The sequence below is a fragment of the Gudongella ferriphila genome (assembly GCF_046224405.1).
In the GTDB taxonomy this organism is placed as follows: Bacteria; Bacillota; Clostridia; order Tissierellales; family Tissierellaceae; genus Gudongella.
On record NZ_JBJXRK010000002.1, the window covers coordinates 114,776 to 172,446 of the forward strand.

General features: G+C 41.8%; 52 protein-coding genes (2 of these 52 running past the window's edge). 6 read left to right on the top strand and 46 right to left on the bottom strand.

Annotated features, from left to right (window positions below; all coding sequences use genetic code 11):
• The 9 genes from ACKVDP_RS02880 to ACKVDP_RS02920 all read right to left on the bottom strand — a co-directional run.
• Positions 1 to 738: the 5' portion of a DUF5050 domain-containing protein gene (locus tag ACKVDP_RS02880; RefSeq protein ID WP_409227300.1), read on the bottom strand. Its footprint begins 726 nt before the window's first position; only the first 738 of its 1,464 coding nucleotides appear in the window; its start codon is at positions 736 to 738; its stop codon lies beyond the left edge, outside the window.
• A gap of 132 nt (positions 739 to 870) precedes the next feature.
• Positions 871 to 1,779, bottom strand: coding sequence for a GNAT family N-acetyltransferase (locus ACKVDP_RS02885; protein WP_409227301.1), 909 nt, complete (start codon positions 1,777 to 1,779; stop codon positions 871 to 873).
• Between the two features lie 9 nt (positions 1,780 to 1,788).
• Positions 1,789 to 2,688, bottom strand: coding sequence for a GNAT family N-acetyltransferase (locus tag ACKVDP_RS02890; RefSeq protein ID WP_409227302.1), 900 nt, complete (start codon positions 2,686 to 2,688; stop codon positions 1,789 to 1,791).
• A gap of 98 nt (positions 2,689 to 2,786) precedes the next feature.
• A complete protein-coding gene (locus tag ACKVDP_RS02895; protein ID WP_409227303.1) occupies positions 2,787 to 4,676 on the bottom strand; it encodes a BCCT family transporter in 1,890 nt (629 codons plus the stop codon).
• Positions 4,677 to 4,759: 83 nt separating this feature from the next.
• Positions 4,760 to 5,539: an REP-associated tyrosine transposase gene (locus ACKVDP_RS02900; RefSeq protein WP_409227304.1), complete on the bottom strand. Its 780-nt coding sequence runs from the start codon at positions 5,537 to 5,539 to the stop codon at positions 4,760 to 4,762.
• A 59-nt stretch (positions 5,540 to 5,598) separates the two neighbouring features.
• A complete protein-coding gene (locus tag ACKVDP_RS02905; RefSeq protein ID WP_409227372.1) occupies positions 5,599 to 6,369 on the bottom strand; it encodes an ATP-binding cassette domain-containing protein in 771 nt (256 codons plus the stop codon).
• Between the two features lie 12 nt (positions 6,370 to 6,381).
• Positions 6,382 to 7,386 carry an ABC transporter ATP-binding protein gene (locus ACKVDP_RS02910; protein WP_409227305.1) on the bottom strand — a complete coding sequence of 335 codons (1,005 nt, stop codon included), beginning with the start codon at positions 7,384 to 7,386 and terminating at the stop codon, positions 6,382 to 6,384.
• Positions 7,386 to 9,644: an ABC transporter permease subunit gene (locus ACKVDP_RS02915; RefSeq protein ID WP_409227306.1), complete on the bottom strand. Its 2,259-nt coding sequence runs from the start codon at positions 9,642 to 9,644 to the stop codon at positions 7,386 to 7,388. The genes ACKVDP_RS02910 and ACKVDP_RS02915 overlap by 1 nt, the downstream gene beginning before the upstream one ends.
• Positions 9,641 to 12,079, bottom strand: coding sequence for a M28 family peptidase (locus ACKVDP_RS02920; protein WP_409227307.1), 2,439 nt, complete (start codon positions 12,077 to 12,079; stop codon positions 9,641 to 9,643). The genes ACKVDP_RS02915 and ACKVDP_RS02920 overlap by 4 nt, the downstream gene beginning before the upstream one ends.
• Positions 12,080 to 12,387: 308 nt before the next feature.
• Here ACKVDP_RS02920 and ACKVDP_RS02925 point away from each other — a divergent pair, with 308 nt between their 5' ends.
• Positions 12,388 to 13,494 (top strand): DUF4932 domain-containing protein, encoded by a 1,107-nt coding sequence (locus ACKVDP_RS02925; RefSeq protein ID WP_409227308.1) that lies wholly within the window; start codon positions 12,388 to 12,390, stop codon positions 13,492 to 13,494.
• A gap of 55 nt (positions 13,495 to 13,549) precedes the next feature.
• On the opposite strand, the gene ACKVDP_RS02930 is transcribed toward ACKVDP_RS02925, so the two are convergent.
• The 7 genes from ACKVDP_RS02930 to ACKVDP_RS02960 form a co-directional block, all read right to left on the bottom strand.
• A complete protein-coding gene (locus tag ACKVDP_RS02930) occupies positions 13,550 to 14,008 on the bottom strand; it encodes a hypothetical protein (protein ID WP_409227309.1) in 459 nt (152 codons plus the stop codon).
• A 27-nt stretch (positions 14,009 to 14,035) separates the two neighbouring features.
• Positions 14,036 to 14,998 carry an alpha/beta fold hydrolase gene (locus ACKVDP_RS02935; RefSeq protein ID WP_409227310.1) on the bottom strand — a complete coding sequence of 321 codons (963 nt, stop codon included), beginning with the start codon at positions 14,996 to 14,998 and terminating at the stop codon, positions 14,036 to 14,038.
• Positions 14,999 to 15,065: 67 nt separating this feature from the next.
• A complete protein-coding gene (locus tag ACKVDP_RS02940; RefSeq protein WP_409227311.1) occupies positions 15,066 to 15,464 on the bottom strand; it encodes a DUF6608 family protein in 399 nt (132 codons plus the stop codon).
• Between the two features lie 77 nt (positions 15,465 to 15,541).
• A complete protein-coding gene (locus ACKVDP_RS02945; protein ID WP_409227312.1) occupies positions 15,542 to 16,159 on the bottom strand; it encodes a cyclase family protein in 618 nt (205 codons plus the stop codon).
• 69 nt (positions 16,160 to 16,228) lie between these two features.
• Positions 16,229 to 16,744: a GNAT family N-acetyltransferase gene (locus ACKVDP_RS02950; RefSeq protein WP_409227313.1), complete on the bottom strand. Its 516-nt coding sequence runs from the start codon at positions 16,742 to 16,744 to the stop codon at positions 16,229 to 16,231.
• A 12-nt stretch (positions 16,745 to 16,756) separates the two neighbouring features.
• Positions 16,757 to 17,668, bottom strand: a complete 912-nt coding sequence (locus ACKVDP_RS02955; protein WP_409227314.1) for a TPR end-of-group domain-containing protein — start codon at positions 17,666 to 17,668, stop codon at positions 16,757 to 16,759.
• A 308-nt stretch (positions 17,669 to 17,976) separates the two neighbouring features.
• Positions 17,977 to 18,264, bottom strand: a complete 288-nt coding sequence (locus ACKVDP_RS02960) for a hypothetical protein (protein WP_409227315.1) — start codon at positions 18,262 to 18,264, stop codon at positions 17,977 to 17,979.
• Positions 18,265 to 18,589: 325 nt separating this feature from the next.
• On the opposite strand from ACKVDP_RS02960, the gene ACKVDP_RS02965 reads away from it, so the two are divergent.
• Positions 18,590 to 19,633, top strand: a complete 1,044-nt coding sequence (locus ACKVDP_RS02965) for an aromatic acid exporter family protein (protein ID WP_409227316.1) — start codon at positions 18,590 to 18,592, stop codon at positions 19,631 to 19,633.
• A gap of 40 nt (positions 19,634 to 19,673) precedes the next feature.
• Here ACKVDP_RS02965 and ACKVDP_RS02970 read toward each other — a convergent pair whose 3' ends face one another.
• From ACKVDP_RS02970 to ACKVDP_RS02985, 4 genes are all read right to left on the bottom strand, one after another.
• Positions 19,674 to 20,024, bottom strand: coding sequence for a DUF2200 domain-containing protein (locus ACKVDP_RS02970; protein WP_409227317.1), 351 nt, complete (start codon positions 20,022 to 20,024; stop codon positions 19,674 to 19,676).
• Between the two features lie 25 nt (positions 20,025 to 20,049).
• Positions 20,050 to 21,018, bottom strand: a complete 969-nt coding sequence (locus tag ACKVDP_RS02975; protein ID WP_409227318.1) for a magnesium transporter CorA family protein — start codon at positions 21,016 to 21,018, stop codon at positions 20,050 to 20,052.
• Between the two features lie 101 nt (positions 21,019 to 21,119).
• On the bottom strand, positions 21,120 to 22,055 hold the full coding sequence (locus ACKVDP_RS02980) for a ketopantoate reductase family protein (RefSeq protein WP_409227319.1): 936 nt from the start codon (positions 22,053 to 22,055) through the stop codon (positions 21,120 to 21,122).
• Complete coding sequence (locus ACKVDP_RS02985; RefSeq protein WP_409227320.1) at positions 22,048 to 22,947, bottom strand: GNAT family N-acetyltransferase; 900 nt, start codon at positions 22,945 to 22,947, stop codon at positions 22,048 to 22,050. The genes ACKVDP_RS02980 and ACKVDP_RS02985 overlap by 8 nt, the downstream gene beginning before the upstream one ends.
• 126 nt (positions 22,948 to 23,073) lie before the next feature.
• Between ACKVDP_RS02985 and ACKVDP_RS02990 the strand changes: the two genes are divergently transcribed.
• The gene (locus ACKVDP_RS02990; RefSeq protein ID WP_409227321.1) at positions 23,074 to 23,814 is read left to right on the top strand and encodes a class I SAM-dependent methyltransferase; all 741 of its coding nucleotides are present in this window, start codon (positions 23,074 to 23,076) and stop codon (positions 23,812 to 23,814) included.
• A gap of 117 nt (positions 23,815 to 23,931) precedes the next feature.
• On the opposite strand, the gene rlmH is transcribed toward ACKVDP_RS02990, so the two are convergent.
• The 10 genes from rlmH to ACKVDP_RS03040 all read right to left on the bottom strand — a co-directional run bounded on the left by rlmH (position 23,932) and on the right by ACKVDP_RS03040 (position 33,329).
• Positions 23,932 to 24,411 carry a 23S rRNA (pseudouridine(1915)-N(3))-methyltransferase RlmH gene (rlmH, locus tag ACKVDP_RS02995; protein ID WP_409227322.1) on the bottom strand — a complete coding sequence of 160 codons (480 nt, stop codon included), beginning with the start codon at positions 24,409 to 24,411 and terminating at the stop codon, positions 23,932 to 23,934.
• Positions 24,412 to 24,545: 134 nt separating this feature from the next.
• The gene (gene tpx, locus ACKVDP_RS03000; protein WP_409227323.1) at positions 24,546 to 25,058 is read right to left on the bottom strand and encodes a thiol peroxidase; all 513 of its coding nucleotides are present in this window, start codon (positions 25,056 to 25,058) and stop codon (positions 24,546 to 24,548) included.
• A gap of 79 nt (positions 25,059 to 25,137) precedes the next feature.
• Positions 25,138 to 25,908 (bottom strand): 5'/3'-nucleotidase SurE, encoded by a 771-nt coding sequence (gene surE, locus ACKVDP_RS03005; protein ID WP_409227324.1) that lies wholly within the window; start codon positions 25,906 to 25,908, stop codon positions 25,138 to 25,140.
• 9 nt (positions 25,909 to 25,917) lie between these two features.
• Positions 25,918 to 27,063: a serine protease HtrA gene (gene htrA, locus ACKVDP_RS03010; protein WP_409227325.1), complete on the bottom strand. Its 1,146-nt coding sequence runs from the start codon at positions 27,061 to 27,063 to the stop codon at positions 25,918 to 25,920.
• A gap of 15 nt (positions 27,064 to 27,078) precedes the next feature.
• Complete coding sequence (locus ACKVDP_RS03015; protein WP_409227326.1) at positions 27,079 to 27,873, bottom strand: MBL fold metallo-hydrolase; 795 nt, start codon at positions 27,871 to 27,873, stop codon at positions 27,079 to 27,081.
• Positions 27,874 to 27,955: 82 nt separating this feature from the next.
• On the bottom strand, positions 27,956 to 28,801 hold the full coding sequence (gene yycI / locus ACKVDP_RS03020) for a two-component system regulatory protein YycI (protein ID WP_409227327.1): 846 nt from the start codon (positions 28,799 to 28,801) through the stop codon (positions 27,956 to 27,958).
• A gap of 11 nt (positions 28,802 to 28,812) precedes the next feature.
• Positions 28,813 to 30,237, bottom strand: a complete 1,425-nt coding sequence (locus ACKVDP_RS03025; RefSeq protein WP_409227328.1) for a hypothetical protein — start codon at positions 30,235 to 30,237, stop codon at positions 28,813 to 28,815.
• A 22-nt stretch (positions 30,238 to 30,259) separates the two neighbouring features.
• Positions 30,260 to 30,760 (bottom strand): hypothetical protein, encoded by a 501-nt coding sequence (locus ACKVDP_RS03030; RefSeq protein ID WP_409227329.1) that lies wholly within the window; start codon positions 30,758 to 30,760, stop codon positions 30,260 to 30,262.
• Positions 30,761 to 30,847: 87 nt separating this feature from the next.
• Positions 30,848 to 32,635: a sensor histidine kinase gene (locus tag ACKVDP_RS03035; protein WP_409227330.1), complete on the bottom strand. Its 1,788-nt coding sequence runs from the start codon at positions 32,633 to 32,635 to the stop codon at positions 30,848 to 30,850.
• A 1-nt stretch (position 32,636) separates the two neighbouring features.
• The gene (locus ACKVDP_RS03040; RefSeq protein ID WP_409227331.1) at positions 32,637 to 33,329 is read right to left on the bottom strand and encodes a response regulator; all 693 of its coding nucleotides are present in this window, start codon (positions 33,327 to 33,329) and stop codon (positions 32,637 to 32,639) included.
• 296 nt (positions 33,330 to 33,625) lie between these two features.
• On the opposite strand from ACKVDP_RS03040, the gene ACKVDP_RS03045 reads away from it, so the two are divergent.
• Entirely contained in the window at positions 33,626 to 36,325 is a 2,700-nt protein-coding gene (locus ACKVDP_RS03045; RefSeq protein ID WP_409227332.1) for a cation-translocating P-type ATPase, read from the top strand.
• Between the two features lie 51 nt (positions 36,326 to 36,376).
• On the opposite strand, the gene ACKVDP_RS03050 is transcribed toward ACKVDP_RS03045, so the two are convergent.
• From ACKVDP_RS03050 to ACKVDP_RS03070, 5 genes are all read right to left on the bottom strand, one after another.
• On the bottom strand, positions 36,377 to 37,582 hold the full coding sequence (locus ACKVDP_RS03050; protein WP_409227333.1) for a pyridoxal-phosphate-dependent aminotransferase family protein: 1,206 nt from the start codon (positions 37,580 to 37,582) through the stop codon (positions 36,377 to 36,379).
• 163 nt (positions 37,583 to 37,745) lie between these two features.
• Positions 37,746 to 39,113, bottom strand: coding sequence for an NCS1 family transporter (locus ACKVDP_RS03055; RefSeq protein WP_409227334.1), 1,368 nt, complete (start codon positions 39,111 to 39,113; stop codon positions 37,746 to 37,748).
• Positions 39,114 to 39,127: 14 nt separating this feature from the next.
• Positions 39,128 to 40,486 (bottom strand): allantoinase AllB, encoded by a 1,359-nt coding sequence (gene allB, locus ACKVDP_RS03060; protein ID WP_409227335.1) that lies wholly within the window; start codon positions 40,484 to 40,486, stop codon positions 39,128 to 39,130.
• A 211-nt stretch (positions 40,487 to 40,697) separates the two neighbouring features.
• On the bottom strand, positions 40,698 to 41,924 hold the full coding sequence (gene allC / locus ACKVDP_RS03065) for an allantoate deiminase (RefSeq protein WP_409227336.1): 1,227 nt from the start codon (positions 41,922 to 41,924) through the stop codon (positions 40,698 to 40,700).
• 98 nt (positions 41,925 to 42,022) lie between these two features.
• Entirely contained in the window at positions 42,023 to 42,370 is a 348-nt protein-coding gene (locus ACKVDP_RS03070) for a cupin domain-containing protein (protein WP_409227337.1), read from the bottom strand.
• A gap of 168 nt (positions 42,371 to 42,538) precedes the next feature.
• Here ACKVDP_RS03070 and allE point away from each other — a divergent pair, with 168 nt between their 5' ends.
• The gene (gene allE / locus ACKVDP_RS03075; RefSeq protein WP_409227338.1) at positions 42,539 to 43,303 is read left to right on the top strand and encodes a (S)-ureidoglycine aminohydrolase; all 765 of its coding nucleotides are present in this window, start codon (positions 42,539 to 42,541) and stop codon (positions 43,301 to 43,303) included.
• Positions 43,304 to 43,340: 37 nt separating this feature from the next.
• Here the strand turns inward: allE and ACKVDP_RS03080 are convergent, their stop codons facing one another.
• The 5 genes from ACKVDP_RS03080 to fdrA form a co-directional block, all read right to left on the bottom strand.
• Positions 43,341 to 44,981 carry a PucR family transcriptional regulator gene (locus tag ACKVDP_RS03080; protein ID WP_409227339.1) on the bottom strand — a complete coding sequence of 547 codons (1,641 nt, stop codon included), beginning with the start codon at positions 44,979 to 44,981 and terminating at the stop codon, positions 43,341 to 43,343.
• A 65-nt stretch (positions 44,982 to 45,046) separates the two neighbouring features.
• Positions 45,047 to 45,982 (bottom strand): carbamate kinase, encoded by a 936-nt coding sequence (gene arcC / locus ACKVDP_RS03085; RefSeq protein WP_409227340.1) that lies wholly within the window; start codon positions 45,980 to 45,982, stop codon positions 45,047 to 45,049.
• Positions 45,983 to 45,997: 15 nt separating this feature from the next.
• On the bottom strand, positions 45,998 to 46,816 hold the full coding sequence (locus tag ACKVDP_RS03090) for an oxamate carbamoyltransferase subunit AllH family protein (RefSeq protein ID WP_409227341.1): 819 nt from the start codon (positions 46,814 to 46,816) through the stop codon (positions 45,998 to 46,000).
• Complete coding sequence (locus ACKVDP_RS03095) at positions 46,794 to 48,062, bottom strand: YlbE family protein (protein ID WP_409227342.1); 1,269 nt, start codon at positions 48,060 to 48,062, stop codon at positions 46,794 to 46,796. Before ACKVDP_RS03095 ends, ACKVDP_RS03090 begins: the two co-directional genes overlap by 23 nt.
• A gap of 11 nt (positions 48,063 to 48,073) precedes the next feature.
• Positions 48,074 to 49,741, bottom strand: coding sequence for an acyl-CoA synthetase FdrA (gene fdrA / locus ACKVDP_RS03100; RefSeq protein WP_409227343.1), 1,668 nt, complete (start codon positions 49,739 to 49,741; stop codon positions 48,074 to 48,076).
• 270 nt (positions 49,742 to 50,011) lie between these two features.
• On the opposite strand from fdrA, the gene ACKVDP_RS03105 reads away from it, so the two are divergent.
• Positions 50,012 to 51,610, top strand: coding sequence for an L-lactate permease (locus tag ACKVDP_RS03105; protein WP_409227344.1), 1,599 nt, complete (start codon positions 50,012 to 50,014; stop codon positions 51,608 to 51,610).
• A gap of 47 nt (positions 51,611 to 51,657) precedes the next feature.
• Here ACKVDP_RS03105 and ACKVDP_RS03110 read toward each other — a convergent pair whose 3' ends face one another.
• From ACKVDP_RS03110 to ACKVDP_RS03135, 6 genes are all read right to left on the bottom strand, one after another.
• Positions 51,658 to 53,340 carry a peptidoglycan DD-metalloendopeptidase family protein gene (locus tag ACKVDP_RS03110; protein ID WP_409227373.1) on the bottom strand — a complete coding sequence of 561 codons (1,683 nt, stop codon included), beginning with the start codon at positions 53,338 to 53,340 and terminating at the stop codon, positions 51,658 to 51,660.
• A 275-nt stretch (positions 53,341 to 53,615) separates the two neighbouring features.
• Positions 53,616 to 54,494, bottom strand: a complete 879-nt coding sequence (locus ACKVDP_RS03115) for a diacylglycerol/lipid kinase family protein (RefSeq protein WP_409227345.1) — start codon at positions 54,492 to 54,494, stop codon at positions 53,616 to 53,618.
• A gap of 12 nt (positions 54,495 to 54,506) precedes the next feature.
• Positions 54,507 to 55,076 carry a DUF4446 family protein gene (locus ACKVDP_RS03120; protein ID WP_409227346.1) on the bottom strand — a complete coding sequence of 190 codons (570 nt, stop codon included), beginning with the start codon at positions 55,074 to 55,076 and terminating at the stop codon, positions 54,507 to 54,509.
• Positions 55,036 to 56,178, bottom strand: a complete 1,143-nt coding sequence (locus ACKVDP_RS03125; RefSeq protein WP_409227347.1) for an aminotransferase class V-fold PLP-dependent enzyme — start codon at positions 56,176 to 56,178, stop codon at positions 55,036 to 55,038. Before ACKVDP_RS03125 ends, ACKVDP_RS03120 begins: the two co-directional genes overlap by 41 nt.
• Positions 56,179 to 56,335: 157 nt before the next feature.
• Entirely contained in the window at positions 56,336 to 56,977 is a 642-nt protein-coding gene (locus ACKVDP_RS03130) for a cyclodeaminase/cyclohydrolase family protein (RefSeq protein ID WP_409227348.1), read from the bottom strand.
• Positions 56,978 to 56,996: 19 nt separating this feature from the next.
• Positions 56,997 to 57,671, bottom strand: the 3' portion of a protein-coding gene (locus tag ACKVDP_RS03135) for a PhzF family phenazine biosynthesis protein (protein WP_409227349.1). 219 nt of this gene lie beyond the right edge of the window; the window shows 675 of its 894 coding nt (coding positions 220–894); its start codon lies off the right edge, out of view — the gene reads right to left on this strand; the stop codon is at positions 56,997 to 56,999.

The following is a 57,671-nucleotide window of genomic DNA, read 5'->3' on the forward strand; positions in this document are numbered from 1 at the left end:
TCCGCCGCCCTTCTGAATCAGGTATTCCTTCAGCTGGAAATCCTTGTCGGTTTTAACCAGATTCATGTGATTCTCAACATAGATAAAATGGTTTCTGCTTTCCACGCCATTTCCGTAGTTGTTTGTGTTATCTACAGTATTGCCTAATTCTTCACCATTTATTGCTTCAATCTGCTCCACCTTTCTCATGGTGTAGTTGTGATACCTTATCCTTAGATCCCAGTAGATTCCAGACTCAAAGACTACGGGTATGGATAATATGATTATGGCTACAATAAAAGCACCAACTGAGGCGAATCTCCTTATCCACTTGCTGCCCCTACCCTTCAGATCCTTGGCCAGCTGGTCAACATAGTAGCGGGGGCCTTGTATTGTTGCTCTTTCCTCGGAATACTCCAAACTCACCGTTTCCTTGCTCAGCATGTTGTAGGGAAAGTCAAAGCCTGGCTTAAGGACAAGCTTTTTCCCAGTTTCTTCAAGAACTCTCCACCTGGGATTCTGTCGGAGCTTCTCCAGCCACTCCACATCCACCAATTCTTCTTCTCTTTTTTTGTCTGTATAGCTGCTGATGGTTGCGATTGTGACTATAACAATGTATGGTATCAGGATTCTCCACAGGTTCTCCATCTCATATCCCAAAACGATCTCATATAGGACATATAGAAATAGGACAATGGGCAAAGTGAAAAACATCAGCCTTTTTATTGCAAGGACTATTAGGTTATCGGGCAGTTTCATTGGGCACCTCCATGAAAGCTACAAATTGTATTCTGTCGGGTCCATTGTACCTTAATTTTAAGCCATTTTCAACTGATTACGAAAAGGAAACCATGGAGTTTAAATCCCATGGTTTCCTAAGCATAAATATAATTATCTATTTATATGGTACTCGTAGCTGACTACTCCCTCTACCTCTGTAAATCCTCCTCTGTCATAGATGCTTCTTGCTCCCTTATTGTTCTCATTTACAGAAAGAATCGTTCTTTCATATCCTGCACCATGGGCAAACCTTATGGCTTCCCTCAACAGCATGCTTCCAAGACCCTTGTGTTGGTAGTCTGGCAAAACAGACAGGGAACCGATATTCACAACAGGTTTACCTTCATACTCATCCTTTATACATCTCACAGTTCCAACAGGCTCTCCATTGTGTCTTAGTAGCATCATACCTCCAGGAAGATAGTCTTCCTTGTCGGAATAGGTCATGATCATTTCAGTGCACACTGGAATCTCATTTCCCGTTACAAAGGCAAATGCCTCGTTCCTCACCTTGCACCAGCCTGCATAATCCTCTTCCAGCTCCACTGAGCTTATTTCATAGCCTTCAGGTATCTCATCCTCAGGAACTGGAGCATCGTCCCTAACCATAAGATACACAAATCTTTCCGCCTTGAATCCCAGGTCCTCAATGCGACCCATCAGCTCAATATTTGATGATGGTACAAAAATGTACACTTTCTCAAGATCGATTGCATGAATAAGTATCCTGTGAAAAATACTGTCATAAACAGCCCTGTTGTTCTTTTCTGAATATAGTATCCTAAACCTTGCCCTGTTTCCTCGCCTGTTGTACTCATCAATTATAAGGGATGCAGCTGCCACAACCTGCTTTCCTTCCATGTACAGGAATGTAGGATTTTCAGGACTGTACTCAAAGCTGTTCAGGTCTTCCTCGTATAGATGCGAATCATCCACCTGATCCCTATGCTTTCTGCAAAAATCTGTAAAATCTTTTAAGTTATCCTTGTTCAGCTCAACTATTCTACCTTCAACTTCCATTAGTCCACCCTACCTTTCCTTGTTAAGTTTATAGTACTCCATTGAATAGCTTTCTTTAAATCCACAGGACCGGTACAATCCAAGTGCAGTATCATTCTTAGCATCCACCTGCAGAAATATGTATGAGGCACCAAGCTCCTTGAGCTTATGGACTGACCGTAGCAACAGCTCTCTTCCAAATCCTGTCCCTCTCCACTCGGGAATAATTCCAAGACCGAATATTCCTCCTTCTCCATTTGTCAGGTGAAGATGCACCTTTCCTACAATATTACCCTGAACTACAGCCATATATACATGAAATCCTCTCTTTTTTTCAAGGTCGATGTCTAGAAGTTCCTGGTCAGCAAGCTCCTCATTGAAATAAATGGAGTTCTGTCTTGCTATTTCTCTTGCATCATCATTTGTCGCTTCCTTTAGAACCAAGTCCTTTGAGAATCCTTTTGCTTCCTCAAAGAGACCATCCGAAAGTATCATTTCATATTCTGTATGGTCATAGGCGGCTCCTGTACCATTAATGAAGCTTTTCCCCTCTTTTGATTTCCTGTCGGTCAGAAGAAGCATCTCATTTGAATCCCTTCCTTCCCACTCCATTTTAGCCTGTCTGAATAGCTCCCTAAAAATACCCCTTCTCCTATACTCCGGATGAACCATTCCATTTACCTCAACAGTTCTACCACCGAAATCATCAATCCCCAAGTAACCAACAAGCCTATGGCCATCCCAACATGTAAAATCATCCAGCTTCTCATCTGAATTTTCATCTGGGGTGTCAGCCTTTGCCAGCTTGTAGTCAAGCTCCAGCTTAAGCCTTACATCATCGTGGTCTCTGCAGATATTTTCAAGTTCAGATACAGCTTCATACAAATCCCTGTCCATACCTTTTGATGCTTTGAAATGAAAAACTTCCATATGGTTCACGCCTCCAAAATATTAGTTTTTTACAAGCTGCAAAGTGAGTCAGCGGGGACGGTTCTGCTGACTCTTTTTGGATTCATTGCAAAATCTAATCAGTTATTTTTATCTTCTTTCTCAGCAGACTTCTCTTTCTTCTTGATTTCATTTACAACTTCTTTGTCAACCTTATTATTCTTTTCCGCATTCTCAGTTGAATCCTTGTTTATCAAAGCATGGTCATGTACAACAGTGTTGATTATTTCATTGATGATAAGGTCTTCACGTACTTCACGAACCTTCTTCCGAACTATTTCTTCCACTTCGTATTCCTGCTTCAACCCTTCATTGAGTGAATAAATCATAATTAAAAGGATTATTGCAAAGGGCAGACCTGTAATTACTGAGGCTGTCTGTAGCGCTGTAAGTCCCCCACCAATAAGTAGTGTAGCTGCAACTACACCTTCCATCACAGCCCAGAAAACTCTCTGAGGAACTGGCGAATCCAACTTTCCTCCTGATGTCAGGTGATCCACAACCAGTGAGCCTGAGTCTGAGGACGTAACGAAAAATACTGTTACCAGAATAATTCCCACCACAGAGGTTATGCTGCTTAAAGGTAATGAGTCAACCATTGAAAACAGTGCAATTGAAGCATCTATCTCAACCGCTGAGACGATATCCGCCAGACCATTTATCTGTTGAAATATAGCCGTTCCACCGAAAACTGACATCCAGAAAAAGGACAACAGGGAAGGAATTAACATAACACCAAGAATAAATTCACGTACTGTTCTTCCCTTTGATATTCTGGCAATAAACATCCCTACAAAAGGTGACCATGAAATCCACCATGCCCAATAGAATACTGTCCAACCTCCCTGCCAGTTGGTATCTCTGAAGGTTTCAGTCCAAAGACTCATCTCAATTAGATTAGAAATGTAATATCCGATGTTTTGTGTGAAGCCACTCATGATATACACTGTAGGTCCTACAAAAAGTATGAACAATAGAAACACACCGGCCAGAACCATATTTATCTCACTTAATCTCTTTACTCCTCCATCAAGGCCCATAACAACTGATATTGTTGCCAGTGCCGTAATGCCAATTATCAACCCCACCTGGATTGGAGTGCTTATTGAAATGCCAAACAGGTGGTTCAATCCTGCATTAACCTGGGATACTCCCAGACCAAGAGAGGTGGCGAGTCCTGTCAATGTAGCCAATACAGATAATACATCAATCAGATTTCCCCAGAATCCGTATATCTTGTTTCCTATTATTGGATAAAAGACCGATCTAATTGTAAGAGGCAACCCCCTGTTATATGCAAAAAATGCCAAGCCCAATCCAACCAGGGAGTATATTGCCCATGGATGGATCCCCCAGTGAAAAAAGGTTGTAGCCATTGCAGACTGTACCGCTTCCGGAGACTGAGCTCCAATCTCGCCAAACATAGGTGATGGCGTATTTAGGTGTGAAATGGGTTCAGCAACACTCCAGAAAAGAAGTCCTATTCCCATTCCAGCACTCAAGAGCATCGCATACCAAGCAGGCTTTGTAAATTCAGGCTGCGCTTCTACTCCACCAATCTTCAGATTCCCATATCGCCCAAAGGCAAAAATCACCGCTGCAACTACGAAAATATTTGCTGCAGCTATCAAGAACCAACCTGCATTCTTTGTTATGCCACTCAATGCGCTATTGAATATATTTTCAGCCTGCGTTGGAAACAGGAGTGTAGCTGCAATAAAAATTATAAGTAGGACTACGGAAAAAAATGTTACTTGGGGGTGAATATCAAAACCATATCCCTCCCAGTTGTTTTCTCCAGGCTCCTGTCTGTCAGCCTCATCAAACAAAGAAACAGTCGGTCTAATCTGAAGACCCTTAAAGGGTTTCCGATTCTTAATGGCCTTTAATCTTGCTTCTTTCTCAGCCTTCTTTAGCTTTCTTGCCAATTCTTTCCGCGAAGCCAATTCGCGTTTTTTTTCATCTTTCATATTAGCACTACTCCCTTCTTGGGTCAGTGAGGACGGTTATCTTTGGCTTATGAGTCACCGGGGACGGTTCTTTTTGACTCATTTTATGTAGTTAGCCTTTGGATTATATTCCTATTTATACCCGTTTCTCTCTCAATACATCTGATGGAAAAACCATATTCCTCTCTAAGTTTGACTACTAGCCTGTTCCTGATTTCCCGATTGCTTAATAGGACTTCCCTCTTTATTTGATTTTTACTTAAGTAATTATCCACAATTATGGTAATTTCTTGAGATTTGGAAACATCATCATGGGTATCCAAAAATTCCTTGTCATCACTTTTCTTGGTGAATTCTATAAACTTTATGATTGCACTGTCCTGGGTTTTTCCATACAGCTCCAATATTTCCTCAGATGAGAGAAAGTCCTCCTGGTCCTTGCCTCCAGCAATGTATTGACTATAGCTGCTCCATGGGTAGTTCTCTGGTTCTGCAACTATTTCTGCCTTTACAGGATTATTGTGGACATACCTTATGACCTGCAGCAAGTACCTCTCATCCTCAACAGGCTCGCTTTTGAACCTATCCTGAAACACATGCCCAACTCTATTATACTTCCTGTTGTAGTAAGTTGCATAGCTTGTGTTGATCCTTTTCATTATATTTGATATATCCTCATTGAGTTCCTTTATTACAAAATGGGCATGGTTATTCATTATGCAGTAGGCATAGAGGCTGTATGACTTCTTGGTGTTCACACTCTTCAAGACTCTTACTATCTTATTCTTATCACTGTGGTCAATGAAGATATCCTTCTTTTCGTTACCTCTTATCATAACATGATAAACACCTGAATTACTTAGCTTTCTCGGTTTTCTTGGCATTTTCAACCTCCATGGACAAGTTTTTTGATTAATGAGTCAGCAGAACCGTCCCCACTGACTCAAAGTATAGCTTCAATCAATTTTTTTGTGTATTCATGCTGAGGATTGTTAAGAACCTCAAAAGTATCACCCAGTTCTACTATTTCTCCATTCTTCATAACTGCGATACTCTCACACATATGCCTAATTACCTTTAGGTCATGGGAAATGAACAGATAAGACAGGTTTAGTTCCTCCTTCAATCGAATCAGTAGGTTCAGTATCTGCCCCTGGACCGATACATCCAAGGCTGACACAGGCTCATCGCATACAATCAGCCTGGCCCTTGTTGCTATTGCCCTGGCTATGATTATCCTCTGGTTCTGTCCTCCACTCAGCTGACCTGGAAGCTTCCATCTTTCAGAGGGTGACAATCCAACCTGTTCCAGAAGCCTCTCCACCTCCTGGTCCAGTTCCCTGTCCTTTACTATGTTGTGTATCTTCAGTGGCTCTTTGATAAGCTCATCCACTGTCATTTGGGGATCCAGGATATCATTTGTGTACTGGAAAATGATTTGTATGTCCTTTCTATACCTGCGCATCTCCTCTTCCTTCAATGAGGTCACATCCTCCTCAAACAACTCAATTTTGCCACCACTTGGCGGTATTAACCTAAGGACAAGATTTGCAATTGTGCTCTTCCCAGACCCGCTTTCTCCTATAAGTCCCAGAGACTGATTTTCCATAACCTGAAAGGAAACATCCCGCACAGCCTTAATGACCTGCCTTTTGGAGAATGCACCGCTTTTTATAATGTAATGCTTTGAAAGGTTCTCAACTCTTAAAATCACACTCAAGGCCTGTCACCTCTTTTCATATTTAATGCATCTCACTTTTCTCCCGTCAATATCGGTTCTCTCAGGGATTCCCTCCCTACAGGCATCCTCCCTTAAGCTACACCTGCTGTAAAAGGGACACTCATCCCTGAACTGATATGGGGTTGGTGGAGCACCTTCTATTGTGTACATGGTTTCATCATCCTCTGCCAATGACCGGGCACACCTCATAAGCTCCTGTGTATAGGGGTGAAGTGGTGAATTCAGAATCTCATCAATGGCTCCCTCTTCCAGTACCAGACCCCCATACATGACCATCAGCCTGTCACAAAGATACTTGGCAACCCCAAAGTCATGGGTGATGATAATAACTGACATCTGATTTCTTGTGCTTATGTCCCTTAACAGATCCAAAATTGTTTTCTGCAGGGAGGCGTCGATTGAGCTTGTGGGCTCATCTGCAATTAGAAGCTCTGGGCTGCATAAAATACACTGGGCAATCATGATTCGCTGATTCTGACCACCACTAAGCTGGAAGGGGTACATGTGGAAGATCCTTTCTCCATCCTCCAGACCAACCTCTTCCAGGGTCTTGAGAATGTGATCCTTTGAATCGGGTAGTCCATGGGTCTTTAAAACCTCACCAAGCTGTTTCCCTATCCTTTTGTAGGGGCTCAATGCAGCTGAAGAATTCTGGAAGACATATGAGATTTCATTTCCCCTGATGCCCTTAAGCTCTTTCCCAGACAGCTTAAGAAGATCCTTGTCCTTGAATATTGCCTCTCCTGAATCAATCCTTCCCAGGGATTCATCCACTAATTTAATTATTGAGCTTGAGGATACCGTCTTTCCACTTCCGGATTCACCCAATATTCCCACTACCTCTCCTTTGTGAAGACTGATGTCAAAGCCCCTTACAACCTGAACGCTCCCCTTGTCCCCATAGAAGGATACCCTTAAATCCTTTACATCCAATAGTTTTTCCATCATGTTTTCAGCCCCTGACATTTCGACTTGACCGAATCTATCCATCAATAGTTGTTCCTGTTAATAACTTCAAGAAGTATGCTTCCAACCTCTTCAACATTTCGGGTCTTTTCCCCTGTTTCGCCTGTCAGGACGTGGATTGTGGGAATTCCCCGTTCCCAGAACATTGCATTGTCTGCCTGACTTCCGGTAAAATAGTATTCATTATCCACAGACCTTGTCTGCAGCTGGGTCAAATCCAGCCCTTTGCTCTCCAGTTCCTTCTGGAGGTGGTGCCCCAGACTCCATGCAAGCTGCCTTGTAACAGGTGCCTGTGCCGAGCTGAAGCAAGCACTGTCAAATTCCTCTTTCACAAGTCCGGTAAGGTCTAAATAGACCTCAACCTTGTTTGGACTGTAGGGAAAGTCCTTTACCATGTAATTGATCCCATGCCGCTTCTCATCAACTGTTCCATCGAGAAACATAAAGATTATGGATCGTTTGTTACCCCTCTGTTCACAAAGTCTCTCCATAAGCTCCAGATTGAACTGGAGAAGACTGCTTCCATTGTCCTTTGTGTAGTTGTAGTTCAGCCCAACAACGATGGCTTCATCCCCTATATTCTTATCTTCCCCCATAAGGATGCCCACCACATTTCTTCCCTTCGGTTCCAGGGGCTTAACTGAACTATAGATTGAAATTCTGGAATCAGGATTTGGTTTAAGAATCCCTGCAACATCCCGTGAAACTAGTATCACTGAGAGCTCATCGCTATCATCCGTAATAAAGCTATCCATTCTCTCATCCCTTTCAGCTACAAGCAGAATACCCTTTATATCAACCTTCTCTGTTATCTCCCAAATGAAGTGTTCTATTGACCGTTCATTGTAGAAGGCCTTGTCCATGAGAATGAATTTGTCTGCAAAGCTACTGAAGTCTTCAATATTGAAAAGGTCAACCCTTGTGGCATCGTATACGAATCCTTGGTCCTCATTGTTCCCGGAGGTGGTAAAGGTGAAATCTGAGTTTGGAATAAGCTGGAGGGTTTCATCACCAGTTTCAATAACTAGCCTCTGGTCTTCTATCATAAATGATGGACCTATGTCATAGCTCATTACATAGTCCTCTCTCAAGGGTGCAATTCCAAGCTTGATCATCCTTTCAGTTATACTCTCCACAACCTGCTCAACTCCTTGTGAGCCGATTATTACCTCCTGTGGATATCCTCCTGGGTCAGATTCCACATTTATGCTGTAGTCACCCTTATTTGCAAGGCTAAGCGCAGCAAATGAACCAATCACTATGATTGCAGCTGCTGCGAATTTGATTTTCCTCCTCCTGTCCACCATGTTCCAGACATACTTCAAATCAAAGGATATCAGCTTTCTGAAAACAAGGGACATTCTGGAATCCTTCCTCTGAATTATGTTTCTTAGGCCTTCACCGAAGAGATTGAAGCCCAATACGCTGATAAAAAATGCCAGCGCAGGAAAGATAACCGCCCAGGGTGCAGAGCTTACCAAAGTCCTTGATGTACTGAGCATGCTGGCCCATTCCGGTTCAAAGCTTATATCCGTGTTAATGAGAGCTCCTGAGGTTGTGTCATTTATGATTCCAAGATTACCAACAAAAATCGAAAATATCCCCAGCTGCATGATCATGGAAAGATTTCTTGCAATCTCCATAAAAAACAGTATTACAAGCTCTGGCGCAAGGTGTGGCAGTACATTCTCCAAAGCAATCCGCAACTTCCTCTTTCCGATTGCAACCTCACCCCTTATGAAGGGCTGCTGTAGAATTCCTTCCACCCTTTCAGATATCAGGCTTCCCAGCTTAGGCCAGCTAACCGCCGTAATTATAAGTACAAATGCTACTATTGAGTTTTGCCTATCCAGATTTGCTATAAACCTTAGCTTTAGAAGGATAATCGATATCAGCAGTGCTGGAATGGCAGAAAAAATTATGTTGGACTGTCTGATGACAGACTTGGCAAGCCTGTTCCCGAAGCCGCCTAGAAGAGCTAGCGGAATGGCTATTATAAACTGCCCTATTGCAATGAGGATACCCAGCGAAATTGTCAATCTGGTACCATATATGATATAGCTGAAGATATCCCTTCCCAGGTCATCGCTTCCCAGGAGATAGTCCTCCCCTGGAGGAAATGGTGCTCTTTCAGCTGAAAGCTTCCCATCCTCATGGATGAATCTCATAAGCTGTATTGTATAGGGGCTGTTATTGGTGAACATATCTGGGAATGACATGACCAAAAGAATAAGTATTAGTATTATTGTTCCCAGTATCAAGGGCAGATTGAGCTTTTTCATTTCCTAGCCCTCCTTGTTTTCAACGGATTGATAAGTCTTGCAATGAACTGAAAGCCCATTGTTGCAGTGACATAGACCAGACCAAGAACCACTGCCAGTGGAACAAACCTGTAAACATCCTGTCTGCTGTTGAAATAAAGAAGATAATAAAGAATTCCCTGATAATTGAAAAGCCACTCAACCACAATCATATTTGTCAGTAGCATAGTCATAATTGCTGGCATTGTATCCACAATTTTAAAGATAACCGCCGGAGCCAGCTCCATGAATATGGTCTTCCTCCTGGAAAATCCTTTTGCCATTGCATTTCTGGTATAGTCCTTACCCATCTCTCCCTGAACTGTGATATAGGTAATCCTTGAAATGTAGATTGTAGGTATTATTGACAGCGTGAAGAGCGGTAGGATAAAGCCCTTGATATACTCCATTTCTCCAACTACGGGAATTCTCCTGAACACATATATATATCCCAGAAGTGTAAACAGAACTATCAATACATCTGGTATTGAGAAGAAAATAAGGGTTCCCAAAGATCCCATCCTTGACTTTCTCGACCTGTACCCCTCATACATTCCCCGCAATATTCCCAGAATGGTAGAAATCAAGAGTGATGCTGAAATAAGCAAAATGCTCTGCTTGCTTGAATTGTAGATAATCTGGAATATATTTCCTGTTCCTGTGAGTTGATAGCTTCCCGGACTTAGCATTGTCCTTATGTAAAGTACGCTTCTTTTGATTGTCAGGTATAACGAGAAATTCGATGAAATTCCATTGCTGGTCATTCTGACATCTGTTCCTGGATCAATGTTGGCAAGAAGGGACAGCATGAAAATTGCAATAAAGGATGAAATAACCAAGGTCAAACCCCTTCTTAATAAAACTGCAGGGGTTGAGTAATATACGTTTTCAAGTGTTTTTCCTAAAAATATCCTGTTTGGATCCCTGTTGTAGGCTGCAACTATCATATAGCTTATGAAGGATCCCAAGGCCACAAGTGCAATTATTGTCCTCTCAATAGAAGTAAGGTATCCAAATCCCCTATCCCTGTATATATCCCTTTTTATGTAGTTAAGCAGGACCAATGCTGAATTCTCAAGGGTGTCCATATTTATGTTCTCCAAAGTGTCGCCATAGGTGTTTTGAACTTCCGCAGTATCCCTTAGCAGAACGGCCGGTACCCTTCTATCGTTGAATTGATTGATCACTCCTGAGATGGATCTGTCATTAACAGCCTTGAGACTGGAATCCCAGGAATAGTTAAGGACCCTGTCCTTTAAAATGTCTCCATTGGCCAAGTGTGCTGAAATCTTGACCCCCTCAAGGCTTTCCTTTCCCACTCCCTCAAGATGGATAAGTGAGGTATTCTCTATTGGAAATACAGGGTAATCGATGTAATGTCCAGAGCCTGCGAGCTGCTGCTGTTGACCGTTCCAACCTACAAATACCACGGTTTCGTAGGGTAGGCCTTCCTGAGTTGCCATCACCCTGGCTATCTCAAGTATTGTGGCGATTCCGGACGTATTGTTCACCACACCAGGAAAGTATTTCCCATCTGTTCCCTCTCCCAGGCCATCAATATTTGCACTTATCATAAGCACGCTTCCATCCCTGCCCCTGCCATCAATTTTCCCCATGACATTGGCAGTATCAACAATTGGAAAGCCCATATCCACCTTTATCCTGACCCCTGCAAGTATAGGAAAAGGCTGCCTTTCATCACCCTTGTCACTACTCTCCATAAGGCCAAGCAGATCACGATAGGCTTCGTTTGATATGTAACCGGTCAGGATTGATTGTCCTGTTTTTCCTTCAACGTTTAAGAACTTTTCAGAAGCATACCTTAACTGCCTTCCGAAGATGTTTGTATCAGCGCTGAGGAGTATCCCTTTTCCACCTGCCTGAATGACATATTCCTGGTGCTTTGGAAGAAGTCTGTTGGCCTCAATCAATACAATCCTGTCCCTTATCAGCTCCGGGTCAGTCCTTAGCAGGTCGCTTCCCAGAGAAACCAATTCTCCTGAAAAGTCTACCTTCCCTCCATTCATTGATGGTAGTGCATTGTAATCCTCATACATGATGAAATCTCTTATGATTTCGCCATCCTCTGAGGCAACTGTAAATTTTGGTTCTGTATCTATCTTTGGAATCATAACCGAAAACGTTTGGTAATAAGTCCCATCAACACCTGCAGGTTCGATACCCAGCTCCCTAAAATGCTCCTCAATATATTGAAGGGCCTTTTTGTCCCCCTCCGAACCGGCAAGCCTTCCTCTGTATTTATCTGATGAAAGCTCCTGAATGTGATTGTAGATGTTGTCAGCCTCCAGTAGTGATTCATCAAAGCTGTTATCCTGACAGAGCAAAAAGGCAGCTGTCAAGACACCTGCCCCCAAAAGTATATATTTTATCCACTTCCCGATTTTATCGTAAAGCACCCTATTCACCTTCCGATTGATTTATGAGATTTCTTCCAGCAGACCTGAAGGATTTTTCACCCACCATTTGATTATATCGTATTTTAAATGTGTTATAAACCGTATTCTGAATATTTGCAGAATTGTAACGGTTTTGTCATAAGTAACAAATCATTGATCTTCTGATAAAATTTGCTTTACTACATTCCCGCCACTTTGACTAAGTAAATATTGAAATCTTAACATAGGTATACTATTATGTTATTGTATTATCAAAGTTGATTAGCATTTTTGACATAGAACTTGATTATTGTATTGGAGGAATTCCCATGAAAAAATTGATTGCAGTTATCTTGGCTTCATTGTTTATCATATCCGGATGCACCTCACCAAGCTCAATCTCGGACCTTGGTCTTGATGATCCCCGCTTCGATGGATATGTTCCAGAGAAATCCATTTACTACAATCCTGAATCAAGGATAAAATTCAGGGTTAGCCCAATGATCGAGACCACATATCTGGCTGTTGAAATGGCAAATGGTGGCAATGACTTCACCAATTATCAGGACAACACGCCCTATGTTGAGGCTGGAAGGGAGAGGTTCAGGGATTTTGAGGACCATGAGTTTGTAAGGATGCTTTCCTCCATGATGGCTAGAGGATACACCTATGATGCCATCCCATCCTCAATCTACCATTTCAACGAGAATTTTGAATTAAGGGATGATATAGAGATAAATGAATTTACCATGAAGAGGTCTAGTGGACAGGAGAATCTGGAGAAGCTTATGGTTTATCTGAAGGCCTTCAGGATGGACAGTGACTTTGATTCATATTTTTTGGAGAACAAGGAAGAGTATATAAAGATGATGGATAAGGGTCATCATATGCTCACCTCCCACAATGTGGAGGAGGTTGTTGAGAGCTTCTATGGAAAACCCATACAGAACTCAATCATCACCATCACTCCCTATGCCAAGAACGCCTACGGGGTCTCAATTGGCCTTAAGACCGGATCCCTTGAGGTGCTGCCAACCCTGGGAGTATATGATGATGATGAGATATTCCTGAATGTCCTGGTCCATGAGATTTCCCACACCTATGTGAATCCACTGACTGCCAAGCAGGGAGAGATTTTGGATGAAACTGAAGGCTTGTATGCCCCCATTGAGAAGGTAATGTCCAGCCAAGCCTATACGACCTGGGAGACAACGGTAAACGAGCATATTGTAAGGGTCAGCACAGCAATCATTCTAAGGGATATTCTTGGGGAAACAGCATATGAGAACGCTCTTGCCAGGGACCGTGAACGGGGCTTTGAATACATAGATGAGATTGTTGAGTCAGTTTCATACTATACTGAAAACAGGGACAAATACCCAACCTTCCAGGATTATCATCCTGAATTGATGAAGGTATTTCTTGAAATTAAATAAAAATGTGTCCATTGGGACTGACCCCATGGACACATTTTTATCTTCACTACTTATATCAGAACAGGAACCAGCCCGCTGCCAGTCCAAAGATTACACTATATATAAACATTTCCAGAAAAAGCTTTATGGAAGCATTACCCCGGATATACCTGGGCTTCATGTAAACTAACCCTTCTATGTTGTGGGGGAATGGGACTGCACAGGCCAAGTCAGTATAGATAAACATGAGCCCCCCAAGGAACAGAGCTCTTATTACAAAGGCTATTTCCCCAAGCACCCCTAGGATTGGATAGAGCACCACTGACATCAAAATTCCTCTGACCAGCTGTGCCGGAATAAACCATTTTTCAACGTGTTTACTCTCCTCTTTTACGGACATGTCCCTAAGATAATCAATGACCCTTTGCTTGTCCTCATACAGGTCCTTGCTCACCTTCAGTGCGATCATCCCTGCTAGGGTGTAGGATATTGTATGAATTAAAGTGAACAGCATGCTAAATACTATGTATTTCATATGCACCCTCCTCAATAAAGGAATTATTTAATCGATCTCAGAAAGAAAAGTCTTTAACTCCCTGGCTATCAATTCGGCCTCTTCATGATGTATATAGTGCCCGGTATCCAGTATCGTAAAGTCTTTTTTGTCAATCCTGGAAAGATACAATAGCAATACATCCTTCCATCCCTTAACCGTTTGGCCCTGCTGCTGGGAGATGAAAAAGAACATCGGAGTATTCTGTGGAATTTGTCCTTTTCCCACGATTCTGGAATTCTCCTTTAGAAACTCCACCTCTCTTAGCATGTCTTTTGTTAGTGTACTTCTAAAAAACATCGCCTTGTAAACTAGCTTTTCTCCTTCTGACAGGTCATCCGAATCCATAAGAGGCAGATTTTTAATGAGCTCAGCCTCAGGCATAAACCTTGTCAGTCCTATTTTGGATATAAAGTGCAGCAAGCTTAGCTGTACATTACTGGGTTCGGAAAGAACTTCCGTGGTTTCAGGCACACTGGGATCCAAGCCTATTATTGCCTTAACCTCATCAGGGTATTTCTGGGCCCAATAGATGGCTTCAAGTCCAGACATAGAATGTGGTAAAAGTACGTAGGGAGGCTTCTCTCCAGCACCCTCCAGAGATCTTCTTGTTTCTTCCAGGATAGTTTGTATATCCCTCGGGCTATCTGATACCTTACTCCAGCCATAGCCTGATTTTTCCACAACAGCTATCCTGTACTCATCCTTCATTCTCATCCACAATGGTTTGAAGTCCAAGGTTGGGCTACTGGTTCCATGACCAGCAAGAAACACAAGAGTTATCTCCCCTTCACCCTCTGAATAGACATGTAGACTCTTGTCACCGACCTCGATCATTTCCCCGGGTGGTGGAAAAGCTGCTTTTTCCTTATTCAATTGAATGCTGTGGTTGATTGTTGAAACAATCAGCAGAAGCAGAATCAATGATGCTATTACTCCAAATACAATAGCTACAATCATTAATGGTTTCATTTACACCTCCTTTGACGAAATTATCTTTGGTTCTCTATCAACATCTTTATCAGCGCCAATTTTTCGACTACTTGTCCTTTGATGCCTTCCTTCTGTTCCTGAAATGGATCACTATCATAACGACTGCCGCTATGGTGGTAAAGTTGAGGAAAATATCCCTATAGGCATCAGGATGCAGGGGTTGAAAGAATCCTGTTATCCAAACATAAATAAATACTATTCCCATGGAGATTGAATAAGGGACTAAATATGTTAGAATCTTGTTCTTCAGTTTGATTGTTTCAAACAGCAAAATTGTAATGGTTGCAATCAAGACCACAGCTGCCCTATTCAATATGTGGAAGTTTGTGTCTGTCATCTGACCATTGGTCAGCTGCAAAAAACTGCTTAGAATCGTTGTAAATGAGAACATTACACTAAAAAGTATCAATCCCTTCCTGGTCGTTTCAATTGCTCGTACTCTCATATTTTATCCTCACATTTTATATTTGGGTAATCTTCTTTCCAGGGGGACTGACCCCGTGGGTACACTATTCTGCTGACTTAAATTCTTGCCACAACCCTTGCCAGCGATGCCTCTGCCCTTATCTTTAGTGGCAATGCAATGATCTCGAAATCATCAACCGCCAGAAGTCTTTCAAGATTTTTCAGATTTTCAATAATCAGTATGTCGTTTCCTAAAAGTTTCTTGTGGATACCAAATGGATAGTGGTCTGGGGAGGGAAGGTCCATTCCGATCATCTTAACTCTTCTTTCAACAAGGAAATCCGCCAAAGGCTCTTCAACCACAGGATGGTCCATAAAGTAGGTGTCGCTTCCAAACAGACTCTCAAAACCAGTAAAAAGAAGTACTATACTGTTCTCCTTTACCATATCCAGGTAACTTTCCTTCATGCAAATTGACTTTTGACCCCTTACATCGAGTAGGATTCCTTTGCCAATAAACCTGTCCAGGGGATAATCACTTATCAATTGGTCGCTTTCCATTATGTGACTGGCAACATCTATATGGGTCCCCACATGCATCCCTGTTTCCAGCTTGGTGTCGTTATACATATCATTTTCAAGGAATCTGTTCTTATACAGCTTTAATTCATCATCTCCTGGATAAGAGCTAATACCCGCTTCTATTGTATAACTTAAATCAATAAGTCCAGCCATGAATCAGATCCTCCTTTTTTGATCCTAACCTCCTGTTGAATGGTACAGCAAAGTGGCTTCAATGATTAACTAAATTCTTAAATTCATCACAATTACGGTATGCTCCTTGTTCCCAAAGGACTGTTCTTTCCTTTCCACCTCCTGATAGCCGAGCTTTTTCCAGAAATTCATTCCCTTGATATTTTCCTCAATCACTCCAATTCTTAGGATTGATCCACCGTTTAAGGAAACATATTCCCTGATGTAGTCGTGTATGGCACTGCCTAAACTGATCCCTCTTCTATCTGGGTCTATGAGCAGCAATCCTATTATCCACTCACCTGGTACCTTGTAGTCCCTAACCATTTCAACAACACCTATGAGTAATTCATTCCCGTAGACTCCCAGGACCAATTTGTCCTCCATGTCCTTTCCAGGAGGCAGATCATTCAAGATATCATAGCCCGCATTGCTTGCTGGCATCCGCCCTTCAGTGAGAATAGCGAATTCATAGCATCTTTCACATAGGTCCTGTAAATCACCCTCATCATTAGCACCGAGTGATTTTATATAAAAAACTTCTCCATTCACGGTTATTCCCTTCATCTGCTTTCTCCATCAATTATCCACTTCAAGAAATTCCCTAACAAGCTCCTCAAAATCATCCGGGAACTCATGTCCCAGTTCATTCACCCATATTGACTTGACTGCGGCACCATTTCTGATCAACTCTCTTGACAGCAGCATGCTTGGTTCCAGACAGTCCAGGTCCCTTGTACCGCAAATTATCGTCACACTTATATCTTTTCCTATGATCTCTTTCACCAATGGGCCCAAGTTATTTTCAACTACGGGAATCCATGGTGACTGAAGTATAATCCCAGTACAGTCAATGTCCTCCTCAAGTATTGCACGCAAGATCACATTGCAGCCAGCCGAGAAGCCTCCTATAACTCTTTTCTTGTAGCTATTCCATTGCATCCTACTCAAACTCTGGCTCAGCTGTCCTGGTCCATCTCCATTGTCATCCCATCTGAATATTTCACAGGAGTCAATCTCCTTGGATTGCATGTACTCAACCTGGAGGCTGTCAACAGCAATTGATGACCATTCCTCCTTGCTGTGTGACATGTTTTGCTGGTTTCCATGAAGTGCCAGCAGTATGTTATTCTGTGTCTTCTTTTCCCAAGATACAATAGTTTCAGCTGTCTTTAGGGCCTCCTGGTATCTCTTGATTGAGATATCCTTGAGTTCTTTAAATCTGGATTTCTCCCTTAAGCTATCCAAATCCTCATCATCAAAAACCTCAGACCTGTACCAATAGCATTTTCCAATTATTGCCTCTTCCAGGTAACCCATTGCCTCCTCTGTCTTCCCATCCAGTGCTGCCAGACAGTAGAGAAAGTTGTAGTACTGGCCAGTGGGTTCTGGGATTTCCTTCTTATGTCCAAGTATAAAGTCATAGGCTTCCTTTACACCCTTTTCTTCCAATAACTCCAGGGTCTGATTCAACAGTTTATCCTCTTTCATGTGCCCTCCTTTTATTATCCATGCACTCCCAATGTACAGGTAATTATTTAGGTACAAGCGATGCCCCTTCTCTGCGTTACTAGTTTATCCCTTCATCTTCTTTCAATTTAGAGTATACCAAAAAATCCAGTCGGCAAGTTGTTTTTTTCTCATTTTTTGTCAATATTGCAGCATTTCTCATTGGCCCTCTTATGAACAATCCATCAAGGTGGTCCTACACCATGGGCACTTATACATACTGGCAGATAAAACACCAACCAGTAAAACGGGAACCTCCCAAACGAAGCTGGAGGTTCCCGTAATAAAATCTACTTTTTGCTATTTGTCATTGAAACTATGGCAACGATTACGACAACGATTACAGCACCAACAATAAGATAAAAAAGTAGTCCCCTACCTTCTTCGTCTGTTCCACCGTTGATGTCAATGTTAACGTCAAGGTCTGGTTCTTCTTCTCCATCACCATCTGAAGCATAGGCAACAAACTGATTCACTGTTACCACAAGTTCATCTTCTTCTGTCATCAAGCTTATTCCTGGCATTATAGCACTCATAAGCAAAGCCATTGCTACGACTAAAAACATTGTTTTTTTCACACAAAAAACCTCCTTTGATATTATGTATGTACACAACAAACCAAGAGGTTCTTACTTTTTTTAGTTACCCTCTATTTTATTAGATAATCAGGTATTTAACATCTTTTGAGTGTTCCACCTAATCAGGTGATGGATTAGTAAAGTGTATGCTACTCAAAATGAGTTTTCAAATTATATTGATAGAGTCCATTTAAATCTTATGAAATATTTGTGTTACAGAGTTTCCTTAGCTGAATTATCTTGTAAGTACATCCTCAAACTGTTAGAATCATTGTATTGTTTGGTTGTGTTTATTTCTAAATGCTCACACGAGGAGATGTATGGATTGTTAAGAGTAAAAAAATACATAGGTCTTAGGACCTTAAAGACGGCTTTTGGAGCAGGACTTGGCATATTCTTTGCCCATCTCTTGAACCTGAACTATGGTGTAAACACAGCCATAGTTGTTATTCTTAGTCTTCAGAATACAAAGAGGAAGTCATTGAACCTTGCAGGAGTCAGGATTCTCGCTTCAGTAATTGCCCTGTCACTTGCAAAGCTTGTTTTCACGATTTTTGGCTTTGGTCCCATTTCATTCTCAATTTATCTACTGCTGTTCATACCAATAGTGGTTAGGCTTAGGCTTAATGAAGGCCTTGTTCCAAGCTCGGTTCTTGTCAGCCATCTTCTTGCTTCAAACAGTGTGACCTTTGGTAGTTTAGCCAATGAATTTGCCCAAATGGTAATTGGCGCTTCCATTGCGCTTGTCCTCAACCTCTATATTCCAGGGCTTGAATCTCACCTAATCAATGACCTCGCCGCCATTAAGAGGATAAAGTACAGAATTCTTGAAAGCATGAGGACAGGTCTTATGGATGAGTATGAGTCAGCTGACTGGCTGGTGCTGTTGGAAGAGATGTCCCAGAGGATCGACTTGGCAACCGAAAGGGTTCTCAACGAGACTGGAGAGAACTTCAACCGTGGACTGGACTATCATCTAAGGTACCTTAAAATGGAGTCTGACCAGCTGGAATCCCTAAGATTCATGAACCGCTCAGTTCGGTCCCTCAGCAGGGGCTGCGAGCTTACCAGACTGGCAGCAGAGCTTTCAGGAAAGGCTCTCACCCAGCTAAAATCAATTAGGATGGACAGGGAGAAAATTCAGGAGATCAAAGGATCTTTGGAACTCCTGGCAAAGCCCACAGATCAATCCTCAATGGAGGAGTTTCAAGCACGTGCAGCTGCATTCCAGTATCTTGAGGATCTTGTACGGCTTCTGGATATCAGAACTGATTTTGTTGATTCGCTATCCTATTCCGACAGAAAGCTATTTCGGGAGATGCATTCAAAAATTCGGGAGATGGAAAATGCCGGCCTGGATCAACAATGAAGAAGGTACCTTTGGATTTCTCCATAAGGTACCCTTTTCATTATGACCTTAATATCTTCTCCATCTTCTTGCCCTTTGCAAGCTCATCAATGAGCTTATCCAGGTACCTGATTTCCTGCATGAGAGGCTCCTCAATTTCCTCAACCCTAACTCCACAGACCACTCCCTTAATCAACTCCCTTGAAGGGTTCAGCCTGGGTGCTTCATTGAAAAATCCCTCAAAATCTGTCTGCTTGGCAAGCTGGTCCTCCAGCTCCCTCTGGCTGTAGCCTGTAAGCCAATGGATAATCTGGTCCACTTCCTCCTTTGTGCGTCCCTTCTTTTCAGCCTTTGCAACATACATTGGATAGACCTTCGCAAAGCTCATCCTGTAGATTTTATGATCTGCCATGGTATCTCCTTTCGTAATCATGTGACTAAAATCTCTTCCTGTTTACAATTCCAGCAACCACAAACATCAATGCAACCGATAGAAGTATTATCCCAATGTATGCAAGTGACCTCTCCTGAAATGGGAGGTTTACATTCATTCCATAGAAGCTGGTTACAATAGCAGGTATTGCCAATGATATGGTCACTACTGTAAGGAACTTCATCACTATGTTCAGATTGTTTGATATGATGGATGCAAAAGCATCCATGGTGTTACTTAGTATGTTTGTATATATGTCAATAAGAGCTATGGCTTGTTTGTTCTCCACTATCAGCTCCTTGAGGTTATCCTCATTATCCTCATTCCTTTCAAGTAGTGTCTGAATAAGTAGATATCTTTCATTTTTCACCTTACTTACATAGGATGAGAATATCTTTTCCATAACTGTCTGGTTTGACCTTAGTGCAGTTGAGAAATACACAAGGCTGTGCTCCAGATTCAATAGCTTTATAAGCTCCTCGTTTTTCAGGAATTTGTTAATATAGTCCTCTATGATGGCAGATTTCTTTTCAATTTCCTTAAGGTACTTAAGGTACAGATTAACCATCCTTAGAAGAATCTTATATACCAGTGCAACACGGTTATTCATACCCTTTATTTCGTCTTCAGGCATGCCTTCGATAACCTCATTCTCCATTAGTGTCACAGTCAACAAGACCCTCTCGGTGAGAATAATCCCAAGTGGCAATGTGTTATAGGAATCAAACTTACCACTATCATCCTTGTAAGGTATATTCACCAGGATAAACAGCTGCCCGTTTCCCGCCTCAATTCTTGAGTTCTCGTCATTGTCCAAGGAAGCCTTAATATAGATGGGTTTAATGCCAAACCTCTCCACCAACGCCTGAGACTCCTCCTCAGTTGGATTTATGAGGTGGATCCATTGATTGCTGTCCTCGATGGTGTTGGCCTCCATTATTCCAGCATCGGTGATTGAATAGAGCTTTTGCATATTATCACTCCCGTAACTGCAACATTTATCCCAATTATTATATACCCCTCTAAAGCTCTAACTCCCATGCTATGACATAGAATCAAATGAACTCTCCCAATCTATAGAATCTTTGAACGGATCTTTCCATATACAATCTCAGCTACTGAAGTTGGTACTCCATATTCCTTTCCAAGTCTTATGATTGTCCCTCCAATAAGGTCTCCCTCGTCCTTTCCCCTTCCACTCTCAATGTCCCTTTGGTATGATGTTCTGGTTTCATAGGGGTAGAACTGGGCATTTCCAAGATAGGTTTCTATCAAGGAATCCTTCACAGGAATGCCTTTGGCCTTTGCCAGATCAACAACCTCTTCCATGATGCTCCTGATCAGACCTTTGTGTTCCTGATCCTCCATCACCTCTCCAAATGACTTCCCTGAGTATGCAGTCACCAGGGCAAAGGGTGAAAACATGATGAATTTTTCCCAGATTGTTGTTTCCGGTCTCCTTTCCCATCTGTAGGGGATTTCGGATTCATTCAGGATTTCCAGAAGCTCACTGGGATAATAACTCTCGAATTGTGGATCTTTTCCAAACACCAATAATGTCGTGCCACCCTTGTGAACCACTTTCCCTGGTCCATTTACAGATGAAGTTACAAAGATGCATGAAGGAAGGACTATCCCTTTATCAAGCCATTCCTTGATTCTCTCGTATATGTCCACACCGTTTAAAGGTGCTATGATAACAGTGTTCTCATTTGAAATCTTATTGATGTCTTTAACTGCATCCATCAGGTCATAGCCCTTGACGGTCAGGAAAACATAGTCCATAATAGGTAGATCATCTACATTATCCACCACTTTGGTGGGATGGCATTTAATCTCTCCCTTTGATGGGGTGGCAAGGGTAAGTCCATTTTTGTCTATTGCCATCAGATGCTTCCCTCTGGCTATGAAATATACCTCAAGCTTGTCACTTGAAGCATTTGCAAGCATTCCTCCCAGGTATCCTCCAACTCCTCCAATTCCATATACACAAATTTTCCTCTTATTCATTTGCTTTTAACCTCCATTCACTGGCTGTAGAAAAAGGTCTCATTCCGATGCTATAGTAAAACTGCTGGGATGAACCCACCAAGACCTTCTTGGCTCCCAGGTCTCCAACCCTTTTTATGCCTTCAAGTACCGCAGCCTTACCCAATCCCATCCTCCTGTAGTCAGGGTCTGTTGCCACTGGCTCTATTACTGCAAAGTCACTCCTTTTGTCATACCACATCCCACAGTAGGAAGTAAAGTTTCCATCAGGTGCAACCACTGCAATCTTAAGGCTTAGGTCAACATTGTCTCTCTTCATTTGAAGATTTCCAGCCAACTCATTTTCTTTCGTGAATTTGAACTCACCCTCCCCATCAAGCTCATGGTTAAAGCCCTTCCAGAGGACACGGTAATACTGATACAGGTCGTAAGTGTCCTGGATTGTAGTGATCCTGAATCCTTCGGGAAGACTAAATTCTGTCGATGTTTTTCCAATGTAAAATATTGCATCGGATTCCTTGTCCTCAGTGGCTACAAATCCAAGTTCAGCTGCAATATCCTGAAAATTTGTATCAGAATCCGGAATGACAACCCCAAATTTGTCCCCATCTGCCAGGTGCTCCTTTGAATAAAGCAGCATTTCATTCTTTAGCTGATCATATTCTGGGTTTGTAAGGCAGAATGCAGTTCCAAGTCGTAGGTCAAAGGTTGCAATCCCCACAATGTCGTCTTCATTCTCCCATATGCCAATTCTACCCACTGCATCCCTGTCAAGATAGTCGTGGGTTATCATCCAGTCCCACCTGGCGTATGTAAAATTTGTTGATCCAAGCTGTAACAAGAATTCCCTTACCTTACGGTAGTCCTCTGTAATGCCTGCTTCCTTTGTATAATTCCTGAATCTTATTGTCATGGGTTGCCTCCTGAAAAATGTATTATTTGTACCCTTCCAAAATGAGTCAGTAGAACCGTCCCCAATGACTCACTATTGTTACATCTCCTAATTAACAGTATAATGAATTGAAGGGAGGTTTGTAAAATGGAAAATTATTTCTTTGAAGCTTTTGAGGTCATGGATAGACTTGCACCAGGAAGTGAAGCATCTACGCTTAAGGCAATTTCCATGTATAAGGGTCCAAAGGAAGCTACGGATATTTTGGACATTGGCTGTGGCAATGGTATTCATACTATGCTATTGGCCAAGGAGTTCCCCAAGGCAAAGATAATAGCAATAGACAATCACCAGAAATTTATTGAAAACCTAAACGATACAATGGAAAAGAATGGATTATCCCAGAGGGTGACTGGAAAGTGCCTCTCTATGTTTGATATGGATTTTGATGAGAAGTCATTTGATCTTATCTGGTCCGAGGGAGCAATATACATAGCGGGATTTGAAAGGGGTCTTAAAGAATGGAAAAGACTGCTTAAGGAAAATGGATATCTAATATGCAGTGAGGTCAGTTGGCTTGTGGATAACCCCTCTGAAGAAATAGCCGCATTTTGGGATGAAGAGTATCCACAGATTGATAAAGTCGAAAACAAGATTAAGCACATTGAAGCAGCTGGGTATACCTATCAAGGTCATTTTGTCACACCAAGTACCGATTGGACTGATAACTACTACAACCCACTCCAGGCTAACCTAGACAAAATGCTCCAAAAATACCCTGATAATGACATGGCTAAACAGGTTATAGCTATGCTTCAACATGAGATCGACCTGTATCGCAAATATGGTGATGAATACAGCTACGTTTTCTACATTATGTCAAAGTAACTTAGCTAGACCCAATATATATGATAAAATTCTTTGCAGAAACCACACTTGCTCAAGTGTGGTTTTAGTATTATTGTATCTTTTACAAAATGAGTCACTAGAACCGTCCCCACTGACTCATTTGTGATACGGTTCGTTTCTCATTATCCTAAAAGCCCTGTAAATCTGTTCCATTAGGATCATCCTCATCAGCTGGTGAGGAAATGTCATCTTAGAGAATGACAGCTTAAGATTGGCCCTTTTCAGGACCTCCTTGGACAATCCGAGGGATCCACCTATCACAAAAATAATATGGGAATTTCCTTCAACCATTATGTCGCCTAGCTTTTCCGACAGGGCTTCTGATGACAGCTGCTTGCCCTCAATTGCCAGTGCCACTACATACGCTCCAGAAGGAATCTTCGAAAGGATCTTCTCACCCTCCCTATCCTTGATCATTTCCATTTCCTTGTGGGACAGGTTTTCAGGAGCCTTCTCATCATCCACCTCAATTATTCCTAGGCTGCAGTATCTTGAAAGCCTCTTTGAGTATTCCTTTATCCCCTCGTTCAAATACTTTTCTTTGATCTTTCCAACTGCTACAACATCAATGTTCATTTCTGCCTCCAATACTTCATACTAATCCCTTATACCAGCATTTATATACCTTTATAATAGCATAATTTCATCATTTTTAGGCGAAAAATAAGCCCCCCGGTAGGAAGGCTGTCAATAAATTCTGTTTTGTTTTATCAAATAAGACTTCTGACTACCTCAAGAGCCTTGTCATAGTCAGGGTGGTTTGAATTCTCGGATACATACTCAACATGCTTGACCACATTATCTCTATCCAGAACAACTATTCCTCTGGAAAGAAGTCTCAGCTCCTCGATTTCAAAGCCGTACTTTGTTCCAAAGTCAAGGTCTCTGTAATCTGAAAGGGTTATCACTTTGTCAATGTCATTTGCGCTGCAAAATCTCTTTTGTGCGAATGGGAGATCCACTGAAATTGTTATTATAACAACATCATCAAGCTTGGTTGCCTCTTCGTTGAATCTTATTGTCTGAGTTTCGCACACCCCTGTATCAAGAGAGGTTACCACAGATATGACCTTTACCTTGTCTCCTGCATCACTTAGGCTGTAGGGACTCATGTCGCCCTTGAGAGCAGTAAAGTCAGGGGCCTTGTCTCCTACCTTTACCTCCGTACCGATCAGTGTCATTGGTTTTCCACCCACTGTCAGGGTGTCAGTTCTTCTACTCATTGTATCTATCTCCTTTACTAAATCATCATATTAGCTTCCAAAAGGAAGCCTGTTGAATAGATACCCGTAAATTTGTTCCTTATTCACACTTTGCCTCTTCCTCCATGCACTGCCTTACCTTTTCCATCAGGTGGAAGTTGGTGAAATCATAGCTTAGGGGAGTAAGGGTCGCATAGCCTTCACTTAGGTAGTACCTGTCGGTGTTCTCCTTCAGTTCTGCATCCCTCCTGCCCATTACCTTTAGGGTCCTTTCACCGCTCCCATTCTTTTCAGCAAGGTAATAGTCATATATTGGTCCTCCAATCTTGCAGACCTTGATTGGCTTGGTTTCATCATTCAGGTCATAGGGAGTATTAAGGTTAAGTACTATAGGCATGGTCATTTTTTCGGTGTTCATCTTATCCAGAACCTGAAGTGCATATTTTGCAGCTATTTCATAGTTAAGCCCGTTCTTTGTCCACTCAGCAGACACTGCCACACTTGGGACTCCATAAAGATTCCCTTCAATGGCAGCTGATACTGTTCCAGAGTAAAGAATGTCCATTCCTGAGTTAAGGCCCATGTTTATACCTGAAAATACAATATCTATCTTGTCATCTGCAAGCTCCTCCATTCCAACGCGGACACAGTCCGCTGGCGTACCTGAAATGCTGTATGCTGGAGATTTAATTCCCTCAAGCTCCACCTCCTTGATCACTATTGGCTTGTGTAAGGTGATTGCATGGCTTTGTGCACTTCTTTGGGTCTCAGGTGCCACAATTATTACATCGTGCTCCTTTTCAAGGGCCTTTGCCAGGGTGTGTATCCCCTCTGCCATTATTCCATCATCATTAGCTAGCAATATCTTCATCTTATCCTCCTAGAATTCCTTGAATCTCACGGTCACTTTTCTTGTTGTTCCGTCCCTGTTTATGGTAAGTTCGGCACTTTCACCGATCCTATAGTTGTAGAGTATCTTTCTCAGGTTTGACATGCTGGTTACCTTCTCATCGTCCACATATGTTATTACATCAAGAGGCCTCAGCCCTGCCTCATCCGCTGGAGAGCCCGGCAAGATCTCTATTGCCACAACTCCGTAATCTGCAGGCAGGTCCGTATCCATCTGCACCTCATATATTTCAACCTCACTGCCTGTAAAGCCTATATAGACATTCTTAAAGCTTCCTTCCCTGACAATTTCCTCAATCACTGGCTTGACGAGGTTTATGGGGATTGAAAATCCCAGTCCCTCTCCAGTCTGAATCTTGGCTGTATTGATCCCGATTACTTGTCCTGTGGAGTTAAGCAAAGGTCCACCACTGTTTCCTGGATTTATTGATGCATCTGTCTGGATCAGATCCTCCATTACGTTGTACTGGTTAATCTGAACCGACCTGTGAAGGCCGCTAATTACTCCAGATGTCACGGTTCTTTGGAAGTCAAGCCCCAATGGGTTTCCTATGGCCACAGCCAGCTCGCCAACCCTTATTTCATCTGAGTCTCCAAGCTCAGCCACATGAAGATTTGTTGCATTCACCTTTACTACAGCAAGGTCCAAAGTGGCATCATACCACAATACCCTTCCCTGTACCTTGTCCCCATTTTCAAAGAGAACCTGAATCTCCTGGGCATTCCCGTCTCCGATTACATGGGAGTTTGTAAGGATATATCCGTCGCTGTTTACAACAACTCCCGATCCCACCCCTTCAACTGGTCTGGACCAGAAAAAGTCCCTTTCTATGGATACGGTTGTTATTCCAACAACCGAGCTTACAGCCTTGGTGGCCACTGCTGCCACTACATTGATTTCCTCCACCGGATTGATTGTTACAGTATTCATCATTGATGGCTGACCCTCTGTGTATATTTCAGGTGTGGGAATAATTCTGCCATAGAGATAAGTGGGAGCAACATATGCAGTAACAAGCCCCCCAATCATTCCAGCAATAAGGGCTACCAGTACATACGAAAATATACCTCTCCTTTTGGGCGGCTTGTAATAGCTTCCGTAATTGAAGTCATTCATCATATTTCCTCCTCATTAAAGGCTATATATTCCACTTATACCATCTCTGTTGGTCATGTTTAATCTAAGGTCATTGTCCACGTCAAATCCCTGGCTTAATAGTCCATTCCTAACGGTGGAATATGCAATCTCCGGCTCGTTGTTGTCCTGACTAAGATGTGCAAGAAGCACTATCTCATTTTCTCCCCTCAAAACCTCAGACAACACATCAGCTGCATCATCATTTGAAAGGTGACCCTTTAGGCTCATTATCCTCTTCTTAAGCATCATGGGATAGCTTCCCTCCATGAGCATCTTAACATCGTGGTTTGATTCCATAAAGTAGAAGTGAGAATTGCTTATCCTTTTCTTTATACCCTCATTAATATAGCCTGTATCTGTAACAAAGCTTAACTTGGTCTTATTGTTGAATATAATATAGCCCACTGGCTCACTGGCATCGTGGGAAACGTTAAAGGGATGGATCAGGACATCCTTCAGCTCAATATTCCTGTTTGTCGTAAACACCTTTGTGTTGTGAGTCTTTACATTCTTTATAGTTGACTCCATACCTTTCCAGGTATTCTCATTGGCGTATACGGGAATGTCATAGCGTCTTGACAGCACGCCCACTCCCTTTGAATGGTCGATGTGCTCATGGGTCACAAGGATTGCATCAAGGCTTCTGGGATCCACCTGTATTTCACCTAGGAGCTGTTCAATTCTCTTTCCTGAAAATCCCGCATCTATTATTATCCTTGTATTTTCTGTTTCAATATATTGGCAGTTCCCGCTGCTTCCGCTTGATAGGGAGCAAACCTTAACAGTCATTTATAAAAACCTCCTCTGTTATGATTCTTTAATTATATAGTAACATGCAAAAAAAAAGAAGGATAACCCTTCCTTTTTTTCACTATTCCAGATCTAGTATTACCTTGTACCCATCCTTGAACTGGACTCTCCAGGCTGGAACGGCCCTACCTTCCTTGGCCTGCTGGTAATCATCCAGATATTCCTGCTTTTCTGGGTCGAAATAATAGCATAGGGTAATATCTGTTATTGTCTTGTTGCTGGCATCCCCCATGCTAAGAAGCTCCAGGATCGCCTTTGGTGCCGGTACGATCTTGTAGTCTGTCTGCTCAATTTCCTTGGTGTTTAGCCAGGTTCTTTCCATTCTAACAATATTACCATTCTCTATCCTGAATAAAGTGTAGCTAAGCTCGATATATGAGTCCTGGAATGTTTTGGTAAAGTCAAGATAATAACCGGTCTCAGTCTCTCTCCAATAGGAAAGTCCCATATCTTGGGTTTCATATCCTCTCTCCTGAAGAAATCCCAATGCAAGGTCAACTGCCTGTTCAATATCCTCTATGGAATTCACTGCTTCTTCACCTGAATTTTCATATATCATAAGCTTTTCATTTATGACGGTAACTTCTTCTTTTCCGTTGTCTATCTCCACAACTGCTCCTTCAGACCTGTTTATGGTTCCTTCCGAACCGAAAAAGCTCTCATTTATTCTACCAGGCTGCATGATTTCATACTCAACGGTCAAATTATAAAGCTGCTGGGTTTTTGTGGGTATCTCAGTTTGGAGAACAATTCCATTTCTCCCAAGGAGATCCTCTGTTTCCTGGATGAATTCAGGGTCAAGGACAGCATTTCCAGTGTCCTGTGCACCATACAGAAAGTATGCCAGAAAAATATTTGTCACTAGAAGAGCAACTATAAGTATTGTTTTAGCTTTGGACCAATCCATCCATCATTCTCCTATCTCTCATACACCAACATTCCCGTATATGCATTGAAGGCATATACCCTTCCGTGTGTCCTTATTAGCCACACACCAATCAATCTCTCCTCCTGATCCTTAAGACCAGGATCGTAGTAGGATATTGTTATGTCTTCAACTGAAGCCAATACCCTTTGAACCACCTGGTCACCAAGCTGTTCCTTTGTTTCACCTGTGTGTTGAAGGTACTCGCTTTCCAGGAAAAGGTAATTCTGGTCTATTACATCAAAGGATGACAATATCTGTCTGCTGTCCTGAAGGCTTGCTATGTTAAGGTCCATCTCTCCTCTGAAAAGCTGTCTGTAGCTTCTGACCTGATTGTTGAACACCTCAATTTGCACATATTCCCGGACCTCCCTGTTTCCAAGAAGTACGGGTATCCCCCTTACCCTGTATCTGAAGGTCAGGCTGTATCCAAGGCTGCCCTCTGATTCAATCTCATCAATTCCAGCCAGGTACATACCCTTTGCTGAGTATGCTTTCTGGGATATGAACTCTGATGCTGTTGAAAGGCTCAGATACAGGTTCCTTTCAAGGATGGTATCCTCAAGGGAGTGAAAATACTCCACCGTCCCATTCATATTGAACTTCAATACCTTGTTGTTATAGATGTAAATTGTAGACCCATTGCTTTCAACGATTTGTCTGATGTAGTCAATATCCCTCTCCAGGAACCTTTCCGCCAATATACCCATTTCCCTTGTTGTCATCTGAGCAACATCATTGCTCACATATACAACAGGCAATCTGTGTCTGATCTCATAGGGAACATAGATATCCCCCACATCTGTTGGAAATATTTCAGAAAGTGAGTAATAGTAGTCAAAGTCAGCGCTATCCTCAAATTCCACAATTTCAGAAATTACATTATCTACATTGACTCCCGACTCGTGGACAAAAACATCCCTCTCGCCATCTGAAAAAACAAAAAAAGGATCCCCGCTACCTTTGACTATGGAGATTTTATCCACATAAGGTATGGTATCCACTATGTCGTTTGGTTCGTTAACATCCCAGGCCTTCGCCAGTATATATGTGCTCATGCTTTCGGGGAAGTAGAAAACCACTGCCATTTCTCCCGTTTGTCCAGGTCTGTACCCTGATTCGGATTCCTCTGTCCTGATGGTGTCTGAGCTCAGCAGCCTTGCAAGTGACTCCTTTGAAGTATCCCATATTCCGTACTTGTTTGCATCGTAAACCAAGGTATAATTGTTCCCACCTAAACCTACAAGGTATTTGTTGGGAGCAATCATATCAGAGAGTAAGTAGGATGAAGAGTAGGATATTTCAGGTGTGAAAAAACTAGTCACTCTTTCAGGAAACTGCATCCACAGCTGTTGTGTCATTGCCACACTTGTTCCCACCAAAAGAAAAAGGAGAATGGTCTTAAATTTTTCCTTCATTCAAACCTCTCCTCTTGATATTCTATCTTATTAGCGGCATCCTTATCCCGCCTGACTCCCTTTCATATGGAAGTCGAATCTCGGTTCTTGTAACATCGTATTTGTAAACTATGAATTCCTTGTCTTCAACTCCATCCACTCCGAAGTCTATTACGACCTTGTTAATACCTCTTACAAGATCCATCTGCTTCTGGAAAAATCCCAAATTGCCTGAAGTTACGCTTTCACTTTTAATCAATATATAATCTCCAGGGGATGGTAATCTGTCCAGGTTGAAGCTTCTTCTTGTCAAGTCAGTTGTTCCGTAAAGCTCAACGGTTATTTCTGTTCCTGACGGTGCTCGCCCATTAATAAGAACAACTCTTTCGCTTGAAGAATAGATTGATCTTTCAGGCTTTATAACTTCGTAATCAGCTCTGGTTGTGATTGCATTGCCTGTTGTAACATTGGATGCATGCGCAAAGCTTGCAAAACCAAGAACTGCCATTATTATCATCAAACTGGCCAAAGTTCTTTTGAACATACCCTTACCCCCTTTATCCGCATATTCTATCATCTGAATTATACCCCTGCAATGTTACAATCATATTACAGCAGAGTTAAAATACTATTACATCACCGGCAACGTGATATTAACAACTGTTCCCTTGTTCTTTTTGCTGGTGATTTCTATGGTGCCTTCATGGGCCTCAATAATCTCCTTGGCTATGGAAAGACCAAGACCTGTACCGCCCATATCCCTGCTTCTTCCCTTTTCAACCCTATAGAATCTTTCAAATATCCTTCCCACATCCTCCTCGGGAATTCCTATTCCATTGTCAGATATGCTAACATCTATGAATCTATCACGTTTTTTTGCATTTACCCTTATTATCCCGTTATTTTCAGTGTATTTTATTGCATTGGAGAGGATATTGAGAATAACCTGTTCCATTCCATCTCTATCCGCCTTTATCATAGGTAGTTCAGGCTGAATGTAGGATTCTACTCTTTGGTTTTTTTCATGGGCCAGAAGTTGAAGCTTTCCTATGGAGTCAAGCAGCATGTCTCCAATGGAGATATTCTCCCTGTTCCACTTGGTCTTCTGGTAATCAATATTTGACAGTTGAAGAAGATCTCTTACAAGCCTTCCCATCCTGTCACACTCCCTGTCAATAACGGACAGAAACCTCTGCTGTGTGTCCTGGTCCACGTCATTTGTCATCAATGTCTCAGCATAGCTCTTTATTGTGGTGATTGGAGTCTTCAATTCATGGGATACATTGGCCACAAATTCCTTTCTCATATTATCGAGCCTGTGCTCCTGGGTAATGTCCTGCAGCACCATTATAACCCCTGCTATATGGTCCCTTTCATTTTTGTATGGGGCATACTTCACCTTGTAGACACCTTCATCCTTCTGGAAGGTTGTTTCTCCGTTCAAGGTTTCCGGATCAGTATAATCTATATTTTCCATTCCAAGCTTTTTCAGGTCGAACCTTCCAGCAGTTTCAACAAATTCATCATCTATTTCCATCAGCTTTTGCCCTATTGGGTTCGCATGGATTATATTGCCGTTTTTATCGACCGCTATTACACCCTCTGCCATATAGCTGAATATTGTATCCAGTTTGCTCCTTTCAAGGTCCATCTCCTCGATTGTATCCTTCAGCTTAAGTGTAAGGTGATTGAACATTCCTGCGAGCTGGCCAATCTCATCATCCGATTTTACCTCGACAAACTGGTCGAAGTCTCCCAGGGCCATCTCCTCCGCCTTTTTTGTAACATCCCTGATTGGTCCAGTGATGCTGCTGGCAATGAAGAACCCCAGTACAATTGTTATTCCCAGTGCTATCAAAGTTGCATTTGTAAGTATGGCTCTTGAATCATCAATGGTTCTCTGGACATTTGAAAGGTCAGATGTCATGTAAAGAATTCCGTTGATTTTTCCCACACTGGAAAATACGGGAGCTGCAAAATGCATGAACTCATTTCCCGCCACATCATCCATTATGACAGACTGGGCCTTTTCTCCATGGAATGCACGTCCTATTATGCTGGGGTCGGTGTACCTATAGGATAGGGCATTATTACCAACTATGGACTCATATTGCTTGTTGGTGGTGGCCAGTATTTTGGGCACATCCTCATCGTAGATTACATATAATGTCTCACCGGTTCCAAGCCTCCAGTCGTTCAGCGTTCCCTGGATTCCCTCCCTGTTTTCTGTCCAGTTCCCTGTTGCTATATAGCTAGATGTGGACATTATGGTTTCTATCTGCTGCTCCATTGAAGATCTGGCTGTTTCAAGCTGCTGATCCTCCATTCTGTTCACTATGAAAATACCTATTATAACCATGGCAATAAAAACCAGAAGGAAATACACCACGATAAATTTCCACCTGATGCTGGAAAACATATCAGACCCTCCTGAAATAGTATCCAACGCCTCGTTTGGTCAGTATATACTTGAACTCACCTGAGTCGTCTTCAATTTTTTCTCTTAACCTTCGCACTGTAACATCCACCGTTCTGATGTCTCCGTAGTATTCATAGCCCCACACCTTCTCAAGAAGCTGCTCTCTTGTAAATACCTGTTCTGCACTTAGGGCAAGAAACTTCAGGAGCTCGAACTCCCTCAAGGTAAGGTCCACCACGGCGCCCTTTTTTCTTACCTCGTATTTTGTAAAGTCTATCTCCAGGTCTTCGGAGGTTATCTCAGCCGCTCCGTTTCCTGATGACAGGTCATAATCAAGTCTTCTTATGTTTGCCTTGACCCTTGCCACCAGTTCCCTCATGCTAAATGGCTTTACCATGTAATCATCCGCACCAAGTTCAAGACCAAGGACCTTATCCACCTCTTCCTCCTTTGCAGTCAGAACTATGACCGGGAATCTGAATGTTGGCCTTATTTCCTTCAATACCTGAAAGCCATCCTTCTTGGGCATCATTATATCCAAAATGAGAAGATCAGGTTGAGTAAGCTTAATTTTCTCCAGACCCTCTTCCCCGTCATATGCAACTGTAACCTGGAAGCCTTCCTTTTCCAGATTGAATTTAATTATATCCCCTATAGCTTTTTCATCATCGACCACAAGTATCTTGTTGTTCACATGAATCACACCTTTTTTTCTTTTATTTAACTAAATTATCTCCTAATCAATGAAATAAGTCAATTGCTTTGAGATATTGTGTTTCTTTTAGGTTTATCTTGATTTATGTCTGGATGAGTACTATAATCATTCCAGCAAAATGGAGTCGCTAATATGTGATAATCATCATCACGGCCTGGCCCGGTTATCACCTTCGTTGAAGAGGCAAGACTTTTGTTCATTTAACAATGGACGAAAGTCTTTGTAATTTTTTGGGTATATACTTACTGTCATAGTGAAAGGAAAGAAGGGATAGCATGGAATGGTACCAAAGGAATCCTCAGGAGTTGGCTGAAGACCTGAAGGTTAATTTATCTGCTGGAATATCCACAGAGGAAGCTACTAAAAGATTGGACGAACATGGTCAAAATGAACTTTCGGAAGAGCAGGGAAAGAGCCTGATGTCTAAGATCATCGCTCAGTTTTCTGATTTTTTGATACTTATACTTATGTCAGCGGCACTTATATCTGTTTTTGTTGGTGAAACAAAGGATGCCATAGTAATATTGTCAATTGTTATAGTAAACGCAATGCTTGGGCTGTATCAGGAAGGCAAGGCGGAAAAGGCCTTGGAGTCCCTCAAAAAGATGGCCTCTCCAACAGCAAAGGTACTTAGGGATGGAAAAACTCAAGAAATTTCTGCATCGCTGCTTGTACCAGGAGATGTTGTGATTCTTGAAACAGGTGACATAATCCCGGCGGACTTGAGGCTGATTGAAAGCTCAAACCTAAAGGTTGAGGAGGCGTCACTTACCGGGGAATCCGTCCCCTCAGAGAAAAAGGCTTCCTTTGAGCTCACTGAGGAGACTCCTCTTGGAGACAGACGAAACATGGCCTACATGAGCACCATTGTAACCTATGGTCGCGGCCAGGGAGTTGTGGTGGAAACAGGGGCGTCCACAGAGATTGGAAAGATTGCAACAATGATCCAATCAATAGACGAAGAGAGCACTCCTCTTCAGAAAAAGCTGAACCAGCTTGGAAAGATCCTTGGGATAACTGTAATTATTGTTTGTATAGCAGTATTTGGCATTGGAATGATTCAGGGCAGGGATCTTCTTGAGATGTTCATGATTGCAATAAGCTTGGCTGTTGCTGCAATTCCAGAGGGACTGCCTGCAATTGTTACAATTGTACTTGCCATCGGCATGAACAAGATGGTTGAAAGAAACGCGATTGTGAAAAAGCTTCTTGCTGTTGAAACCTTAGGGGCAACCTCAGTGATATGTACAGATAAGACTGGTACCCTTACGCAAAATGAGATGACTGTCGTAAAGCTGTTCACAAACGACAGGATTGTGGATGTTGAGGGAAGGGGCTACGAGCCAGAAGGAAGATTTCTCGTTGATGACAGGGAAATAAAGGTTGAGGAACTGAAGGGTCTGAACCTTCTTCTTACAATTTCAGCTCTTGTAAACGATGCCAAACTGGAGGAAAAGGATGACCTGTTCAAAATTCTTGGAGACCCGACTGAAGGAGCACTTCTTACCCTTGCAGAAAAGGGAGGTATCCGCTCCAAGACAATAAATGGAAAGTATCCCAGGATAAAGGAGATCCCCTTTGACTCCGAAAGGAAGATGATGACCACCTTTCATGAAATGGCCGGGAAGGATGAAATAGTTTCCTTTACCAAGGGAGCTCCAGATATCATCATAAACAGATGCAACAAAATCCTTCTTGATGGAGATGTGATAAAGCTCACCGATGATGTCAGGGAGAGACTCCAAGATCAGAACTCTGCTTTTTCCAGGGATGCACTTAGGGTTCTGGCTTTGGCCTTCAGGGAGTATCAGAAGGTTCCAGAAGAGCCTTCCACTGAAGAACATGAAAAGGATATGATATTTGTAGGTCTGACAGGGATGATTGACCCACCAAGGCCAGAGGCAAGAGATGCGATTGCAAAATGCAAGAATGCAGGCATCAATACCATTATGATAACAGGAGACTACAGAGAAACTGCATTTGCCATAGCCAAGGATCTGGGTCTTGCTGAAAAGGAAGAACAGGCAATAATGGGCAGCAAGATAGATTCCATCTCTGACCAGGAATTAAGGGAAGTTGTTAAGGAAACCAAGGTATTTGCAAGAGTTTCACCGGAGCATAAGGTAAGGATTGTAACGGCTTTAAGGGCAAATGGTGATATCGCCGCAATGACCGGAGACGGAGTCAACGATGCAATGGCCATCAAAAAGGCTGACATTGGAATAGCTATGGGAATCACAGGTACTGACGTTGCCAAGAACACTGCGGACATGATACTGACAGACGATAACTTTGCCAGCATAGTTGCTGCAGTTGAAGAGGGTAGAATTATATTCTCAAATATCAAGAAATTTGTATATTTCCTTCTGTCATGTAACATCGGAGAAATTCTGCTGGTGTTTATCAGTATCCTGCTGAATCTGCCGGTCCCCTTGCTTGCTATTCAACTCCTATGGCTAAACCTTGTTACAGACAGCTTTCCTGCATTGGCCCTTGGGGTTGAAAAGGGTGAGCCGGATATAATGAACAAGCCGCCACGGGATCCAAAGGAAGCAATTCTTGACAAGAGAATGCTCTTGGGGGTGTCCTTCCAGAGCCTTGCAGTTGCTGGGGCTTCTCTGGCAGCCTACTTGATCTCTCTTAATGTGTATGGAGTGGAAAACATTGTAGAGGTAAGAACTATAACCTTTACAACCCTGATACTTTCAGAACTGCTAAGGGCATATTCCAGCAGATCACAGAACTACACCCTGTTTAAAATAGGGTTGTTCTCTAACAGAAAGATGCTGTTTGCCACAGCAGGGGCCTTCCTGCTGCTGATGGCTGTCCTGTATTTACCATTTATGAACAACATTTTCTACACCTTCCCACTTGATGGTGGGGATTGGAAAATCGTTCTCAGCTTTGCATTCATTCCCCTGATAGTTGGAGAGCTATCCAAGATAGTGTTTCCTCTAATCTTGAAGGAGGAGTAGCTTAAAATCACAAACCCGGATCATATCAATTGATCCGGGCTTTTTGTTTGATTATTTATACATGTCAAGAGCTGCTTGAAGAGCCTCTCCTTTGTTGACCTTAACTCCTTTTCGGATTAGCATTGCCTCCATGGCCGAAAGGACTCTCAAAACATTTTCCTTCCTGCAGCTGTATCCCATTGTTCCAATTCTCCATATCTTTCCTGTCAATGGTCCGAATGCTGATGCAACCTCAACTCCAAAGTGATTGATCATATCCAGTTTTACTTCAGATTCAACAACCCCTTCAGGTACTTCAACACAGGTTACTGTTGGAACCTTGTCAAACTCCTGGCCGAATATTTTAAGACCCATTGCTTCAAGTCCAGCAACCAATGCCTTCTCATGAAGTTTATGTCTTTCAATTCTAGCTTCAAGACCTTCCTCCTTGATGATCCTTAATCCTTCTCTTACTGCATATAGCATCGAAGTTGCTTCTGTATGGTGATTAAGTCTTTTTGGTGACCAATACTCCTGAATCTGACTCAAATCCAGATAATTTGTCGAAATCATCCTATCGTTACGAGCTTCCTTATCAAGGCCCTGTTCAACCTTTCTTCTCTCTGCAAGAATCTGTTCCACCCTTTCGTTGTAGGTCAATGGCGCTAAACCTGTTGGTACTGAGAGACACTTCTGAGTTCCAGAAACCACTGCATCAACTTTCCACTCATCTGTCTTGAATTCTGTACCTGTGAGAGTAGCCACAGCATCAACAACCAAGAGTATATCCTTGTCTCTGCAGTAGTGTCCTAACTCTTTCAGTGGCTGCATCCTACCGGTTGAAGTCTCTCCATGTACTATGGCTACAACCTTCGGTTCAAATTCATCAATTTCCTTTTTGAGTTCCTCAAATGAGTAAGTGGTTCCCCACTCAATCTCTGTGGTGTGTACGTTTCCACCTGCCCTCTTGGCAATTTCAGATAGAAGATGGCCAAATCTACCGAATATTGGGACATAAACCTTATCTCCCTTTTCAACTATTCCAGATAGTACAGCTTCAATTCCCGCTCTTGCAGTTCCATCCACTACAAAGGCTTGTCTATTTTCCGTTTGGAAGGCGTATCTCAATAAGTCTTGAACCTCGTCCATTATATGAAGAAATGCAGGGTCATACTGCCCCAGTATTGGAGAACTCATCGCTCTAAGTACTCTTGGCTCCGCCTCAACCGGACCTGGTGTCATTATAGTTCTTTGTGGTATTACTAGTTCCTTGTACATAAAATACCTCCTTAATAATTTAACTATCCCATATTACTATTTTCCTACATTTTCTCTTATATTTAACTATCAAATAGTGATAAAGAATATATGTTTTTATGGTATTTTATGATAATTCGTAATAAAAATAAGCCCGCCATCAAGAATGATGACAGGCACTTTGTTAACTCTCAAATATGGTTCCTTTTCTAAATGATGCCGCTTTATCCCAGTTTTTCATTAAGTAGTAGTATATCAACCCGGTTGGGATAAGACTTGCGTACCAAGAAACCTGAACAAAGAAGAGCGATATTATTGATCCAACTGCAATAGCAGCTACTCCTGCCCAGTTGATTCCCTTAAACGGTCCTTCCATGTCATAGTAATCATTTAAATCCAACTTCTTCTTTCTAAGTAGGAAATAGTCAACTATAAGCACTGAAAAAATCGGTCCCAGGAAAGCTGAGTAAATCTGGACAAACAATGACAAGCCAGCTGCAGACTCCTCTCTTACCAAAAGCCAAGGAAAAGACATTATTGACAACATTCCCACTATCACAACAGCCTTCTTGTATGATATTTTAAATGAATTCATAAGGACATATACTGGTGGAACTATATTGTTCAAAACGTTCGTGGTAACCTGTGCAAATGCCACAAACACAAGGGTAATTACTGTCAGGAACTGATTGTCAATTGCCGTTGAAAATACCACGACAGGGTCATTGCTACCAGTAGCTCCTGAAACCATAAGTCCAATTAGACCCATGAACAAGGTAGCAGGGAGTATGGCGAACATATAGATCATACCTGTTGTGGAGGGTCTTGATTTCTTCACCAGCTCTCTTGAATAGTCAGATGCATTTAATATCATAGTGGCATAAATCCCAAGGAATGCCGTTGTACCACCCCAGAAGGGAAGTCCCCAGGTTCCTTCTATATTGGTTATTGTAGCGGCAACCTCAACACCGTATTTTGTGTAGACTGTATAGAACATGTATCCAAGAGCGCCTATAATGAATACTACCGCTATGTTTTCCAGCCATTTTATGCCGTGGAATCCATTGATTGCCAAAACTACTTGAAGTGCAGTAAATAGAACAAATATCACCGGTAAGTTATCAAATCCTGTCAAGGTTCTTAAAGTTATGTTTAGCGCCCCTGCACCAACCCAACTCTGAAATCCAAACCACACTATTGCAGGTATCCCTCTTAGTAATCCCGGAAGCTGAACACCTAGGGAGCCGAATGAACTTCTTGCCTGAATTGTAAAGGGGATTCCGTATTTATGGCCAGCAGCACCCGCAAGAACCAAGGCTATTGCTATTACTCCACAGCCTATGGCCATTGCCACTATAGCTTGTGTCAAATTTAAAATTCCTATTAAGCTTGCTCCCATTGAAAATGTTCCAATGGAAACGCATCCACCCATAAATGCTGCGAAGTAAGAAAGTTTGTCCATGATCCTTTCTTTTGTTGGCAACAGTTCAGGACTAACATCCTTCATCAAACTCTCATCTACGTTTTTCATTTCATACTCCATGGTTGTCATAATTTCGCCTCCGTTCACTTTATTTTCTTAACAAGCTCACCAAATCCCTTGTCAGCTACTACTTCATTATCCCTCGCTACTAAATTCCCTCTGACAAATGTCATGATAGGCAATCCTTTTCCTTTCAATCCTACAAAAGCTGATATTTTATTCACATACTTCAATGAATCTGATGTTATTTCCCACTCCATATCCGGATCTAAAACAACCAAATCTGCATCGAAACCAACCTCTATAGCACCCTTCTTCCCATATAGCTGAAAAGCTTTAGCCGGACCTTCACTTAGACTCCTGGCTAGAATTGTTGGTGAATAACCTCTTTTAACGACTCCTTCGCTAAATGAGACCTGAAAAACATTCTGGATACCGCTAATCCCACCCCATGCACCAAAAATTCCATGCTCATCTTCCGACTTTTCTTCCAATGCACAAGGAGAATGATCAGAGCTTACGCAACTAAGAGTTCCATCCTCAACATATTCCCACATCTTTTCTACGGCTTCCATTTCCCTAAGTGGGGGTGCACACTTAAAAAGACTTCCATTGGCGATTACATCTTCTCTGCTGAATGTAAGATAGTGGGAACAGGTTTCTCCAATTATGTCTATTCCCTCTTGCTTTGCTTTTCTTATCTCCTCTGCAACTTCCGGATGACTAACATGACATATATGAACTTTAGTTCCAGTTTCTCTTGCAAGTTCGATTATATTCTTCGTAGCAATGACTTCTGCAATTAACGGGCGTGAGTTAAGGAAATCCTCCCAGCTTATGTTCGCTTTTCTCTGGGCTCTTGCCTCTTCCCATTTAATTATGGAATAGTCTTCACAGTGAAAGCCTGCTCTTGCATCAACGGTTTTTAGTATTTCTAGCGCTTCCCTTACCTGACCAATTGTAAGCGATACGTAGTCTGGAGAAACAGGACCTATAAAGGACTTGAATGCAACACATCCCTTTTCATCCAACTCTATTAACTTATCAAGATTATAATCCACCAGTCCTCCCCAAAAGCAGTAATCTACGTATGCATTTTTTGATACCTTGTTTATTTTTGCATCGAAAATTTTTCCATCAGTCAATGCAGGCTCATTTTGCAACGGCATATCCACTACTGTTGTTATACCTCCTACAGCAGCAGCTGCTGTTCCGTGTTCATAATCTTCTCGCCAGTTGTATCCAGGATCATTAAGATGTGCATGAGTGTCAATAGCACCGGGAAATACTAACTTTCCTCCAACATCAACCGTTTCATTTGCTTGTACTTCTTCAGATAATGATGTGATGGCAGCTATCCTACCGTCCTTGACACAAATATTACCTTCATAAATCCTTTCTGGTGTCACAATTTTTCCATTCTTAAGTACCAGATCAAACATATTTTCCCTCTTTTCCTGTGGATTTTAGTTCTTCTCTTACTTTAAAGGTCATGAGCACTCATTCTGAAACCGTTTTCAACAATTGTTTGATTGTTATATAAATAACGAATCATGATTCAATTATACTAGCTCAACAAGTTTTTATCTTGTCTAGTGTTGCTAAGATATTCATTTATCATTTATCTACTTTATGTAATACTTGCTTACTGGCCTAATAAGCAAGTTTGTATAAGGTCTCAATCAATATTTTTACTCCCTCAACCAGATCACTTAGTTCAGTATACTCTTCTGGATTATGGCTTATTCCTTTATGGCTTGGCACAAATATCAATGCTGTAGGGACTTTAAGAGCCATAACTTGAGCATCGTGGCCAGCTCCACTGTGCATCATCCTGAAATTCATTCCCTTCTCTTCACACTGATTGCGTATTACCTCAACCAGATTTTTATCCATTTGTACCGGTTCACCATCCATATATTTCTCAACTTCAAGTTCCAAATTCATCTCTTTTGAAATCCTTTTCATCATGGCCATGATTTCATCTATATATTTCCCCATGATATTCTTGTCTATATGTCTAATGTCCAATGTAAAAGTCGCTTTCCCTGGTACAACGTTTGAAGTGTTTGGAACAAGCTCCAATTTCCCAGCAGTTGCCACCAAAGGATCTCCAAACTCTCTAGCCTTATCCATTATTTCGCAAATCATTCTGGCTGCTCCGTTTAGAGAATCTCTTCTATAGCCCATAGGTGTTGTTCCTGCGTGATTTGCTTCTCCACTTACTGTTACAATATACCTGTTCTGACCTACTATATGGTGTACCACACCGATGGATTTTTTTTCAATCTCAAGGACCCCACCTTGTTCAACATGAAGCTCAATAAATGCTTCAATATTCTTCTCATCACTTTTTTTCTTAAAGTCAAATCCTGCCTTTTTCAGTGCTTCCTTGAAACTAATACCATTTGCATCATGAATTTCAGACATTTCTTCTTCACTTACAGTTCCGACAATATTCTTTGATCCCCAGAATGTAAATGGAAACCTGCTACCCTCCTCTTCAGCCATGGATACAACCTCCAATGTCTTCTTGGGAGTGCCGTACTTGGTTTTTAGATATTCCAAAGCCATCATACCCGCAATTATCCCATATTGACCATCAAGCTTACCACCTGATACAACTGTGTCTATATGAGATCCAGTAAGGATTATGGAGTCAATCTGATTTCCTTCTAGTCTTCCATATAGGTTACCCGATACATCGTAATAGGTTTGAAGACCTTTCTCAGAAAATTTCCCCCTTAACCAATTTTGTGCGGCTATCCAGCTATTGTCAAATAGAAGCCTGGTTATCCCCTTGCCATCGGCACCACCATATTCAGATAGATCTTCTATCAAAGTCTCCAACTCTTTTGAATTAAAGCTGTCTATTACCATCTAATCACTTCCTTCAAGATTAACATTCTATAATTATCGTTAAGTGTATATCAATCAAGTTTTTTCGTTTTTATCTTGATTTGATAAATATTCCAGATTTAACTATACAAGATTAACATTACATACTCAAGTGATTCCCCTCCATAGGCTTCTATTGAATGAGAGTCACCATCTCTGCAGATTGCAAGATCTCCTGGTTCCAAAATTGATTCTTCTCCGTTATCATTGTAGAGGGCTTTCCCCTTAAGTATAAAGTATGCTTCCTGGTCTCCCTCATGAGTATGATAGCCTATTGAATTCCCAGGTTCGATTATTGACTTCCCATATAACCTTCCTTTCCCTAAAAAATCCATTTCTTCAAAGAAATTTACAACTGTCACATAACCTTTGCCGCCTTTTAATCCCACGATTTTTTCAATCTTGAACTCATTTGATTGTCGTATCATAATTTATAACCTCCTTGTACTTATATTGTAACTATATTGCAGCTATAACAACTGACAAAGACTGTAGTTTTTTTTTATCCTGTATTGCTAATGGATTTGTATCTGATAAGATTGATAATATAGATGTAGTGAGATAAATATCAATAAATTCATGAAGGGAGTTTAGAAATGGGTTATAGAAATGATTTACTTAGCAGCAGAGCAATAATAAACCATGGCAGTTTTGCCCTTATCCCACCTGATGGGCTGGTTAACAATGTTATACCACATTTTGAAGATGCCAGGATAAGTGTAATAGCTTCACCAAAGCTTGGTGCTAGCTTTGTAGAATACCTTGTGGATTTTAATCCTGGTGGAGGTAACAGAAAAGGATTTGGTGGTGATGGCATCGAAACCTTTGTATATGTAATCTCCGGTAAGCTTCAGGTTAAAGTTGATGAAGACACATATGATCTTGAGGAGCAGGGATTTCTTTACTGTCCGCCCAGCAAGAGCATGATCATGACTAACGTTTGTGATGAGAACACGAAACTGGTTCTATACAAACAAAGATACATCCCTGCTGAAGGAGTTGGCGAGCCTTGGCTTGTATGCGACAATGTAAAAAATCTTACAGTGAACCTCTATGAGGACATGAAGGATGTCACATTGGTAGATTTTCTACCTACCAGTGTGGAATTTGATATGAACTTCCATATACTTACTTTCCAACCAGGAGGTTCCCACCCCTACATTGAAACCCATGTTCAAGAACACGGAGCATACCTCCTGTCCGGTGAAGGCATGTATAACTTGGATAACGATTGGATTTCTGTTAAAAAGGGAGATTTTATATGGATGGGACCATTTGTTCATCAAGCTACCTATTCGGTTGGTTACGAACCCTTGTCTTATGTATATTCCAAGGATTGTAACAGAGATCCTGAAATTTAAAAATAATCCTGGTTTCCATTTTGAAACCAGGATTATTTTAGCCAATTATTTTCATGATTTTTAAACCTACTTCGATTTCAAGCATTTTATCCCTATCCTCGATATCAAGACCAGTAAGTTCCTTTATCCGGTTTAAACGATAAAGGACAGTCTTATAATGAACATAAAGCTCCTCTGCTGTTTTTACTGCGTTCAGATTGCATTTTAGGTACATTTCAAATGTATCCATCAGTTCATTGTTTTTGTCCTTGTCATAGCTCTTAAGCTTTCTCAGACTTTCTGGTATAAAACCCTCCAAAGCATCTCGGTCCTCAAAGCTGCACAACATCCTATAGATCCCCAATTCTTCGAATACACTTGTTGAATCTTCACCGAAAATTCTCTTGCCGAAAATTGCTGCATCTTTGGACTCACTGTAGCTTCTTCCCATGTCTTCAACCGATTCGGCTACGCTTCCAATGCCCATGGTTACTGAAACCTCCCCAAATCTTTTCTTTGCGGTTTCCCTGACTTCCTCGCCAAATATCTTGAAATTTTTTATAGAGTTCTGTGTGCTATCATTTTCAACCACCGGCCAAAATACAATTAGTTCTTCACCTTTTATCAGTGAAATATGTCCCGTGGTGTGGTGGTATGCGATCCTATCTATAATCGTTTTTACTATATTTCTTGACTCAAGAGACCATTCGGCATTGTTCTCCAGTTTTCCCTTGTTCTTCCAGCTTATGTTATAAAGACCTAGAAGATATTTTTTCTTCAGATCCCAACCAAGAATCTGTCCTCTATCATAGATGCTCTGAATGGAATCATAGTTTCCGCTTATGAGATCATCCATAAGGTCACCTTTATACCTAAGCTTTGCTTCATTTACAGCCGTTTCCTTGAGGATCTCCAGCCTAAGGGTATTGGCCGCGCTTTCAAGGGCTATAAAGTCCATTTTACTCATATCCCTGGTTACTTCAAGTATCCCAAGATAAGCTTGAACTCTGTTTACAACTTCAATGGGTTCCATGGTCAGGTGATACTCATCTCTATCAAAATTGATATCTAGCCCATAGATTGGGTATCCTTCATAAATCATTTTTCTCATTTTCTTCTCAGAAACATTCAGTTCCGAAAAATGTTCATTACTGTAAGCAAGAATCCTCATTTCACTATCAAAAATAATTACCGGATTTTCCACCATCTCATCAAGGGTTTTGGCAATGGATTCAACCCCCTTCATTTCCAGGGACAGTTTGTTGAACTTATCGTGGCATTCCTTGTAGTAGTTCAGCTTGTATACCTGCTCATTGAACAGCAAACCCATCACAGGATATAGAATATCTATGTATTTGACATCCTTGCTTATTGAAATAACTGGAAAGTTCAAATCCCTACCTGTTTCAACAATTTCACTGGGTACTATCGGTACCATGTCTGAAACCTTTATTATAATCCCCGCCGCACCATTTCTTGCCACATCTTCAACAAGCTTTCTCTGTGCCTGGATATCCATTTCTATTGAGTAGAAACTTGTAAGGAGAAGTTCTCCTCCCTTTATCCAATTGGCAATATCCGGTCTTTCAACAATGGTTATACCTTCCACTTCAGTTCTATCGATTATCTCTTTTCCTGATACCAGCTTTGAATTCTCAAAGCATGACATTTTGAGTATGTCTTTTAAAAAGATTCCCATTTGGTTCCCTCTCAATCCTATCCTAATTTTAATGCAGACAGGCCCTCCATGAAGGAGGGCTTTTGTTAGCTTGAAATTATTCTGGTTCCTGTATCACCATGGATGGCAGCCTTGGCACTCTCCAATGATGTGATGATTGATTTCCTTTCTGGATGGGATTTGACAAAGTCCACTGCAGCCATTACCTTTGGAAGCATGCTACCTGGGGCGAAATGTCCTTCTACTATAAACTGTTCAGCTTCTTTAACAGTCATTGAACGTAATTCCCTCTGGCTTGGTTTGCCAAAATCCAGAGCTATTGTTTCAACAGCGGTTAATATGAATAATATGTCACAGTCCAGCATCTCTGCAAGCTTTTCACTTGCCAGGTCCTTATCGATCACTGCCGCTACGCCCTTAAGCCTTCCATCCTCCTTCAGGGTAGGTATTCCTCCTCCCCCAACTGCAATTACAACGTGTCCCTTGTCCACCATATCTCTTATCATGTCTATTTCAACTATGTCAACAGGCTTTGGTGATGGAACCACTCTCCTGTATCCCCTTCCAGAATCCTCAACCATTGTATATCCTTTTTCGATCTCCAATGTTTTTGCTTCTTTTTCTGTATAAAATCCTCCAATGGGCTTGGAAGGATTCTCAAAGGCCATATCATGTCGGTCCACTACTACCTGGGTTACTATTGTGCCTACTGATTTCTCAATACTTCTTTTCGTGAGCTCATTTTTTATTGCATTCTGAAGGTGATATCCTATATACCCCTCGCTCATTGCTCCACATTCAGGAAATGGCATTTCTGGAACCTTGCTGTCAGTAAGGTTAGCCGTCTCAAAAGATAAGTTAATCATTCCAACTTGTGGCCCGTTTCCATGTGCCACAACTACTGTGTGTCCTTCCTCAATCAGATCAACAATTGGCCTGGCTGTTTTTCCTACCAGTTCAAGTTGCTCCTTCGGATTGTTTCCAAGTGCATTTCCACCTAAGGCTATCATAACTTTACTCATACTGACCACTCCCATTCATATTGTTCTAAATCCCAGCAGACTTGCATATCCTGACATAATCCCTATAAATGTATCAACTCCTGATGTCCCACCATATTTTATCACATTAAGGTAGGACTTTTCATCAAAAATATTATTCTGAATGGAATTCACTAGACTTATAATATTTTGGCTAAAGGATCCCTTGACTGCTTTAGTCAAAAAGTCATGGGATATGTCGGTTGTTGGCTTTACATCTTCATCAAATAGAAGCTCCTCGATTCTATGTCTAAAGGCCTCATCCGCGCAATTAGCTCTGAGAACCGCATAAAAGCCAACAATAAAGTCATCCCATGCTGGGGTAAGTCCCTTGCCTCTTCCTACAATGGACCCTATATCAACTGCACCTGCTCCATTTATCATATCCCACAATATTTTGTCCTCTTCTGAAAGATTGGATAATCTCCTGGTCTTAAGGATTTTTTCAATTTCCTCAATTTCAAGCCCCAATCCATTTTCAAGATTATCATGCAGAAATCTTTTCATATAAACATCAAATATTCTTCCATCTGGATATTTACCATAGGTATCAATGTATGAGGAGTATACTCTTGATTCCAAAATGACGAACTTCCTTTTCTCCAATGAGAACTCCCGAAAATTATCCCTGCTTAAAATAATCCCCAAAGGTGGGAGAACCTCTTCGTTCATTGTAACAACCATCAATCCCTGGTCCGTAATGTAATTTATAGTATTTTCGAACTGGCTATGGATTCTGATTCTGTTGGGTCTTTCGAGGAGAGGTATAACATCTCCATCTATTGCAAGTGGATTAATTGTCTTCTTCTGAAGCATACTTCTCCACCAGTCCTTCTAGAGCCTTGGTAAAGCAATCATATGGAGCCCTTACAGTTCCAGCGCCAATCTGACCCACACCTGCTTTCTTATGGGCGATGCCTGTATTTATCAATGGAGTTATTCCAGTTTCAACTACTTTTCTGACATCAATACCCACAAGTGCTCCTTTGAAATCCCATGTGGGAATTGCAAGGTTCTGATTGTGTCCAGCTGAGATTTCCTCCATCTCATCACTGATTTCCATGGCGGCTCCCATTCCGTCGGCACCAACAAACCTGGTCACTCCAGGTGCGGCGATCATTGCCATCCCACCTACTCCAAAAGTTTCAGTGATTGCACTGTCTCCCATATCCAGATTCGCATCCTCTTGTGTATATCCTGTAAAGAACAATCCTTTTGGCATATTAACCGGCGCCGTAAACCACTTATCTCCAAGTCCGGATACCTTTATGGCAAACTCATTTCCGTTTCTGGTCATTGCCGTAACTATAGTTCCTTCCCCTATGGATTTTGCAGCATCCATAACAGACTTGCAATATGCCATGGCTATGTTAAGAAAGAACTGGTCTGTATCAGCCAGGAATTTTGATACCTCCCTAAGTTCTCTGTGTGAAATTTCCGCCTCCAGTAAATATGGCATAATATCCTTCATAAACAAGGCAGAAGCCGCTATGTTTCTCTGATGGAACTCATCACCCATGGTAATGGCCTTTGAAACTATTACACCCAGGTTCATACCTTGCTCCATCTTCCCAAGTGCCTTTGATAAGGAGGGTCCCAGCACATCCTTGATCCAATGAAGTCTGTTCACAACCTCTTCTCCATATGCTCCGAATCTAAGCACCTTGCCTATTCCTTCATTGAGGGTACAGTAGGCTCTATTTCCATGCTCCCGATTTTCAACAACAAGCACTGGCATGCTCCCAGAAGTGATTCCCCCCATGGGTCCCACTGCATCAACATCATGGCAGGGTATAAAGGTGACGCTGCCTTCTGATAGTAGTTTCTCAGCCTCTTCCCTGGATGAGGCCCATCCTTCGAATATTGCTGCGCCGTAGCAGGACCCCTGCATAGGCTCCGTCATATCTTCCCATTTAATTGGTGGCCCTGCATGCAGCAAACTTTTCCCATCAAGTTCTTTGATAACTGACTTTGCAGGTACGACATCAACCAGAAATGGTTGCGCTTCCGTTATTTTGGCTACTACTGCTTCATTTGCCTGGTCAAGATTCTTATAGATCATTTATATACCCCCTATATATTTTCTAATTTCTGGAGCATTCTTTGCAGGTCCTTATTCCCACCTGCTGTTGGTGTCCAGTTGTATTGCACAAGGTTTACATCCAGCTCATATAAAGTCTTTCCAAAACTCTCCAACCCGACATTTATTACTCTTAGGTCTTCTCCCAGCAAGCCAGAGTAACTCTCTTCATGCTTCCAATCTCCATCTAGATACTCCATTATCTCATGTGCAAGCTTGGCACATTGAGCATTGGTGCTCATAACCGTTACTCCAGCCTTCTCCAACTCCTCAACCTGCTTGGAATATACCTGGACATCGTCCTCTGTCCCGCATACTGAAGCAATAAAAATTATATCTCTCCCATTCTTTCTCTTATATTCCAATACTTCCTTTATGTGTGGCCCCAATGACCCTGCCATATCCGTACTTGAACCATAACCGATTACATTATCAAAGATCACCACCGCTACTTCCCCGTTATCTTTGAGCCCTTTGATTGCATCAATTCTTGTCCCTGGGTCTATCATTGGATGGGGTCTGCCTTTTGTATACTCATCATCGCCAAAATCAATTATTTTACATCCTGGCTTGTTAATATGTTTCTTAAGTATAAGCTTTGCTTCACCTGCCAAGGTGCCTCCACCATAGTATCCATGAACGGATTTTTGCCTCTGGTTTAGCCTGATAAGGTCTAGTCTTTCTTCAAGCTCCTTCACCCTCCCTTTATAGACGCTCTTTTTTCTGGAGAGGTAGAATGCCAGATTTGCAGTATCTTCAAGAGTGGCAGCATAATGGAGATTATCTTCCGGTCCCTTCTCCTCTTCCCCGAGAAAAAGTGCAACCGCTGTTTTTCCAATCACCTTTAACTTTTCCACTATTGAGTTCTTTACGGCTTCTGCTGGAGGCTTTGAAATGAAAACAATGACTTCAGTACCCTTATCATTAGCCAGATAATCAAGAGCAATTTTAGCAGAGATTCCTCCAATTTCTTCAGACAAATCTCGCCCACCTATGCCCATAGCATGTGAAATGCCTCCTCCCAATCTGCTGATTATGCTGCTGACCTCTTGAATGCCGGTTCCGGATGCTCCGACAATTCCTATATTCCCTTTATTGACAACATTTGCAAAGGCAAGCGGGACTCCAGAAATAATCCCTGTACCACAATCAGGTCCCATAACTATCAATCCCTTGTCCCTTGCAAGTTCCTTCAATTCCTTTTCTTCACAAAAGTCCATATTGTCGCTGAAAATGAAAAGATTCATGTTTTCATTCAGCAGCTTTTTCCCTTCATCAAACACATATTCTCCAGGAATGGACACAAGTGCCAGATTAGGATCTTCAATCTTCTTTAATGCTCCCTTTAAACTCTTTGCCTTTTTAAGCTGGGTGGCGCTTGACTTGGATGATAGATCGGATATGAATTCTTCCAGTTTTTCACTGATGGATTTGAGCATATCAGGCGAGTCTGTATCAACAGATATGCAGATATCATTGGGATTGGCTAAGTCAAACTCTGCGGAGTACATTCCTGTATTCCTGAATATATCCTTGTTTGCAGGAGTCCCCATCATTATTGATACCTTGCGCACCCCTTCCATCTCAGTTAGCTTTGTGCTTAAAAGCATCAAATTTACTGAGTCCTGATATGTATTTCTTTTTACAAGTCCTGATATCATACTACCATTCCTCCCATTTATTCAGTTCAATACAACTATAACCCGTACCCTCAAGGATTGCTTATTTAACTCAATGTAAATTTTATCACCTTTCAATTGAATAAACCTTATCAGATTATGATAAGGTTTATTGGTTTTTTTTCTTTGTTTGGATAGTTTGTATATCACATGAGGATAATTTATTGGATATTCATTAGCAAATATTTTCATTGTATGTAATTTGGATAAATTGTATGATGAGTATGACAATTACATTTTGGAGGTATACATATGAACTTGGAATTTAATTTTCTATTATGGCTTATGGCAGCCTTACCCATACTACTGCTGCTTCTCTTTATGGTTGGATTAAAATTGTCAGCTCTCAAGGCTGCTCCCGTTTCACTTCTGGTTACCCTTTTTACTGCAATATTCATTTTCAAGGCTACTCCCCAGCTGATACTTGTTGAATCAGGCAAGGCTCTTTGGAGTTCAGTAAGCATAATTTCAGTGGTGATCACTGCCATATTGCTATATGAGACAAGCAGAGAAGCCAAGGCCTTTGATACACTCAATCAGGCCTTTGTAGATGCCGCTCCCAATGAGCTTCTAAGGATTATTCTTATTGGTGTTGTATTTTCAAGCTTTCTCCAAGGTGTAACAGGTTTCGGAGTTCCCATACTGGTAACAGCTCCTCTGCTCATTGGAATTGGGGTTGCACCTATCTGGGCAGTTGTGATTCCTCTTATAGGGCATTGTTGGGCAGGTACCTTTGGCACTCTTGCACTTGCTTGGCACGCGTTGATTCTGCAGACCGACCTTAGCTCTACAGTATGGGCTGCATTTTACGCTTCATTACTCCTTTCAGTTCTGAACATTTCATCAGGCTTTACGATCGCTTGGTTCTACGGTGGTATTAAAGCAATTGGCAAAGGCTTCATTGCTATTCTAGCGGTGTCCATTACACAGGGCTTTGGACAAATCCTTATGACACAGCTCAATCCCGATCTTGGGGTATTTGTTCCAAGTGCCGCTTCAGCAGGTGTTTTGCTTTTGGTTTCAAGAATGAAAATTTACAGAGATAGCTGGTCAGTTATTGATAGTAAAATAATGGAATTCTCAAAAGCTGAAAAGTATGATGATGCAGAACATGATATGAGTGTGTTCCAGGCATTTTTCCCATATGTTGCCATGACTGTCATAACCCTTTCCATTTTGCTTATATTACCACTGAATGAATTTTTTGGATCCTTAGCTTATGGACCAAGCTTTCCAGCTTCCTCCACAGGTCTGGGAGTCCAGAATGCTTCAGTTGATATGTATGCACCAGTTAAACCCTTTACACATGCTTCCTTCTTCTTGGCCTTATCTGCACTAATGGGATATGGGTTTTATCTGAGGAGATCCTTTGTAAGAAAGGGCAGCCTTTCATTGGTTGTCACAAGGACTCTTAGAAAGGCTCTTCCTTCAAGCATAGCAATACTATCACTTATGGGCATCTCACGATTGATGACCGGCTCAGGTCAAACAGAGATCCTATCCTATGGTGTGGCTTCATTGTTCGGCAATCTCTACTCTGGAATCAGTCCATTTGTGGGTCTTATCGGAGCCTTTATCACAAGCAGCAACATGTCCTCGAATATACTTTTTGGTGGATTTCAATACTCTCTATCGGAAATCCTTCAGGTAGATAGCTTCCTTCTTCTTGGTGCCCAGACTGCCGGTGGAAGCATTGGCACCTCCATAGCTCCCAGCAATGTTGTCCTAGGAGCAACAACTGCAGGTATACTTGGCAAGGAAGGCGACATCCTACGTAAAATTCTTCCCTTTGTAATTTCAGTTACGGCTCTTTTCGGAGCAATAACACTTGCATGGACACTATATCTCTAAAATGGCACAAAAAAAGGAAGAGTGGAGTTTCCACGCTTCCTTGATTTCTATTTATATATATGTCTGCTTGGGTTCTGGTGAGATCCATTTAAAAGAACCTCAAAATGCAGGTGCGGACCTGTTGATCTACCTGTGCTACCCATTGCAGCTATGTGCTGACCTCTGTAAACTCTGTCTCCTGACTTAACATACATCTTGCTTAAATGTGCGTATCTAGTTACATACCCATTTTCATGGTTTATCTCAATCATATATCCATAGCTTCCCTTGTAACCTGCAAAGGTAACCCTGCCTCCGTCGGCTGCAAATACCTTTGTTCCTGTGCTGTTTGCAAGGTCGATTCCCCTGTGCATACTACCATTTCTCATTCCATAGGGAGAAGATAGTCTACCACTGGTTGGAACCATAAAGGACCCTGTGGCTGCCGTCTTTGGCAATTCCTTTGTACCTTGTCTTATAACCTCTGTTACAGGTTCGACTATTACTTTCTCGCTTATAATTTCCTTCTCATCAACAATTCCATTCAATTTCGTAACATTTGCAACTATCTCTGATTTTCCTTTTTCACCCTTGGTGATTATCTTCTTCTGATTCTTATACATTGAATCATCTGTCTCTATTTTCGTCTCATAATTCGTATCTTCAGTATAATGTACCTGCTCAACGGTTCTAACTGTAAGAAGAGGTGTAGGTACAAACAGATTTACCTCATCTCCTGGCTTAAGTGCCTGTGAATCCTGATCTGGGTTTGCGGTTAGCAGCTCCTCAACCGTAGTGTCATACATTCTTGCTATAATCCAGTAGCTCTCTCCAACCTCTACTATGTGCGTCCTCATTTCCTCTTTACCTTCCCTGATTCTAGCCACTGTTTCATCAGGGTCTGCAAGCTTGTTGAAACTTGTCTCCACTTTTATTACCTCTATATCCTCTGTAAAGTCAACTTCCTTGATATCTGCGTCATTGTCCACAACCGGTGCATTTACTTGAGCCTTAACCTCTTCCTGAGCTTTTCCGTCAATTGTAAGATTGATTACATCTCCTGGCTTTAGTCTTGAAGGATTAACTCCAGGATTAGCTTCCTCAAGAGCTGTTGCGGTTAAATTGTATTGCCTGGCTATTGTCCAGTAATTGTCGCCATCCTCTACAGTGTGGGTTTTTGGAGCAGATATCTCCTCAACCTGACCCCCTGTAGCCTCTGTATCCTGTTCTTGTGCAAGCTGTGGAAGGTATGATGATTTTACTGTATCCAGTATATACTCCACTTCCTGCCCCGACTTGAAGATTCCAAAACTTTCTCCGTCTACGATCAGCTCAAATCCAGCAACGCTTACATTTATGTTATCTTTTATATTTGATTTAATTTCATTTGCCGTTGACAAAGCCTCGTCCTTGGCGTTTGTTTCCTTAAAATCAAGCTCTTTGTCAAGTACAACTCCCATGTCATATGTACTCTTGAGACTTTCCTTTAGTTCTCCATAAACCTCCAGCGCTTCCTCTTCTGTCCTTACAACTCCTATGTGCTCATCTCCCAGATAAACATCAAATGCCTTGGTTCTTGTGTCATTTACCGAGTAGCTGACAAAGCTTACCCCCACAACTGCCACCGCTGTCATCACTGCCAGAAATCTTCTGAACCTGTTGTTGTTAAGGTTCCATTTTTTATTATTCCCTATTATGTCAATTTTAGTTTTACTCTTTATAAAGTCAAATATTGAGGAATCAAACTTCATCAATAAATCGCCTCCAAGCTGCGCCCTCCATTTGGGCTATTATTTGAATCCAATATAGTTACAGAATTTGTAACCGTTTTGTAACATTAACATAAACATTATACCAATTAGGGCCCACAAATACAACCTGCTTGGAACAATTTCGCTGTACAGCGCTAATGAAAGTGTTTTCCCGTAAAAAAACCCCTTATCACTGTTATAGTGTGGGGTTTGTACGTGTCAAAATATGGAATTTCCTGAAAATTGAATTTGTGAACAAAACTTAACATTTTCAGCTAGACGATTACTTCCAATTTCTGGCTGGACAGGTAAAACTCAATTACTTCGTCCTCAACCTCAAAAAGCTCTCCGTCTATGTTGAGCAATTCACCCTGCTTCAATGCGACCTTTATATTTCTCCCTTTGAAGAACTCAACATGCTTTGTATACTTTATATGCTCTCCCTTGAAAATGGAAGGAAAAAGAAATAGAATCTTGAGATTGCTGATATCCTTAACGACGCAGACATCCAGCATGTCGTCATAGATGCTTGCCATTGGAAGCATTTTCATCCCCCCTCCATAGGACTGCCCATTTCCAACAGCTACAAGGGTTGCCTTTCTGCGAATCGGGATACCGTCTATTTCCATTTCAATTTCTCTGCTACTATAGGTAAGTAGACCCGCCAAAACGCCCAATATATAGGATGCCTTTCCCTTTATTAACTTCTTAATCCTGTCTGTCTCCTTCACAACCCATGCATCAAAGCCCACACTTGCTATATTAAAGAAGTAGTCTCCTCTGACCTTTCCAAGATCGATTCTAACGGTATCTCCCATCAGTAGCCTTTCCATGGCTTTATCTCTATCCAAATTCAACTTAAGAGCCTGGGCCATGTCATTTCCTGTTCCAGATGGAATTATCCCTAGAATTCCATAACCTCGTTGAAGTATCCCCTTTGCAACCTCATTGGCTGTACCATCTCCTCCCACTGCAACACATATGTTGTACTGTGGAGAATTGATCACCATTTCCGTGGCTTCCTTAGGCTTTGTGGTAACTGCTATTTTATGTTCCTTATCGGTTTTTGACATATAGTCCTGGATAAATTTAACATATGCCCTTGTTCTTCCACTTCCTGCAGTTGGATTTATAATAAAAAGATATCTATCCATAAGCTTCTCCTGTTACAGTATTTTTTCAGCACTCTCGCCCATTAGTGCCCTGTTTATTGCTGCCATTTCCTCTGGGGACAAGGGCACGTTGCAGTTGGCATTCTGGATTGGCTTGGCAAACATCACTGCCTGCTCCCTTCCGTATATGCTGGTAAGAACAAATCCGTTATTGTAGGCATCCAACAGGGCTATTGAGAAGCTTAACTCACTTCCAGTGTCTGCAAATGCATTGTATCTTACAAAGCCCATTTTCTGAATGGTGAAAGTGAGCTTGGTCTCCAGAGTTTCAATATTGTCCTCTAGAAGGTTTATATCCCTGTTAAGACTGCTTAGTTCAGTATTAATCTTTATAAAAAGGTCCTCAATATTAGCTCCGGATAATCCCCTGGTCAGGGAATCATATCTTTCCTTGTGCTTTTTATATTCCCTGATCTGTGCAATATAAAGGAAAATAACAATTAAAAGTGCCGCTGACAGGCCTATTATAAAATAGGTTGAATTGTATTCGATAAAATCCAGAACCTGTATCATCCCATCACTCCTATAGCTCTTTTGAAATTCTATGGAGAGCTCTGACTGCATAATCAAGCTCCTCCTGCGTGTTGAATGGTCCGAAGCTGAATCTGACAGCTCCCTGCTCCATGGTGCCTATGGTCTCATGAGCCAAAGGTGCACAATGCAGCCCTGGCCTTACATATATTCCAAACTCCTCATTCAGGACAAAGGACACCTCTGATGAATCCAGGTCCCTGATATTAAGGGCTACAACTGCTCCCTGCTTTGAAGTATCCAGTGGCCCGTAAAGTCTTATTCCATCAATCCTGGCCACTTCTTGGATGAAGTAGCTTGTCAGTTCTTCTTCGTGGTTTCTTATATTATCGATTCCTCTTTTGTTGATGTACTCGATTCCCTTGCCCAGACCTATTATTCCTGGAGAACTAGGTGTTCCGCTTTCAAATTTGTCCGGCATTTCCTCAGGCTGGTTCAATGAATAGGACGCACTGCCAGTGCCACCTTGAATGAACTGGTCTATCTGAAGTTCTTCCCTTATATATAGCCCCCCTGTTCCCTGAGGACCCAATAGTCCCTTGTGTCCAGGAAAAGCAATCATGTGAACCCCCAGCTCTTCAGCATTGATTGGATAAACACCTGCGGACTGGGCCGCATCCAGAAGATACGCTATCCCGTGTTCTCTCGCAATTATTCCAATCTCCTTTACAGGCATAATAGTACCTGTAAGGTTTGATACATGTGTGGTAACTATCAGTTTTGTATTCCTCTTAATTGCATTTCTTATTTCATCTGGATCTATCTGACCGTCCTTATGTGCCCATACGATTGTATTCTCAACACCAATTGACTCCAGGTGCTTTATGGGTCTTAGGACAGAATTATGCTCCATTGAAGTCGTAATGACGTGATCCCCCGGTTTAAGCAATCCCTTGATGGCAATATTTAAACTTTCTGTGCAATTGTAGGTAAAGACTATATTCATCGGGTTCTTAACGGAAAAAAGCTTTGCAACTACCTCTCTGGTCTCATAAATCCCCCTTGATGCCCTTAGAGCCAGGTCATGTCCTGACCTCCCAGGGTTTGCCCCATACTCTGTCATTGCCTTGTATATCTCTTCATACACTTCCTGTGGCTTTGGAAATGTAGTCGCTCCATTATCAAAATAGTACATATGTTCACCTCTAGGTATTTCAATTCCATCTTACCTGCTTATTTTACCACTTTGAAGGCCTCCTTACAATCTATTAATCCAGATAGCCTACCAAGAAGAAATGGGCGAAGAATATTTCTTTCTTCACCCATTGCGGACATTAGATCTCAGTTGTTCACTATGCCTTTAACCTACCGTAGACAACTTCCAAAAGGCTGTCCCTTAGATTTTTACCATCTGCCAATAACTTTTCCACCTTGGCCTCCATCTCATTTTTATAAGCCTGATCCTTGATACTCTTAAGGTTGATTGTTACATTAAACAAGGCTCCCTCAAGACCAGCATATGCCAGAAGTGTTCCAACTCCAACATCTGTTATGGCATTGATGTTTCCATGCTCTGCAAATACGTCTTGAAGCTTCAATACATCGTAGCATCTTTCTCCGCATCTCAATGGTACCTCAAGTGCCTTCTTGTAACCTGACTGTATTGCCTCTGATCTGATCTTCTTGTTCTCATCAGTATCCTTTGGAAGCTTGAATGCCTGCATTACATCATCAAATGCAGTTGAATCCTCATCTACAAGATTCAGAAGCTCATCAACCAAACCCTCCATCTCCTTGAAGTTCTTTTCCATGATTACCTTCTTGTCCTCTGGTACATCTGCATAGATCTTCTTGTCTATGGTAAGATTACCCACCATATTCGTAAGGGCTCCTCCAAGACTTCCCACAAGGGCTGCCACGCTTCCTCCACCTGGTGTGGGGCTCTCACTGGCTACATCGTATACAAAATCCTTTGCTGTTCTTTCAATTAACATGTTGCACCTCCATGATTTTTTAAAATTTTATTATTCCTTCCAATACTATCACTGCAGAGCCTCCAACCTTGACTGAGTAATGTCCATCTTTTTCCTTGATATAGCAATTGATTGTACTCGGCCTGTTTAAAGACTCTCCTTGATTTACAACAAGGCTGTCTGCACTCAGAAAGCCGTTTTTTCTCAGATAATATATCAAAGCTCCATTAGCAGTTCCAGTTGCAGCCTCCTCATCTATACCCACTGCTGGTCCAAAATTCCTGGCATATGCTGTCTTCTGTTCATCATCATAGTAAAATGCATGAACACCTGTTACTCCAAGTCTACTGCTTAATTCCTTTAATCTACAGAAATCAACCTTCATATCCATCAGACTTTTCTTTCTAGCAATTGGCAGCATAATATCCGGTAGGCCCGTGGATATGATTTCGGGCAGGGCCTCCTTCTCTCCTATTCCCAGATCATCAGTCTTCAGACCAAAACATTCCAGCAGCTCATTTAGTTCATCTACCGCTCCTCTGGATCTAGGCGTGTCCTGCTCCATAATAATATTTACAGGTGAATAATTCTCAAACTGAATCTCGACCCTAAGCGGCCCAACTCCAGTTTCAATGTTAGCGATCTTGCCACCTTTTTCAATTGGCTTTATATATCCCTTGTTTGCCAGTGTGTGGACTGCAGCTATGGTGGCATG

What these genes read in the sequence shown, in the direction of transcription:
- ACKVDP_RS02885 (WP_409227301.1), bottom strand. Translation starts at nt 1,779, where the DNA reads ATGGAAGTTGAAGGTAGAATAGTTGAGCTGAACAAGGATAACTTAAAA.
- ACKVDP_RS02890 (WP_409227302.1), bottom strand. Translation starts at nt 2,688, where the DNA reads ATGGAAGTTTTTCATTTCAAAGCATCAAAAGGTATGGACAGGGATTTG.
- ACKVDP_RS02895 (WP_409227303.1), bottom strand. Translation starts at nt 4,676, where the DNA reads ATGAAAGATGAAAAAAAACGCGAATTGGCTTCGCGGAAAGAATTGGCA.
- ACKVDP_RS02900 (WP_409227304.1), bottom strand. Translation starts at nt 5,539, where the DNA reads ATGCCAAGAAAACCGAGAAAGCTAAGTAATTCAGGTGTTTATCATGTT.
- ACKVDP_RS02910 (WP_409227305.1), bottom strand. Translation starts at nt 7,386, where the DNA reads ATGGATAGATTCGGTCAAGTCGAAATGTCAGGGGCTGAAAACATGATG.
- ACKVDP_RS02915 (WP_409227306.1), bottom strand. Translation starts at nt 9,644, where the DNA reads ATGAAAAAGCTCAATCTGCCCTTGATACTGGGAACAATAATACTAATA.
- ACKVDP_RS02925 (WP_409227308.1), top strand. Translation starts at nt 12,388, where the DNA reads ATGAAAAAATTGATTGCAGTTATCTTGGCTTCATTGTTTATCATATCC.
- ACKVDP_RS02930 (WP_409227309.1), bottom strand. Translation starts at nt 14,008, where the DNA reads ATGAAATACATAGTATTTAGCATGCTGTTCACTTTAATTCATACAATA.
- ACKVDP_RS02935 (WP_409227310.1), bottom strand. Translation starts at nt 14,998, where the DNA reads ATGAAACCATTAATGATTGTAGCTATTGTATTTGGAGTAATAGCATCA.
- ACKVDP_RS02940 (WP_409227311.1), bottom strand. Translation starts at nt 15,464, where the DNA reads ATGAGAGTACGAGCAATTGAAACGACCAGGAAGGGATTGATACTTTTT.
- ACKVDP_RS02945 (WP_409227312.1), bottom strand. Translation starts at nt 16,159, where the DNA reads ATGGCTGGACTTATTGATTTAAGTTATACAATAGAAGCGGGTATTAGC.
- ACKVDP_RS02950 (WP_409227313.1), bottom strand. Translation starts at nt 16,744, where the DNA reads ATGAAGGGAATAACCGTGAATGGAGAAGTTTTTTATATAAAATCACTC.
- ACKVDP_RS02955 (WP_409227314.1), bottom strand. Translation starts at nt 17,668, where the DNA reads ATGAAAGAGGATAAACTGTTGAATCAGACCCTGGAGTTATTGGAAGAA.
- ACKVDP_RS02970 (WP_409227317.1), bottom strand. Translation starts at nt 20,024, where the DNA reads ATGGCAGATCATAAAATCTACAGGATGAGCTTTGCGAAGGTCTATCCA.
- ACKVDP_RS02975 (WP_409227318.1), bottom strand. Translation starts at nt 21,018, where the DNA reads ATGCAAAAGCTCTATTCAATCACCGATGCTGGAATAATGGAGGCCAAC.
- ACKVDP_RS02980 (WP_409227319.1), bottom strand. Translation starts at nt 22,055, where the DNA reads ATGAATAAGAGGAAAATTTGTGTATATGGAATTGGAGGAGTTGGAGGA.
- ACKVDP_RS02985 (WP_409227320.1), bottom strand. Translation starts at nt 22,947, where the DNA reads ATGACAATAAGATTCAGGAATTATACAAAGGAAGCAGGCATTACAGAG.
- ACKVDP_RS02990 (WP_409227321.1), top strand. Translation starts at nt 23,074, where the DNA reads ATGGAAAATTATTTCTTTGAAGCTTTTGAGGTCATGGATAGACTTGCA.
- rlmH (WP_409227322.1), bottom strand. Translation starts at nt 24,411, where the DNA reads ATGAACATTGATGTTGTAGCAGTTGGAAAGATCAAAGAAAAGTATTTG.
- tpx (WP_409227323.1), bottom strand. Translation starts at nt 25,058, where the DNA reads ATGAGTAGAAGAACTGACACCCTGACAGTGGGTGGAAAACCAATGACA.
- surE (WP_409227324.1), bottom strand. Translation starts at nt 25,908, where the DNA reads ATGAAGATATTGCTAGCTAATGATGATGGAATAATGGCAGAGGGGATA.
- htrA (WP_409227325.1), bottom strand. Translation starts at nt 27,063, where the DNA reads ATGAATGACTTCAATTACGGAAGCTATTACAAGCCGCCCAAAAGGAGA.
- ACKVDP_RS03015 (WP_409227326.1), bottom strand. Translation starts at nt 27,873, where the DNA reads ATGACTGTTAAGGTTTGCTCCCTATCAAGCGGAAGCAGCGGGAACTGC.
- yycI (WP_409227327.1), bottom strand. Translation starts at nt 28,801, where the DNA reads ATGGATTGGTCCAAAGCTAAAACAATACTTATAGTTGCTCTTCTAGTG.
- ACKVDP_RS03025 (WP_409227328.1), bottom strand. Translation starts at nt 30,237, where the DNA reads ATGAAGGAAAAATTTAAGACCATTCTCCTTTTTCTTTTGGTGGGAACA.
- ACKVDP_RS03030 (WP_409227329.1), bottom strand. Translation starts at nt 30,760, where the DNA reads ATGTTCAAAAGAACTTTGGCCAGTTTGATGATAATAATGGCAGTTCTT.
- ACKVDP_RS03035 (WP_409227330.1), bottom strand. Translation starts at nt 32,635, where the DNA reads ATGTTTTCCAGCATCAGGTGGAAATTTATCGTGGTGTATTTCCTTCTG.
- ACKVDP_RS03045 (WP_409227332.1), top strand. Translation starts at nt 33,626, where the DNA reads ATGGAATGGTACCAAAGGAATCCTCAGGAGTTGGCTGAAGACCTGAAG.
- ACKVDP_RS03050 (WP_409227333.1), bottom strand. Translation starts at nt 37,582, where the DNA reads ATGTACAAGGAACTAGTAATACCACAAAGAACTATAATGACACCAGGT.
- ACKVDP_RS03055 (WP_409227334.1), bottom strand. Translation starts at nt 39,113, where the DNA reads ATGACAACCATGGAGTATGAAATGAAAAACGTAGATGAGAGTTTGATG.
- allB (WP_409227335.1), bottom strand. Translation starts at nt 40,486, where the DNA reads ATGTTTGATCTGGTACTTAAGAATGGAAAAATTGTGACACCAGAAAGG.
- allC (WP_409227336.1), bottom strand. Translation starts at nt 41,924, where the DNA reads ATGGTAATAGACAGCTTTAATTCAAAAGAGTTGGAGACTTTGATAGAA.
- ACKVDP_RS03070 (WP_409227337.1), bottom strand. Translation starts at nt 42,370, where the DNA reads ATGATACGACAATCAAATGAGTTCAAGATTGAAAAAATCGTGGGATTA.
- allE (WP_409227338.1), top strand. Translation starts at nt 42,539, where the DNA reads ATGGGTTATAGAAATGATTTACTTAGCAGCAGAGCAATAATAAACCAT.
- ACKVDP_RS03080 (WP_409227339.1), bottom strand. Translation starts at nt 44,981, where the DNA reads ATGGGAATCTTTTTAAAAGACATACTCAAAATGTCATGCTTTGAGAAT.
- arcC (WP_409227340.1), bottom strand. Translation starts at nt 45,982, where the DNA reads ATGAGTAAAGTTATGATAGCCTTAGGTGGAAATGCACTTGGAAACAAT.
- ACKVDP_RS03090 (WP_409227341.1), bottom strand. Translation starts at nt 46,816, where the DNA reads ATGCTTCAGAAGAAGACAATTAATCCACTTGCAATAGATGGAGATGTT.
- ACKVDP_RS03095 (WP_409227342.1), bottom strand. Translation starts at nt 48,062, where the DNA reads ATGATCTATAAGAATCTTGACCAGGCAAATGAAGCAGTAGTAGCCAAA.
- fdrA (WP_409227343.1), bottom strand. Translation starts at nt 49,741, where the DNA reads ATGATATCAGGACTTGTAAAAAGAAATACATATCAGGACTCAGTAAAT.
- ACKVDP_RS03105 (WP_409227344.1), top strand. Translation starts at nt 50,012, where the DNA reads ATGAACTTGGAATTTAATTTTCTATTATGGCTTATGGCAGCCTTACCC.
- ACKVDP_RS03110 (WP_409227373.1), bottom strand. Translation starts at nt 53,340, where the DNA reads ATGAAGTTTGATTCCTCAATATTTGACTTTATAAAGAGTAAAACTAAA.
- ACKVDP_RS03115 (WP_409227345.1), bottom strand. Translation starts at nt 54,494, where the DNA reads ATGGATAGATATCTTTTTATTATAAATCCAACTGCAGGAAGTGGAAGA.
- ACKVDP_RS03120 (WP_409227346.1), bottom strand. Translation starts at nt 55,076, where the DNA reads ATGCAGTCAGAGCTCTCCATAGAATTTCAAAAGAGCTATAGGAGTGAT.
- ACKVDP_RS03125 (WP_409227347.1), bottom strand. Translation starts at nt 56,178, where the DNA reads ATGTACTATTTTGATAATGGAGCGACTACATTTCCAAAGCCACAGGAA.
- ACKVDP_RS03130 (WP_409227348.1), bottom strand. Translation starts at nt 56,977, where the DNA reads ATGTTAATTGAAAGAACAGCAAAGGATTTTGTATACGATGTAGCCAGT.